Source organism: Ruegeria sp. CDSC021 (genome assembly GCF_059610845.1).
The window spans coordinates 1-57,671 of the sequence record NZ_JBXWOK010000018.1 but is presented as its reverse complement, the minus strand read 5'-3'; the positions used below and the strand labels follow the sequence as shown (position 1 = coordinate 57,671).

Genomic DNA, 57,671 nt, shown 5'->3' with positions numbered 1-57,671 from the left:
CGCGCCTTGATACGATCAAACCGCCGGTCGTGATTCGATGGATCCTCGATCCAATCTGCCCCAATCTTGGCAAGATAATCGCGCAGTTGTTGCCGGGTGATCCCCAACATCGGCCGCAGCAGCATGATCCCTTGATAGTTCCGCATTGCGGGCATGCCGGACAATCCCGTCACACCAGCAGCGCGCGCCAATCGCATCAGCATGGTTTCGGCTTGATCATCGGCGGTGTGTCCCAGGGCAATCGCGCCGATCTGCCTGTCACGCGCCCAGTCTGACAGCAACTGGTACCGGGCCTGCCGCGCCCTATCCTGCAGGTTACCTGTCTGGTCCCACCCCTGCCAGTGCAACGTCTCATGTGGAAGGCCCAGACCCTGGGCAAGCTGCGCCACCCAATCTGCCTCCGCCACCGCTTCGGGGCGCAGATTGTGGTTCACCGTGGCGACAAACAGCTCAACCTGTTCCTCTTGGGCGATGTGCTTCAACAAACTCAGCAAAGCAACCGAGTCACCGCCACCGGATACCGCAACGCCTAGACGGCGCGGAAGGTTTTCCGGCAATCGCGCGCGGAGTTCGGATTTCAGGAGTGTGCCTTGTGTGGTCAAGTACAACCCAGTGACGTCATTTCCTGCGTAGCGCTGGAGACCAATGCCGAGGCCGGGAACCGGACGCTGACCTCGCTCAGTGTTATACACGCCTGTTCGGTCTGTCCCAGACGACCCAGCGCAGCACCCAGTTCGAACAAAGCCTCAGGCGCATAGGCGCCTTCGGAATCACCCGTGAAGCTGGCCAGAAAAGCCCTTGCAGCTTCGCGGGTGTCGCCAATGCCTTCCAACGCCTGCCCGCGCTTTAGGTGTGCTTCGGGCGCAAGCGGGCTTCCGGGATATGATGTATCGAATACTGCGAACTGATCCGCGGCGGCCTGGAAGTTTCCATCGGCCAGCGCCTGAGCAGCAGCATTGAAATCCGCTTGCTCGCCTACTGCCAACTCACCCAGGTCGGAATCGGTTGGCGCTGTCGGAGCAGCAGGGGCTGCGGATGTGATGTCCGTTTCTCCGCCCAGAGTTGTTGTATCACCGAGCGTACTCAGGTCGCCGCCTTCCAGTTCGACCAAGCGAAACTCAAGATCACCGATGCGGTTGGTGCCGTCGGTTACAATATTCTGTACACGCTGGTTCAACTGCTCGGTCTGGCGCGTCAGGCGCTGCAACTCGGCCTCTATGGCATCAACGCGTTCAAGTATCGAACTGCCGGACAGGTTCGGGGCCGGAGAGCCGGTTGTTGAAAACTCGCGCTTGAGCCGCTGAATTTCCACATGCAGCACCGTCAGTTCCTGCCGGATATCCGCCAAGGTTTGCTGATCTTGTGCTTGTGCCAAACCGGCGGTCGCCAAAACTGCGGCCAGAACCCATCCTGCTAGTTTCATCGCCTTATCCCAACGTTGATCCGGTCAGCACCGTCACTGCACGACGGTTTTTCGAATAGCAGTCCTCGGTGCTGCAAATCTCGATCGGACGCTCTTTGCCAAAGCTGACAGTTGTCAGCCGGTTGCCCGCTACTCCGCGGGAAATCAGGAACTCGCGGGCGGCATTTGCCCGGCGCGCACCCAGTGCGAGGTTATACTCACGCGTGCCCTGCTCATCCGCATGGCCTTCGATCGTTGCCACAAAGTCGGGGTTGGCCATCAGCCAGTCGGCCTGCCCCTGCAGCACTGACTGCGCCTGCGGAGTAAGCGTCGACTGATCGACCGAAAACAGAACCCGGTCACCAACAGTTTGCTGGAAATATGCAGGTGAGCGCGGATCACTTGGAGAGCCCGCGGCCAGCCCGCCATTTGCGCCATTGCCAAAGCCGCCGCCCAGCGCAGACGGATCGTTATTGGTGCAGGCCGCCAACGCGCCAAACACACCTAGTGCTAGGATTTTGCCCAATACGTTCATCTCAGGTGCCTCGTTGTTTTTTCTCTTTATTGCCGTCTCTGTAGCATAGTGCAGGTTCCTTGTGAACTTTTCCTGCCAGCAGCCGTGATCAATTCTGCAGTGGGCCCCATGACGGATCGCTGCCCCCATCCGGGGTGCGGATCGGGCGCAGGTTGCGTCCCGAGATATCAACCGAATACAGCGTCGCCCGGCCACTTGCGCCCTGGGTTTCTCGGGTGAACATGATTACGCGGCCATTGGGGGACCATGTCGGTCCTTCGTCCAGAAACGACGAGGTCAGCAAACGCTCTTCGCTGCCATCTGTTCGCATGACACCGATATGAAATCGGCCTTTGTTCTGCTTGGTAAACGCAACCAGATCGCCACGGGGGGACCAGACCGGCGTTCCATAACGGCCCTGACCAAAGCTGATCCGCGTCGCCTCGCCCCCGTTTGCGGGCATGATGTAAAGCTGTGGCGTGCCCGAACGGTCGCTTTCAAACACGATCTGGGAACCGTCCGGCGAATAGCTGGGGGCGGTTTCAATCGCGGGCGTATTGGTCAGCCGCACGCTTTGCCCGGAAGCCAGATCCATTTTCCACAGGTCCGTATTGCCGCCCTGAATAAGCGAATAGACGATCGACCGTCCATCCGGCGAAAACCGGGGCGAAAAGCTCATCGTGCCGCCCTGGGTGTTCAACTCAGTCCGCCTGACCCGTTCAATATCCAGAACATAGATGCGCGGCTGACCGGATTCGTAACTGGTATAAAGCAGTTGATCACCGGCAGGTGAAAAGCGTGGTGCCAGAACAATGGCGGCGCTGTCGGTCAGGTACTGCACATTCGCACCATCATAATCCATGATCGCCAGCCGTTTCAGGCGTTGGTTTTTGGGGCCGCTTTCCGAGACAAAGGCAACGCGACTGTCGAAATAGGCGCCCTCGCCCGTTACACGGCTATAGACTTGATCCGCCACTTTATGGGCCATGCGCCGCCACCCTTCAGTCGTCCCGGCAAACTGGAGACCGTTGCCCAGTTCCTGCCCCGAAAACACATCCCAGACCCTGAACCGCACCGTCAGGCGATTGCCCGACACATTCACAGCACCTGTCACCAAAGCCTCGGCATTGATGGCTTTCCAATCCGCGAACCGAACGGGATCTTCAAAGCTGGCCACTTGGCTGATGAAAGCATCAGACAGAATTTCGCGGAACAGCCCTGTTCCGGTTAGATCGGCGGCCACAACCCGCGAGATATCCTGGGCATATTGCGCAGCTGCTGTGCTGTCCGGCACAAAATTCGGAACCGAAAAGGGCAAGGGTTCGATAATCCCCTGATCCAATTCCAAGCGAAGCGGTCCACTTTGGGCGTGAACAGGTGCCGACACAAGTGTCAGGCCAAGCAACAGGCTGGTCAGAAGTCTCATCATTTGATCCGCATCCTCTCGGGATTGAATGTAATCTCAATATCCTGCCAATGCTCGTATTTATCGGTTGGCAGGTCATAACCTTTGGCTCCACAGCGCAAAATGGCACGTCGAGCGGCCTCATAGGCTTGTCTGGCTGCGCCGTCAGAACCGCCTGAGCTGTCGATCATGCGCAAGCTGCCACCAACCACCTTGCCATCAGGGGTCAACGAAAATCCGACAACAACAACTGTCTGCAGAGCATCCGTGGACAAGGACCCAACGTTCCAGCATTGGGAAACAGCCAATCGCATCGCGTCCTTTTCGCCGCTGGTCAAGGGCGGACCAGAGGGTTCACTCCCTTGTCCCAACGCCTCGGCCAGCGCATCGTTGATGGCTGTTTCCGTCTGCGCGGGCTCTGTGGGTTCGGGCTCGGGCGTCTCCGCCACTTCGGGCTCGACCGGCGGTGTCGGGCGGTTGGGACGGGTCCGCGGGCGCGGCGATGTTCGGGGAGCGTTTTCCTTGGGCTCTTCCGCTTCGGTCACAATCTCGTCAGCCTTTTCCTCGGGGGCGGTCTGATCCTGCTGTTCCTGCTGGGTCTCGGCTCCCTCGTCCAAAGATACGGCCGGGGTTTCGATTTCATCAGGCGCGGCCTCGGGCGGAGGCGGCGCAACAGGCACCGGTGCGACATTCTCGGCGGGGCTGGGCTGTGCCTCAGGCCCGGAAGGCACCGTAAGATCGACAATCTCGGGGTCAGGCGTGTCCAACAGCGGAGGTTGTTCAATCACCACCGGTTCTGGCGGCGGCTCAACGGGTTCCGGCTCGGGGTCCGGGTCCGGGTCAGGTTCAGCAGGTTCCGCCTCTTGCAACGAAGGCTGCTCCTCCACTACCGGTTCCGGCGCTGGCTCCTCTTCTGTTGGGGCTTCGGGCGGCTGTAGCGCTGTTGGCGTTGGCACTTCGGGTGCATCCCGCTGAGCGGTCATTGCCGCAAATTGCTCAGCCGAAATGACCGAGACATCCTGCACGGCCATAGGTAATGGTTCGGACCGGAAGGTGCCGCCGAAAAATGCCCAACCAATCAGACTGACATGGGCAATCGCCGAGATCTTGGTGCCGGTATCCACCGTGCGGCCTCACTCTCCACCGTCGTCCAGTGTCGGGCCGCCCGTATCGGTCACCAGCCCCACATTGGAGAACCCACCCGCATTAAGCGCGCCCATTACCTGCATCACCTGCGCATAAGGGATCGCACCATCCGCGCGCAAAAACACTCGGTCGCTACTGCGTTCTGCTGCGATGGCACGCAGTTTTCCAATCAACTCTTCGCGCAGAATATCCGTGGTTTGGATTTGCACCCTGCCATCCGCGGTCAGCGTGACGGTCAAAGGTTCCTCGTTATCGCCGGGCAGCGCACTGGCCGCCGTTTTGGGCAGATCAACAGGCACACCAACAGTCAGCAAGGGCGCGGCCACCATGAAAATGATCAGCAGCACCAGCATAACGTCCACAAAGGGTGTGACGTTGATCTCAGCCATCGGCTGCGCGCGACCGCGACGCCGACCCCGCCGGCGTCCATTCCCGCCCGAGGATTGCTGAACCGCAGCCCCCATCTCAGCTGTCCAGCTGGCGCGACAGAATGGTGGCGAACTCATCGGCAAAGGCTTCATAGCCTCCAACGATCCGATCACTATCTGCGCTGAGTTTGTTATAGAAAATCACCGCCGGAATCGCGGCCAACAGGCCCAGGCCGGTGGCCAGCAACGCCTCGGCAATACCGGGCGCGACAACAGCCAGGTTGGTGTTCTGCTGCTCGGCTATCTCGATGAACGCATTCATGATACCCCAGACCGTTCCGAACAGACCAATGAAGGGTGCAGTTGAGCCGACAGTGGCCAGAATGGGCAGGCCCTTTTGCAGCGCCTCGGCCTCTTTCGCGATGGCCACATCCATCGACCGATCAATGCGTGCGGTGGCACCAGCTATCAGCCCGCCATCAGTGCGGTGCGAGCGGCGCCATTCGATCATGCCCGAGGCAAATATCTTCTCCGAACTGCCATCGGGTTGGGTACCGATCTGCTCGAACAGTTCATCCAAGGGGTTCCCGGACCAGAAAGCCTCATCAAAAACCTGAGCTTCACGCCTTGCAGCACGGTAATTGATCAGTTTCTGGATGATGATCCCCCAGGACCAGACTGATGCGCCAATCAGCATCAGCATTACCAGTTTAACGATAAAAGTCGCGCGGGCAAAAAGCCCCCACATGGAGAAATCGATCTCCTGCGCCAGCGCCAGCGTTTCAGCTTCCATGAACCTGCTCTTTGTTTTGCCTGACAGCCTTACGGCCTTGTTTTGTCAAACGCTAACGCAGATGGGGGCGAATTGCCAACAGAACCACCCGGGCCCTGCAAATTGTTACAACAATGCGCGAATCTCTGCCGGAAGGCGTACGGGCTTGCCCTGCGCATTCATACAGACGGCGGTAACGATGGCGCGAAAAATCTCCTCTTCGCCCCGTTTGACCACTTGCGCCATGATCAGACGGACACCGGACAGAGACTTGATTTCGGTCTCGATCTCCAGATCGTCGTCAAATTTGGCCGGGGCCAGGTATTCCGCCTCGATCCGGCGCACGACCCAAACGATACCTGCGTCACGCATGGCATTCTGGTCATTGCCCAGGCGCCGCACATAGTCCGACCGGGCGCGTTCGATGTATTTCAAATAGTTAGCGTGATAGACCACGCCGCCCATATCGGTGTCTTCGTAATAAACTTTAACGGAATAGACGTGCTTCATTGCGGTTGATCCAATCTGGCAAACAATCTCAGCGCATGAGAGGCATCCTGCGCCGCGCCCGGCAGGACAGGATCGTATGCCGCCCGGATCAACCCGGCAATGTCTGGTCGCAATATCGTCGCGTCACCCGCCACTGCCAAGGGCGACTGGTTGCGAAAAGCGGTATCGGACCAGAGCAGCACCGTTTGCACCACCTGGCTGAGCGCAAGCGTTTCAGCGGGGACTTGCGACAATTCATTGTCCATCCGCAAAAACACAAAGGCCGCACGAATGGCGCCGTCTTCTTCAAAACGGAATATCCGGTACTGATTGGCATCGGCCGCGATCAACCGATCAACCAACGGCCCCAGATCAGGGACCAAACGGTCCAGATCGGGCACTTCTGTCAGTTCTTTCCAGTCGCGGAAGAAAAAGACCATGCAGTTGGCGCCAAGCTCGGGGTCGGTTTCTGCCATCTGATGCCCTGCCAGTGTTACCACTGCCTCGAACGCGCCTTTGACCGTGGCCAAACTTTCATCTTCGACCCCAAAGACGATCGGCACGATGGGGCGGCCCCAGCGCGCAAACAGGAACTCTCCGCTTTCGCGGGTGAACAGGGCTTGAATGTCGTCGGGTGTCACACGCAATCCTCGGCAATCGGACAATGTTTGGCGAAACCCTTAAAAGCTCGCAGGCTCGGCTTCAACCAAACAGATCGTTTTGCCCCTTGGGTGCGGCCATGCCCAGATGCGTCCACGCCTTCTGCGCCAGCATCCGGCCACGCGGTGTGCGTTGGATCAGGCCTTGCTGCAAGAGGAAGGGTTCGATCACCTCCTCCAGCGAGTCCCGGCTTTCCGACAGAGCTGCCGACAAGGTTTCGATACCTACCGGCCCGCCCGCGTAATTCTCGGCGATCAGCTTCAGATACCGGCGGTCCGCGCCGTCCAGCCCCAGATGATCGACCCCCAGCCGCGTCAACGCCCCATCAGCCAAATCGCGGGTGATCCGTCCATCGCCTTCGACGATTGCGAAATCCACCACCCGCCGCAGCAGGCGCCCGGCGATCCGAGGCGTTCCGCGTGACCGGCGCGCGATCTCTCGGGCGCCGCTGTCATCAGCCGGTGCCCCAAGCTTGCGCGCGTTGCGGGTGACAATCTCGTGCAATTCATCAACGGTATAGAACTGCAGGCGTGTCGGGATGCCAAAGCGGTCGCGCAGCGGCGTGGTCAGCAGCCCCATCCGGGTGGTGGCCCCGACCAGAGTAAACGGCTGCAACTCGATCCTCACCGTGCGCGCGGCCGGGCCTTCACCAATCACCAGATCCAGCTCGAAATCCTCCATCGCCGGGTACAGGACCTCTTCGACCGCTGGATTCAATCGATGGATTTCGTCAATGAACAGCACATCGCGCGCTTCCAGATTGGTCAGGATCGCCGCCAGATCGCCCGCCTTTGCCAGAACCGGGCCAGATGTCATCCGAAAATTCACCCCCAACTCACGCGCGATAATCTGCGCCAGCGTGGTTTTGCCCAGACCCGGAGGGCCATGGAACAGCGTATGATCCATTGCCTCACCCCTTTGGCGAGCGGATTGGATAAAGATACGCAGATTGGCGCGCGCCTCGGCTTGACCGATGAATTCGTCCAGTCCCTGCGGGCGCAAGGCGCGGTCATTGTCTTCCGGCAACGGCTCGGGGCGCAGGGTGGGATCGGCATCTACCATTCAATCACCCTTTCGGAGCCAACAGTTTCAACGCAGCGCGGATCAGGTCCGCCTCACCCGCTTCGGGCAAGCTTGCCGCGGCTTCGGCCACGGCTGACGCGGCCTCGGACGGGCCATAGCCCAGATTGGAGAGTGCCGACAATGCCCCGGCAGATGCTGCTGCATTACCTGATGCGCTTATGGTGGGCCGCTTTGGTACAGGTGTCGGTTCAGTCAGTTCCACCACATCCAGCGCGGGGCCATCCAATGCCTCGGTCACCGTGCCGCCCATGGCCATAACGCCGGGTGCCTTGTCTTTGAGGTCCAGCACGATCCGCTGCGCGGTTTTTGGGCCCACGCCCTTGGCTGCCTTGACCGCCCCCCAATCGCCCAGAGCAATCGCCCTGCTGACACCATCGGGGCCCAAGGCGCTGAGGATTGCAAGCGAAACCTTGGCCCCGACCCCTTGCACCGAGCACAGCAGGCGATGCCATTCCTTCTCGACCAGCGAAAGGAACCCGTAAAGCTGCATCAAATCCTCGCGCACCACCATGTCGGTGTAGATCGAGATCGCCTCACCCACGCCCGGCAGCGCAGCCATCGTACGGTCCGAGCAATAGACCAGATAGCCGACCCCACGCACGTCGATCAGCACGTGATCCGCCGCGCGGTAATCCAACCGGCCTGTCAGCTTGCCAATCATGCCCGCACCTGTTTCATCCGCGACTGTGGCGTTGCCCCGTAAAAGGAATGACAGATCGCTATCGCCAGCGCATCCGCGGCATCCGCGCCCTTGGGCTGACAGCCCGGCAGTTGCAACTTGACCATATGAAGAACCTGTTCCTTTTCGGCATGGCCCACGCCCACAACCGTTTTCTTGACTCGATTGGGCGCATATTCTCCCACTGGCAATCCGGCCTGCGCCAGCGTCAACAACGCCACACCCCGCGCCTGACCCAGCTTAAGCGTACCGGCCCCGTCCTTGTTCACAAAGGTCTGTTCGATGGCGGCCTGATCGGGCTGATGCTCGGCAATCACTTCGACGATCTGATTGTGGAGCGATAACAACCGCTCTCCCAGATCATCCCCGTCCGATTTACATAACCCATTGGCAACATGACTGAGACGGCTGCCATGTGATTCGATGACGCCCCATCCCAGGGTCCGTAGCCCCGGATCAATGCCCAGAATTCGCATATATAGCCTCGGCCTGCTCGGGTTTGTGTGTTCTTTTTTACCGACTAGCACGAAACAAGAACATTTTCCAAGCGAATTGACTGATGGTCAGATTGCGACACGGTCGTCCTGTCTCCGACAGAATGGGCTGATTACGACCGGAAAAGGTCGGGTTTCGACCAGTTTGATGAAGGCAAAATTGCCAATAAATTAAGGCGTTTCCATGTTTTTCGAGCATTGCAAAAAACGCATAGGACACATGCAATTTCTATGCTTGTGCAGTCAGAAAACCATCCCTAAATGCCCGTCAGATCGCAAGATCAGAGTTTAACACAAACCGGAAGGAAACAGGATATGGCTGCACTGGACACAACCCGCACCACCACTGGCTCATTTGGCCTCGTCGGCCCTATCGGCGCGACTTTCGCAATGGTCGTAAACGCCGTTGTCGAATGGAATGATGCCCGCGTTACACGCAACGCGCTGAGCGGTCTGTCGGACCGCGAGCTGGAAGATATCGGCCTGTGCCGTGGCGACATTGAAATCGTCGTTGAAGGCCGCCGTTAAGGCAAAGCAAACCTACCGTTGATTTTCCCCTTCTCCCTCGGGGCAAAGAAGAACGCCGCGTATCCCCGGATACGCGGCGTTTCTATTCAAAACGGAAGAAACTTAGCGGAGAACTTTGCTGAGTTGAGACGAGAGGGCCTGTGATACCGGGTCGATCTGCATGATCCATGCCCCCGCCTTCTCCACTTCGGTCCCTTGCGCAAGGCTATCGACACGATACTGGTAGGCCGACGACCCCAAGCTGGTCAGCAAAAGCGTTTTGAAGGCGAACAGCCCAGCCAAGCAGATCAGCAGAGCCTTTGCAGGCACCGCGGACTGAACCCGCTGTGGTTTCATAACAACCAGGCCATCTTTGCGCATAGTCGCACGATAACCACGGGTCATCTTCGAATGTTTCTTGTTCAGCCGATGAACGCGCTGATCAAATTCAATTTGTTTTCCAGTCATGGCAGCCTCCAAATCAACCGCCCCCCAATTCCACGTCATTGACGGTAAAAACAGATTGCGACAAAAAAGAGGCGAAACCCCACAAAACTCCTGCAAATGGCCCGATTTTAGCCCTGTTTGGTTAAGACTAGCGACGTCCATTCACCAATTTGGTCATTTCTAGAGGCATTGAAGCCATTTTGGAGATAAACGGAAACAACGTCCTCGGCTTGCTCGTTAAGGATTCCCGATAGAATCGCCTTACCCCCAACCCGCAGATTCGCTGAAATTTCGGGCGCCAGGGCCACCAATGGGCCCTTGAGGATGTTGGCGAATATCAGGTCATAGGGCGCAAGAGATTTCAGCTCCGGGTGATCAAACCCCGCAGCCTCGACACATTGAACCTTCCCTGACATGCCGTTTGCCTTCAGGTTGGCTTCGGCGACGTCGACGGCGACCTCATCAATGTCGCTGGCGATAATGTCGCCATCCCAAACGCGGGCTGCAGCCATCGCAAGAACGGCGGTGCCGCAGCCGATATCTGCAACTTTTGTCGCGGTAAAACCCTGATCGAGCAGAAAATCCAGAGCCTTGAGACACCCAAGGGTGGTGCCGTGATGCCCGGTACCGAAAGCCATTGCAGCCTCAATCAACAAAGGGATACGGCCTTCGGGCAGCTTGTCGGCATCGTGACAGCCATAGACGAAAAAGCGGCCAGCCTCGACAGGCGCCAATTCACGGCGGACATGGGCGACCCAGTCGGTTTCGGGCAGTTCCGAGATTACAAAGGGTTTGGATCCGAACGCAGCCGCCAGAACCGCCAGTGCCGTTTCATCCGGCGCTTCGGTGAAGTAACCGCCAATCTCCCACAGGCCCGAACCATCTTCGACTTCGAATACGCCCACGCCCGTGGGTTCGGGATCAAGACGCTCCATGGCTTCGCCCAGACCATCGGCTGATTTTTTGCCGGTCAGGGTGGTAAGCGCGGTGAATGTGGGCATGGGAGCCTCCTGTGTCAGCTGACACAGCGCCTAGGGTGCGGGCCCGCGAAGGTCAAGCATTGGCAGCTATTCCGCCGGAGCGGGCGCGTATTTCGACAGTATCGTCTCATTCCCAAGCTCTGGGTGGCGCGGGATCAGCAGCGACAGCGATAACGAAATCAACGCCATCGCTGCAGCCACCGCAAAGACCGCTCCGGGCGAGTACACCCAGAGCAGGCCCAGAAGCGCTGGTAGGAATACCGCGGCGATATGGTTGATCGTAAAGGCAACCGCTGCGGTTGGCGCAATATCTGCCGGATCGGCAATTTTCTGGAAATAGGTTTTAAGCGCCAGAGCCAGCGCGAAAAGCACATGGTCAATCACATAGAGAGTAGCCGCCAGAACAACGCCCCAACCGAACCAATAAATGCCGCCATAGGCTGCAAATACAACTGCCAGGCCTGCATATTCGAAAATCAAAGTGCGACGTTCACCGAATACGGACACAGCTTTGCCTAGCATCGGCGCAACCGAAATGTTGATAACCAGGTTGATCAAGAAAAGACCGGTGAGTTCGTGGACCTCAAACCCGAATTTCTCGACCATCATGAAACCGGCGAAAACGACAAAGATCTGACGACGCGCGCCCGCCATGAACTGAAGCGCATAGTACAGCCAGTATCGGCGGCGCAGCACAATTTTTTTGGTTTGCGGAGTCGGCGCGTCGAACTGCGGATAGGCGACCAGACAGAACAACGCCAGCAAAGCCGTCAGCCCACCCGCAGCCATGAATACAGTGTTATAGGACAGATCGAACCGATCCCACGTCAGGACAATCAGCCCATAGATAACCAATGTCGAAGCTGATCCCATGGCGACCATCCAGCCCAGAAATTGCGGCGCTCGGTCCTTGGGCAACCATTGCAGCTGAAGGGATTGGTTCACGGTTTCATAATAGTGGAACCCGATCGAGCTCAGCAGTGTGACGAACAACAAGCCACCAAGGCTTGGGAACCACGCTGTCACCGCAGTCGCAACACCCAGCATGATCAGCGAGATCATCGCCAGCACCTGCTCCCGAACAAACAAGATCACGGCAATTACGCCTACAGCCAGAAAGCCTGGGATCTCGCGCACGGTATGCAGCAGGCCGATGTCGGCACCGTCGAAATTCGCCACTTCAATAACGAAATTATTCAACAACGCGCTCCATGCGTTGAAAGCAATGGGCATGGTCAGTGCCATCACGAATAAAAGCGTGATGGGACGGCGCCAGAACGGAAGGCTTTGCGCCTCGGAAAGTGGCATGGGTTTCAGCATGAGAGTCCCTCTACGCCCATTTTCAGGTTTTGGCGAGTGGGAAGAAGGGCACGCACATTGGCTCTGCATGAATGCAGAGGTCAGTAGAAATTTTGCGGGTCAATATCAACGGTCAGCCTGATGTCGCCCTTCAGCCGCAGCGGTGCTATCCAACGGGCGATGGCATCCTGAATTGGCGCTCCTTTGGGGGCTTTGACCAGCAGCCGCACCCTGTGTCGCCCGCGGATACGCGCAATGGGCGCAGGCGCTGGACCAAAGACCAGCGCACCGATCTGCCGCAACGGGGCGTCGTTGCGGGCCATGGCGTTGCCGATGTCAAAAACGGGACCGACCTCGGGGCCAGACAGAACGATACCGGCCATGCGTCCATAGGGGGGAACTCCGGCTGCCAACCGCCCGGCCGCTTCGGCTTTCCAGAACCCCTCTTCATCGCCCGACAGGATGGCGCGAATGACGGGATGTTCCGGCTGGAACGTCTGCAACAGCGCCTGTCCGGGCTTATCCGCCCGCCCAGCGCGGCCAGCCACCTGCCGCATCAGCTGGAATGTGCGTTCGGCGGCGCGCAGGTCCGCCCCATGCAGGCTGAGATCGGCGTCAATGACACCCACCAATGTCAGTTTCGGAAAATTGTGCCCCTTGGCCACCAGCTGCGTACCAATGACGATATCGGCGTCACCGGCAGCAATCTCTTCGATCTTTGCTTTCAATGCGCGCGCCGATCCGAACAGATCGGATGACAGCATGGCAATATTCGCCTCGGGAAATGTTGCCTCAGCCTCTTCAGCCAGCCGTTCGATCCCCGGCCCGACCGGGGCCAGCTTGCCCTCGACCTGACAGGAGGGGCAGACCTCGGGCATGGGTTTGGTCTCACCGCATTGATGGCACATCAGACGCTTGAGAAACCGGTGTTCAACCATGCGTGCATCGCAGTGATCACAGGCAATCTGCTCGCCACAAGCCCGGCACAGGGTGACCGGCGCATATCCCCGGCGGTTAATAAACAGAAGGGATTGTTCACCCCGCTCGATCCGCTGATGGACGGCCTGCCGCAGCGATGGAGAAATCCACGTCCCCGGCTGCATCTTCTCGGCCCGCATGTCGATGGGCTTCATCTCGGGCAACACCGCATCGCCAAAGCGCGAAGTCAAATCGAGCCGTTCATACTTGCCCGCCTCGGCATTGGCCCAGCTTTCCAGCGAGGGCGTCGCGCTGGCCAGAATCACCCGCGCGCCACAAATGGCCGAACGCAGAACAGCCATGTCGCGGGCGCTGTAGTGCACCCCGTCTTCCTGCTTGTAGGACGTGTCGTGTTCTTCATCGACCACCACAAGCCCCAGATTGCGGAACGGCAGAAACAAAGCGGATCGCGCGCCGACAACCAGTTGTGCGTCCCCCTGCCCGACCATGCGCCAGACCCGGCGGCGTTCGGTCATGGTCGCGCCCGAATGCCATTCGGCCGGGCGCGCGCCAAACCGTGCCTCGACCCGCGTCAGAAATTCCGCAGTCAGCGCAATTTCGGGCAACAGGACCAAGGCCTGCCGCCCCATGCGCAGGGTTTCGGCGACGGCTTCCAGATAGACCTCGGTCTTGCCGGAACCTGTTACGCCCTTCAAAAGCGTCGTGCCGTAATCACCCGTCCGCTGCCCGGTTTGAAGCCGCAAAACCGCCGCTGCCTGATCTTCGGTCAGGTCCTTGCCCGGCAAATCCGGATCAAGATGCGGATAGGGCAGATCGCGCGGGCTGTTCTCTTCGCGCACGGCACCCTGTTTCACCAGCCCCTTGACAACCGAGGACGTCACCCCCGCCTGTTCGGCCAGTTCCTTCAGCGTAAAGGCCAACCCGCCGTAGTCGCGCAGCACCTCCAACACACGGGTCCGCGCGTCGGTCACCCTGTCAGGGTCCCTGTCGCCAAGCCGATAGACCTTGCGCATCGAAGGCGGATCGCCCAATCCGGGCGCGCGCGTGGCCAATCGCAACATCGCAGGCATCGGAGTCAGCGTGTAATCGGCGACGCGCCCCAGAAACAGGCGCATCTCTTCGCGCATCGGCGCGACCTCCAGAACCCGGATCACCGAGCGGGCCTTGGCAAGGTCAAAGCCACCCTGCCCCGGCCCCCAGACCACGCCCAAGACCTTGCGCGGGCCCAGCGGCACCTCGACAAAAGCGCCCAGAAAGCACCCGCCCTCGGGCGCCTTATAGTCGAGCGTCCGGTCCAGCGGTTGGGCGGTCAGCACCGCCACCAGCTCACCTTGATCGAAAAACTCCTGAGTGCTCAATGCATATCCTTGGCAAGGGGTTCCAGCATGGGTCTCTTTGAGGTAAAGCCATCCGCGACCAAGGCCAACCCATCAAAGGACTGCCCGCATGAAATTCTTCGTAGACACAGCCGAGATCGACGCAATCGCCGAACTGAACGATCTGGGCATGGTGGACGGTGTGACCACCAACCCTTCGCTGATCCTGAAATCGGGCCGCGATATTCTGGAAGTGACCAAGGAAATCTGCGATCTGGTCGACGGACCGGTCTCGGCCGAGGTCGTGGCAACCGAAGCCGACGATATGATCGCCGAAGGTCGCAAGCTGGCCAAGATCGCCCCGAATATCGCTGTCAAAGTGCCGCTGACATGGGCGGGCCTGAAAACCTGCAAAACGCTTAGTGACGAAGGCCAGATGGTCAATGTGACCCTCTGTTTCTCGACCAATCAGGCGATTCTGGCCGCCAAAGCCGGCGCAACTTTCATCTCGCCCTTCATCGGGCGTCTGGATGACATCAACCTAGATGGCATGGACCTGATCGCTGATATCCGTCAGGTCTATGACAATTACGGATATGAGACCGAAATCCTCGCCGCCTCGATCCGCACCGTGAACCACGTGACCGACAGCGCCCGCATCGGTGCCGACGTGATCACCGCACCACCCGCCGTGATCAAAAAGCTGGCCGATCATCCGCTGACCGACAAAGGCCTTGAAACCTTCCTGTCCGATTGGGCCAAAACGGGTCAGAAAATCCTCTGATTCTGCGCGAACCCGCGCGGCGCCAGGGGCGCCGCGCTCGGCCCAGCTGCTTTGAATCTGATCTCGGATCAGATCTCTGCAGACCGGAGTTTTCCCGACCACATTCCCCGCGAAATTCAAATTGACGCTCATTTTTCCCGAGGCAGATCCGGCAAGCCGTGCTATAAGGCCGAAAAATAAAAAAGACCGGACAGGACATGAGCAGCAACACCATACTCAAGGACACCTTGCGCGAGGCGATTCTGGCCGAACCAGATGCCATTCTGGATGACAAGGACCTGATGCAGGCCCTCGTCACCGCAAATGAGCAGGCGCGTGGGAATAACGTCATCGACCTGCGCGGCATAGCCATGCAAAGGCTCGAGGCCCGGCTGGACCGGCTGGAGGATACGCACCGCTCGGTCATTGCGGCAGCCTATGAAAATCTGGCAGGCACAAATCAGGTTCATCGGGCCATTCTTCGGCTACTTGAACCGGTCGGATTTGAGGAATTCCTGCAAATACTTGGTGCAGATGTGGCTGACATACTGCGTGTCGAACGCATTACGCTGGTTCTTGAAACGACGGCAGTCCAGAAAGACCCGGCTATCTCAAGACTGGCTGGCGTGCTGGCCATCGTCGAACCCGGTTTCGTCGACAACTATCTGACCTTTGACCACAGCGGCCCAGCACGCGAGGTCGTCTTGCGTGAAATCATCCACCCCGCGCACAGGATATTCGGCAGTGATGCGGATCACCTGCGCTCCGAAGCTTGTCTGAGGCTGGATTTGGGCGAAGGCCGCCTGCCTGGCATGATCATCATGAGCGCAAAAGACCCCAGGCACTTTACGCCAAAGCTGGGCACGGATCTTCTGACTTTCTTTGCTGGTGTCTTCGAACGGTCGATGCGCCATTGGCTGTCGTGAGCCTTATTTCTCCGGCTTGTCGTGACGCACTGCAAAACTGGCTTGATGGCCTGGGGGCCTTGTCAGGCCGGTCCGAAAACACGCTGACCGCCTATCGGGGGGATGTGTCCGAATTTCTGTCCTTCATGACACTGCACCATAGCGAAAGTCAGGGGATGGCGGCGATTGCACGGATTACGATCTCGGACATGCGGGCATGGATGGCCGATCAGCGCGCATCCGGCGTTGGCTCGCGCTCGCTTGCGCGCAAACTCTCCGCCGTAAAAACCTTCTACCGTTGGCTTTCGGAGCGTGAAGGGTTTGAGCCGACCGCAGTTCTGTCGACCCGCGCCCCCAAATTTACCCAAAAACTCCCTCGACCCATGGCCGAGGATGCCGCACGTGCGATGATTGAAACGGTCGAGATGCAATCAGCCAGCGACTGGGTTTCTGCCCGCGACGTTGCGGTCGTTACTCTTTTATATGGCTGCGGCTTGCGTATTTCCGAGGCTCTCTCACTGACCGGAGCGGATACCCCTTTGCCCAACTCGCTGCGGATCACCGGCAAGGGCAACAAAGAAAGGATCGTTCCGGTCCTGCCAGTCGCGCAAACAGCTGTAGATCAATATGTAAAGCTGTGCCCCCACCCCCAATCCAGGGAGAAGGCACTGTTTCGCGGGGTTCGCGGAGGCCCCCTGAACCCCCGAGCCATTCAGGGGGTGGTGGCCAAAGCGCGCCAGCAGCTTGGGCTGCCTTCCACTGTAACACCCCATGCCATGCGCCACAGTTTCGCGACCCACCTGCTGTCTGCGGGCGGTGATCTACGCACAATTCAAGAATTGCTGGGCCACGCATCGTTGTCCACCACCCAGGCATATACTGCGGTCGACACGGCGCGCCTGATGGAAGTTTACAACCGCACCCACCCAAAAGCCTGAGCAAACGCTATCCATATTGACCGGGCTTTTGGTTTGCATCTGGCCCGTGCATCATTCAAGAGACACCATGACACACAGATTCAAAGCTCTTTCCGTACATCTATTCACCGCGACCGGCGCCGTATTTGCAATGCTCGCCATGCTGGCCGCCGTCGAAGAGAAATGGAGCCTGATGTATCTGTGGCTGGTCGTCTCGTTTATTGTGGACGGTATCGACGGCCCCTTGGCGCGGCACTATCACGTCAAAAAGAACGCCCCGGAATTTGACGGGGTGCTTCTGGATCTGATCATTGATTACCTGACCTATGTGTTCATCCCGGCCTTTGCCCTGTTCAAATCGGGCTTGATGGACGGCTGGACCGGCTGGTTCGCCATCATCGTCATCACCTTTGCCAGCGCCATGTATTTCGCCGACACGCGGATGAAAACGAAGGACAATTCCTTTTCCGGCTTTCCGGGCTGCTGGAACATGTTCGTCATTGTGATCTTCGCGCTCGAGCCCAGTTTCTGGGTTATCCTGCTGCTGGTGACGCTGCTTTCGCTGGCAATGTTCCTGCCATTGAAGTTCATCCACCCGGTGCGCACTGAACGTTGGCGCAATGTGTCATTGCCGATGGCATTTGCCTGGACCTTCTTCGCCGGATGGGCTGCCTGGGTCGATTTCCACCCCGAAAGCTGGGCCCATTGGGGTCTGGTGATCACCAGCTTGTATCTGGTGTTCGCAGGAATTGCCCAGCAGGTGATCCCGCCACGCAAAGCATAAGGTCACAGGACCTCCTGCACCTCGAACTCGGTTCCGTTATGGGCGAACACATCACCCTGTTGCAGGCCAGCCATCGCCAGGTAAATCGGGCTTTGGGTTGAGATGCCCATATAGGTTTTGCCGTCCACTTCGAACCGCGTGGTCGAGACGCAGACCACAAAGCGCCGGTTGTTGAACTTGACCACCGCACCCGGTTGCACCCTGTCGGTCAGATCAAAATCCGTATTCTCGATTACATCGATCTTGGCATGATGCGCATGCACCGGCGCATCGAAGGCTGCTGCCAGATCGGCATTCTCGCGCGAGGCTGCGATGTCATCCTTGTCATGCCCTTCCCGGTCATCAAGCTGCGAATCTTTCAGGAAAGCGTCGTAATGCGCCAGTGCGGTCGCAAGCTCTTGCTCCTCAAGCGACATAAGGCGGTCGATGATGGCCTTTTTACGAACTGCCAAGTCTGGTTGATCGGTCATACCATGCGATCCTTTGAAATCTCTATTTGAAACAAATTGGGCATCAACCAGCGGGATTGCAACAGAATTCCGCTTTCTAGATCAGCAGACCGGCGGCGCGTTCATGGCGCAACAGCGCGACTTTGGTTTCAATCCCGCCATCACCTGAAAACCCGCCCAGCCCGTTTGCGGCCAGCACCCGGTGGCAAGGGATAATCACCGGAATGGGATTGGCGCCACAGGCCTGCCCCACAGGTTGCGGGGGCTGACCGAGTTCCTTCGCGAGATCACCATAAGTTCTGGTTTCGCCCAGCGGAATGGCAAACATCAGGTCGCAAACCTGACGCAGGAATTCCGACCCCTCGATACGGTAAGGCAGATCGAACCTGTCCAAACGCCCCTGATCATAGGCGCGCAGCTGCGCGGCGGCCTCCTGCAACAGGGGCGTGACTTCGCCCTGATTGCCGCCATTCCAGATCAGACGCGTCACCGCGCCATCTGTTTCTTCAACACCCAAAGTCCCGAAACGGGTCTCAACCGCAATCATTCCCATGCGAACAGGCTGACAGAAACCGCGCGCATCACAACCCGAATTCTGCGGATCCGGATCTTCATCTGGCCAAAAATACCTCGGAGCGCGAGGCAGAGCCTCGCAAAAGACTCCGCCTCTGCCGCAGAACGTCGACTAGTTCAGCGCGTCGTTACAGCGCCCGCACACGCCGTCATGTGCATGGCGCCCCACATCAGGCAGGATTTTCCAGCAGCGCTGACATTTCTCACCCTCAGCCTTTTCGAACACCACGGCCACGCCCTCGATTTCCGGCACGCGGAACGCCTCGGCCGGGGCCGGATCTCCGGTGACGGTCAAACCGGACGTGATGCACATGTCATCGACGTCAAACGTTGCCAGAAGATTGCGGGTTTCACCATCTTCGACATGCACGATCGGTGCGGCCTCAAGGCTGGAACCGATGACCTTATCCTGTCTCTGAACTTCGAGCGCGGCAGTCACAGCGCGGCGGACCCGGCGGATCTTGGCCATGCCAGCCTCAAGCTCGGTATTGCGCCAGTCGGCAGGCGTATCCGGGAAGTCCACCAGATGGACCGAGCTGTCGTCACCCGGGAAACGCTCCAGCCAGACCTCTTCCATAGTGAAGACCAGAACTGGGGCCAGCCATGTGGTCAGACGGTGGAACAGTATATCCAGCACGGTGCGCGCGGCACGACGGCGCAGATTGTCGCCGTCGCAATACAGCGCATCCTTGCGGACGTCGAAATAGAAGGACGACAGATCAACGGTTGCAAAGGTGAACACCGCACTGAACACGCCCTGGAAGTCGAAAGACGCATATCCTTTTCGCACCTGTTCATCCAAATCGGCCAGACGGCTGAGCACCCAGCGTTCCAGGCGCGGCATATCCGCAGGGTCCACCCGGTCGGCCACAGAAAAATCAGCCAGCGAACCCAGCATGAACCGCATGGTGTTGCGCAGCCGGCGATAGCTGTCAGCAGTGCCTTTCAGGATTTCCGGTCCGATCCGCTGGTCAGCGGTGTAATCGGTCTGTGCCACCCATAGACGCAGAATATCGGCACCATATTGCTTGATGACCTCTTCGGGCACGATGGTGTTGCCCAGCGATTTGGACATCTTGTTGCCCTTGGCATCGAGCGTAAAGCCATGGGTCACCACGTTGCGATAGGGCGCGCGGCCCTTGGTGCCGCAGGCCTGCAGCATGGACGAATGGAACCACCCACGATGCTGGTCGGTGCCTTCCATATATACATCGGCGATGCCGTCCTCGGTGCCGTCCTCACGGTCGCGCAGCACAAAGGCATGGGTCGAGCCCGAATCGAACCAAACATCCAGAACGTCGAACACCTGATCCCAGTCATCCGGGTTATAGTCATTGCCCAGGAAGCGCTCTTTCGCGCCGTCAAGATACCAGCAATCGGCCCCGTCCTGTTCAAACGCTTCTTTGACGCGCGCATTCACGCCAGGGTCGCGCAGCAGAAAATCGGGATCGGTCGGCAAAGCGCCCTTCTTGGTAAAGCAGGTCAACGGTACGCCCCAGGCGCGCTGGCGCGACAGAACCCAGTCTGGCCGGGCCTCGATCATGGAATACAGGCGGTTGCGGCCGGTCTGCGGGGTCCATTTCACCAACTCGTCGATCGAACGCAGGGCGCGTTCGCGGATGCTATCGCCCATTTCGCCCATGCCGTCGTCCAGTTTGCGGTCGACCGAGGCAAACCATTGCGGCGTGTTGCGATAGATGATCGGAGCCTTCGAGCGCCAGGAATGCGGATAGCTGTGCTTGATCTTTCCGCGCGCCAGCAACCCGCCAACCTCAACCAGCTTATCGATCACGGACTTGTTGGCATCACCCTCACCGCCCTTGCGGGACAGGATGTATTTGCCGCCAAAGAACGGCAGATCAGCGCGGAACGAACCATCGTCCATCACGTTATAGGTGATGACCTGCTCCAGCATGCCAAGATCACGGTAGAGCTCAAATTCCTCCATCCCGTGCGACGGCGCGCAGTGAACAAACCCCGTTCCTTCGGTGTCGGTCACGAACTCAGCCGCGCGGAAGTCACGGATGTCGTCCCATTCGCCATTGCCGCCCTTGGCCCCGGCCAGCGGGTGGGCCAGTTGGACAGATGACAGCTCATCTGCTGTGACATCACGGACGCGGGTCCACTGGTCGTCGTTCAAGCGGGCGCGGCCCAGCACATCAGCGGCCAGATTGTCCGCCAGCAGGAACTTGTCGCCAACAGCAGCCCAGCATTCCTCTGGCGCATCAGTGACTTCGTACAGCCCGTAGGAGATGTCCTTGCCATAGACCACAGCCTTGTTCGACGGCATGGTCCAAGGTGTCGTCGTCCAGATCACAACAAACGCGTCATCCAGATCGCCCGCATTCACAACCTTGAACTTCACCCAGATGGTGAAGCTTTCCTTGTCGTGATACTCGACCTCGGCTTCGGCCAGCGCGGTTTTTTCAACCGGCGACCACATGACTGGCTTGGACCCCTGATAGAGCGTTCCGTTCATCAGGAACTTCATGAACTCATCCGCGATCACAGCCTCGGCGTGATAGTCCATGGTGATGTAGGGATCGGCCCAGTTGCCGGTGATGCCCAGACGCTTGAACTCTTCACGCTGGATGTCGATCCAGCCCTCGGCGAACTTGCGGCATTCCTGACGGAAGTCGACAACGTTCACCTCGTCCTTGTTCTTGCCCTTCTTGCGATACTGTTCCTCGATCTTCCATTCGATCGGCAGACCGTGACAATCCCATCCTGGCACATAGCGCGCGTCGTGGCCCATCATCTGATGGCTGCGCACGATCATGTCTTTGATCGTCTTGTTCAGCGCGTGACCGATATGAAGGTGACCGTTCGCATACGGAGGGCCATCGTGCAGGGTAAAGGGCGTGCGGCCCTGTTTTTCACGCAGGCGGTCATAGACACCGATCTCTTCCCAACGTTCCAGCCATGCGGGTTCGCGTTTGGGCAGGCCTGCGCGCATGGGGAAATCGGTTTTCGGCAGGTTCAGCGTGTCTTTGTAATCAGGTGTTTGGGTCGTGTCGGCGCACATTGGGGGCGTCCTTTGGATGTTCTGGTCGTATTGGGATCGAAGCGGTCGGTGCGAGTTCTCAAACACCTTTGCCCGGCGTCTCAGTGGTCAGAGCGCCGGGGAAATAATTCGAATAATGATGGCCAGACGGGCATACATGGCCGCGCTTATAGGACGCCGACAGCTAATGGTCCAGAGGTTCCGCCCCTTGTGGCGATTGGCGCAGCTTTGCCCAACGATTCAGCCACGCCAAACCGGCCAGTGCAAGCCCCAGCGCCAGCAGCGAAAAGACCCGGATCAGGCCGCCCAGCCCGGCGATGTCGATCAGAAATACCTTAGCCACGGCCAGTCCGATCACAGCCAGCCCCACTTTGCGCAACAGGTCGGACCGACGGGCCAAAGATTGATAAAACAGCGCCGCACCTGCAATCAAAAGGGCCAAGGTATAGGTGTAAAGCTCTGGTTGGCTGACCCCAGCCTCGGCATACATGCCATCGGGACCCTGCCAGAAATGACGAATAGAAGCACCCAACCAATATGCTGCAAGCGCACCCGCAAGACCGAAACAGCCCTGCCGCAACCAAACCGGCATCTGTTCAATGCGCCAGGCTGACATGGCAAGGACCCCGGCAGGAAGAAGGTAGGCTATGGCAAGCGTGTTCATCAGCGCAGGTCCCAACACGGGATCACTGTGCAGATAAAGAACAGGATTTGCCTCGGTCAGCGCTTGCGCAAGTCGGAACAGGGCATGGGCGGCAAAGAACGCCGCCAGCCCATAGCGGACATAGTTCAACGGCCCGCCCAAATCGAACCGCCGTATCTGTGCCGCCGCCAACAGCAGCCAGATCACTGCCATCAGGCCCAACCCCCAATGGCTATCCTCCATCCCGCCTTGACCGAACCCTTCCAGCCATCGCAGCAGCAGCAATGACAGCAATATCCCCGCGGTTGCCCAGGCTGCGCTTTCCAGTAGCAAGATTGCAACGGGGCGGTTCAATCCCCGGATCAGGCCCCAGGCGAGAACATATCCAAGGGTGGCGGCGCCATAGACCAACGTCATTTCACCGACCGGCACCGTATTGGCCCAGTACAGGCCCGGGTTCAGGATCAGCCGCACAGTCACCGTGAAGACCCCGGCCCAGATAAACCAACTGAGCTGAGGCAGGTTGAACCGACGATCCAGCGCGGCAGCGGCTACAACGGTCACAACCAGCGCAATCGTCAAGGCGCCAGAACTCAGCACGATGACACAGGCAAATGCAAGACAGGACAGCGCGGATAACGTGGCCAGCGCAGGACGTATACGTTGTTCACCATCCACGCGCGCATAGCGTTCGGCAAAGACCACCATCAAGGCACCCAGAGCCATTGCGTGCAGCCCCCAGAAATACGCGCCCAAAACCTCGGCCGGGCGCCAAGCGATTTCAAGCGCGATGGCAAGTATCGGTGCGGTTATAACCGCCCCAGCCGCCCAGACCACGCCATAGCGCCCCTGCTGCATCGACCGCCACGCCGCCGCAACCGACAGGGCTGCACCCAGTGCCACAAGCAATGTCACGACAAAGGGAAAATCCGCCTCGGGGGTTTCGGCATAGGTCTCAGCAAAACGCTGTGCGACTTTGCCCCGATCCCACCCCTGGAGAAATACGAGCCAGACAAGGCCAACAATCGAGAAAACACTGATGTCCTGAAGCGCCCTCGCCCCGCTTGTCCAAACGGTCATCGCAAAGGTCAGACCAGCCAAAAGCGTCAGGCTCAACCAGAACTCACCGGCAGAATCCGGCCAGTGCAGCGCCAGGATGGCCGAGCTGACCGCAACCGCACCAAATGCCAGACGCGTCGGAAACTCGGGCCATGCCTCGCCGCTTTGGCGTCGGATCATTTCGCTGACCATCGGGCCGGTGTGATCAGGCCAAATTCGCCGGACCGGAATCGCAATAGTGATGAGCGCAAAGGCGGTGATGCAGGTCAGATAGCCCGGCTCTGTCATCGGTTCCGACAGGACCAGCAGCAGACACGAAGAATAACCTCCGACCAGTGTCAGAACCGAAATCCACGCCCATCGGCGGACGGTGTCTATGCCCAGGCCCAGAACCGTTATGGTTAGGAAGTAGCCATATAACCAGGTCGGATCATCCGAAGAGCCACCGACCAAGAACGGGGAGGCAAAGGCACCTGTCAGTCCGACAGCTGCCAATAGCGGACCATGGAACCAACCCAAAACCAACCCGACAGATGCAACGCCAATCATGGCGACAAGCGCAAATTCAGGGCCGATCAAGCCATATAGTTGCCGCGCCGCCAGAACACCGCCAAACAGTGTGACCAGCCCCGCGCCTGAGAACACCGAAGGCAAATAGGCGCTCGCGGAGTCCACGCCATCGCCATAGCGCCTGCGAATGACCTCTCCGCTGACAATCAGCGCCGCGCCAAACAGCAATGCGGCAACGACACGTGCCGACGGCGGCAGTAACCCGTTCTCGACGCCGTATTGCACCAAAAAAATTCCCGCCAGTGCCAGCGACAGTGCCGAAACGACATAGAACCAGTTTTCCTGCAGCCATTCCTGCAGCAACGCGAAACGGTCAGAGCTGAAAACCAGTGCTTCTTGAGGAGATTGCGGGGGGATTGGCTGTTCGGTCTCAGGTTGGTCGGCTATCGGCCACACTGGAGGCGCTTTGGCCGGAATTGTCTGCGCCTTGGACTCGGGCTCTGTCGCGAGTTCTGGTTCAGTATTGGTGCCATGTTTCAGTGACAGGATGTCCGCCTCTAACTGGACGACCCGCCGCCGCAACCGAACCTGACTGACAAGCAGCAGCACAATGGTCAAAGGAATAGCCAGCGCAACCAACGCAAGAAGGACCAGAAGGGATTCCAACCTGTTTCTCCTATCAAGTTCTCTGCAGGCTAACCTGATGCATCAGGTAGAAACAGTCCGGAATACCGTCCTGCATACCGCGACACGGCCTGAAATCAAAACAGGTCTATTGAAGGGCGGGAAACCATCAGCCAGACTATGGCCAAAACGGCCAGAAATGCGGGGATCCCACATGCAAACCAAAGCCGGAACAATATGAAATACGAACGCGGCAAAGCAGCATCGCGATCTGCCGCCTCTTGCGCGAAGTTCCGCATCTTTATCTGCATCCAGACGACCGGCAGCCAGAAGACCCCGGTCAGGACATACAGCAATAGTGACAGCAGCACCCACCCTTCGACCAGTGACCAGCCCAATCTGAAGGCCAGCAAGCCACCTGAAATTGGCTGCAAAACAACGGCGGTTGTGGTGAACAGCATATCGGCCAGCACCACGATTGCCGCCGTCTGGGCGATGAAACGCGGGTCGCGTGACCGATGGGCCATCAGCATGAAGAATGCGATTCCGGCCCCGGTTCCCAACAAGACGCAGGCCCCGATCACATGAAACCAGCGCAAGATCAGATCCGGGTCCATCATCGGCTTTTCACCATTGGCAGTGCGACCAGAGACAACATGATCGCGGGCATGACCTTAACAAGCGGTCCAAGCGGGTCGAGCCACAAGACAGGAGCCGTAATTGAGGCCGCCAATAGGTAGAAAACCGCCACACAAAGTTGAGCGATGCAGGCGCGTTCTGCCCATGGTCGCCAAAGGATCGCAAGCCCCAGAAAGATATCGACACATGACCAGAACAGCACGCTGGCCACAGCGGCACCACTGGTCCAGCCTGCGACGGTTAGGACTTGTGTGGCTTGCGGCAGGCTCAGCAATCCGAAAACACCTGAGAGAACCCAGAAAAGGCTGAGCACCGCAACCGTCAACGGCATCAGCAACGACATCCGTGCAGCCAACCTGTGTTCGCGGGAACAGGCCATGCTGCGATAAATCTCGGGCATCGAACCCATGGATTCGCCTGTCACCCTGCGAAAAGGGGCCGGGTCGCCAAGAACTCCGGTAGCCATGACCGTCATTGCGTTGCTGCGAAGGGGCGAACGCCACCCCAAGCGCCCAAGTTGATCGGCGCAACCGGCGGCGAACTTAGCAACCACAGCCGGTGCCGTTATCCGAACACGTGCCTTAGGGAACCCCATCCAATGGCGGGTTTCGTCCAGAACCTCGGACAGCGAATGAGCCTGATCCTCGACCAGATCATAGGTACCCTGTGGCAACGTCTCATCAACGGCCGCCGCCACGGCGCTGCACAAATCGGCCATTCCAACACATTGAACCAGCGTCTGCGGATAGGCGATCGGTTGCACAAGCGGAATTGCGGCCAGCATGCGCAACAAGGTCGTTCCACCATAGTCAGTCTGTCCGATCACAAGGCCCGGCCTTAGAATCCACAGCGGCACACCACTGGCCTGCAAGGCGGCATCCCCGGAGGCTTTGGTGCGCATGAATTCCGTGTCTGCCTCTGGGCTGCTTCCGGTTGCAGAAATCTGAACCAAAGCAATCTCGCGCGCGGCGCAGGCCTGCCCGAGGGCGGCAATCGCAGTGTGATGCACCGCCTCAAGATCGTCCTTTGGTCCGTCCTGCAACGCCCCGGCGCAGTTCACGATACAATCAAAACCTGACAGAATTTCCAGCCAATCGTGTGGGTGCGTGAGCTGGCGCAAATCTCCCTGAGCCAAAGACATCCCGGGCAGGATTTTCTCACCCAGGTTTGTATCGCGCACAAGGCCGCATACATTGGCATCTCGATCCGAAAGAGACCGCATCATCGCCGCGCCGATAAACCCATAAGCGCCTAGAACAAGTATATTTTTCCCAGAACCTTGCATCGGGCACCTAACCTGCTGAAGTTGCGCCCCAACCTAGCGGGTCGAGCGGCAGCCGTCTGCGGCACCGGGCAAACTGCGACAATTCCGACCGCTAGGGGTGAAACAGTGAACCGACGAAATAGGCGATTGCGGCAGCGGCCCCACCAATCAGCAGCGTTTCGATCCCTGACCGCCACCACGGAGCCAGCGACCAGCGGCTTTTGAGGGCACCAATGGCAAAGAAAACACCCATCGTCATCCAGGCCGAAGCAGCAAATGCCCGGTCCACCGAAAACAGAAACGGCAAAAGCGGAACCATGCCGGCCACAAGAAAGGCAAAAAACGTCGCCACCGCAGCTTTGCGCGGATGCGGATCGACGCTGCCCAGGCCATATTCTCCCTCGATCATCAGGTCGATCCAGTTGTCATGGTTTTCCGTGATCGCATCGGTGGCTTCGTCCAGCACACGGCCCGACAGTCCTTTCTGGGCTAAAATCTCGCGCACCTCGTTCCGTTCACCATCGGGGTAAAGATGTATATGACGCTCCTCGATCGCGCGAATGCGCCGGATGTTATCCAGTTCAGCCTTGGTGCCCGAGTAATTTCCCGCCGCCATCGAAAACCCGTCAGCCAGCACATTGGCCAGCCCCAACGCTATGATGATGAACGGTGACAGCCCCGCCCCGGCAACGCCCGCAACGATGGCAAAAGTGGTGACTGATCCATCGATCCCGCCGTAAACCACATCACGCAAAACGCCACGCCCCGGCGGCGCGTTGATACGTGCCGCGATTTCTTGCTGGCTGTGTCCATGGTCTGTCATGGGTGCCTCCTGCTTTGTTATGATGCGCGGCTGGCAGGAACGCTTTGTCTCAGGTCAAGTCTTCGAAAACAGCCCCGCCAGCGCACGCTTGATCATCGACCGGGTCGAGGGCTTGTGACGGTCCGAGAACGGTAAAGGACGGCAGACCTCCATCGCGGCCACGCCGACGCGCGCGCTAAGCGCCCCGTTAACCAGGCCTTCGCCAAACCGCCGCGACAGTTTGCTCAGGACAGACCCACCCAGCACCGGTTCAAGCAAGTCGTCGCCCATTGCCACCGCGCCGGTTGCGACCAGATGCACAAAGACCGCCCGGGTCAGGCGCCAGCTGCCCAGAAAACCGGCCCTTCCACCATAGATCTCAGCTATGCGCCGGATCATTCGCAACGAGGCTGCCAAAGCCGTCGCCACATCCGCAAGAGCCAAAGGAACCAGAGCGGTCACCGTCGCGACCTGACGCGCTGCGGCCTCGACTTCTCGACTGGCAGCGGCATCCAGAGGGGCCAGCAGCTCGTCCTCGGCCAGAGCCATCAGATCCGAGGCATCGAAAGGCTCGGCGATACGTTCGGCCAGCCTATCGCGGCCCCATCGAACGTCCTCGCGCCCGTTGTAAAATGCCAACAACCGGTTGGTTACGGCGCGGGCTTGCGTCAGATCCGCCTCTGCCAACGCGGTGTCTGCGGCGCGACGGATTCCATCAACACGCGAAAGCCGCCCGATCGCGGCAAGTTCTCGCAAAGCGATGATCAGGGCAACCAGCAGCAACGCGCCAATCAGGCCAGTTACGACCCATCCCAAAACCGGCGCGCGCAACAGCAAAGCGGTCACAAAATCCCATGCCGCCACCGAGACAACCGCGCCGATGACCGCCGCCGCCAGTCCCCAGAACCAGCGTGACAGGGCCGACGGTTTCCGTGCAGCCAGACGCGCGGCGGCCTGCATCGCCTTCCCCTGTGGTTCGCCCGCATCCGGAACGGGCGGTGCCAAAGCGACATCCGCAACAGGTTCCTCGGGATCAAGATCGATCAGAACTGGACCCTTAGCCATCAGAAGCCCTTTCTCTGTTCCAGACAAATTTGATGTCCGGCAGGTTTTCGTCATTATCGGCCCCGTCACCGCGGGCAATCTCTGCAAATCCGTTGCGCTCGTAGAATCTTCGCGCGCCATGGTTGGCCTGAAAGGCGAACAGGGACAGCTTTTGTCGGCCAGATTTCGCCTGATCCAACAGGCGCTGCCCGATGCCCTGATTGCGCGCTGACGCACGCAGGTAAAGCGAATGGACCTCTGAACCATTCAATGCCAGAAAACCAACTACACCATCCTCGTTTTCAGCAACGGTGATCCAGTCGCGATCAATCATCACGCCGCAAAAGGCGATGGTTTCGGCACAGGAATGCAGCTCTGGCATCCACTCATTTTCACAAGCAAAACCATGCAGGATTTTCCCCGTCGCGCCAGCATCCGTGCTGCGCGCAGGGCGGAGCGTTACGGTCATAGCCGGTCTCCGATCAGGAACTGGGCCGCGCGATCAAGCCGGATATGGGGCGGGCCGTCACCCGATCGCAGGGTCAGGTTCGCAGGCGCAAAACTCATGAACCCATAGTCTTCGCCCAGCCAGCTTTCTGCTCCGCTGCGGGCTGCCCCCAACAAATGAGCCGGGTCTTCGGGCAACTCACCGGGGTAGAAGGCCGCCTGCTTGCCATCAAGCAAAGTGCCCCGCACGCAGGCAAGCGGCACTCCTTCATGGGTTCGCATCTCTTCGGTTGTTGCCCGCAAAGCCGCCAGTGACACAGCCGAGGTCTCGGCCCCGGCAAAACTGGCGCGGTCACGGGCGTCGCGTGTCAACGCCTCCATGATGCTGGTCAGACGTGGATGCTGCAGGTGGTGCAAATGATCGGCCTTGGTGGCGGCAAACAAAATGCGCTCGACCCGTTTGCCCAGAAGATACTGGCTGAGCCACGCGTTGCGCCCCGGACGGAAGGCCGACAGGATATCTCCCATCGCCAGGCGCATATCCTCAACCGCTTTCGGCCCTTTGTGAATCGCACCCAGCGCGTCGACCAGAACAACTTGTCGATCGATCCGGGCAAAATGTTCGCGAAAGAACGGTTTGACCACGCGCAATTTATAGGCTTCGTAGCGCCGCGCCATTTCGCGGTGCAGGCTGTTACGGGTGGCGACCCCTTCGACTGGCAGCGGCGCGAAGGTCAGAACCGGTGATCCCGCCAGATCACCCGGCAACAGGAACCGCCCCGGCGTACAATCGTAAAACCCGGCATCGCGCGCCATGTTCAGATAGCCCGAGAACGCCTGCGCCAAAGATTGCGCCACCGGCTCATCATGTTTTGCCTCTGGCGCGACCGCTTTGGCCTGCGCCAGAAACTCTTGTGCCTCGGCCCGCTCTGTGATGCGGTTCAGCGTTTCGGTTGACCAGTCGTCATATGATTTGTCCAGCAGGGCCAAGTCCAGCAACCATTCGCCCGGATAATCTACAATATCCAGATGCACGGTTCGCGGCCCCTTCAGGCCAGACAGCAGACCGGCAGGGCGAACCTTGAACGACAGGCGCAACTCGGACACGGCGCGGGTGCTTTCGGGCCAATGCGGGTTTGTCCCGGTCAGCGCAGCAAGATGGTTTTCATAGTCGAACCGGGGCACGGTATCATCCGGCTGCGGCTGAAGGTAAGCTGCGTTGATCCGTCCCTCATGCTGCGCAACAAGGCCCGGCATTCGCCCACGGTCCAGCAGATTTGCAACAAGCGAGGTGATGAACACCGTTTTGCCCGAACGCGCCAACCCGGTGACACCAAGGCGGATGACCGGCTCGAACAGAGCTTCGGAAACGCTGTCGCCCACGGATTCCATGCCGCGCACAAGACTGTCTGCCATAGATGAGATGACCAAGCCGTCGCCCCGCTTTTATCGTTTCGCTCAAGATAGGTAGCCACCGTCCGACATGCCAGCGCTTTCCGGCCCCTTGCCCGCCGCCGCGCAGCACGGTACCAGCGGCCCATGCCCAGATACGCGTTGAAAGTCGAATATCACGGAAAGCCGTTTGCCGGGTGGCAAAGGCAGAAAGATCAGCCCTCGGTTCAGGGGGCGATCGAAGAGGCTTTGTCGCGGATACAACCGGGAGATCACACGATCGCTGCGGCGGGTCGCACCGATGCCGGTGTCCACGCGCTAGGACAGGTCGCCCATTGCGACCTGATCAAGGAATGGGACCCTTTCCGACTGTCCGAAGCGTTGAACTATCACCTCAAGCCGCAACCAGTGGCCATCGTGAAAGCCGCACGGGTGGACGATGACTGGCATGCACGGTTCTCGGCGCTTGAACGGCAATATCTGTTTCGCATCCTGATGCGCCGCGCGCCTGCAACCCATGACGCGGGGCAGGTTTGGCAAGTCAGTCACCCGTTGGATATTGATGCGATGCAGGCCGCGGCGGACATGCTGATCGGACGGCATGATTTCACCACGTTCCGGTCCACGATCTGTCAGGCGGCCAGCCCGGTCAAAACGCTGGATGAGTTGCGGGTGGAACAGGTGCAGGGCTTTTCAGGCCCCGAGGTTCATTTCCACGTCCGGGCACGGTCGTTCCTGCACAATCAGGTGCGCAGCTTTGTCGGCACTCTGGAACGTGTCGGCGCCGGGTCCTGGACGCCCGAAGATGTGCGAGAGGCACTGCAAGCTGAGAATCGCGCCGCCTGCGGGCCGGTTTGTCCGCCGCAGGGGTTGTATCTTGCGCGGGTCGGCTACCCGAACCCGGTGTTCGACTAAAGCGCGCGCAGCAACAACCCGCCAGCTATCACCGCTATCAGCAACCCGGCGACCAGCTCGATGGTTGGGGCCAGCACCTGTGCAAACCGCGTCGCTGAGGCCGAGGCCAGCATCCCGCCGCGCAGACCGAATGAGGTCCACCCGACCAGAGTGGTCACTGTCGCAGTGCCCAGCGCCATGCAGAACGCCCCGGCGATGCCAACGATGGCGATGCCCATCTGCCAGGTCAGGATCAACACAAACAGCGCCCCGGTACAGGGGCGTGCGGCGATTCCAGCGATCAGCAACGCCGCCTCGCGCAGGCTACCGACCTGCGCCACCTCATCCGCAGACGGACCATGCCGGTGGCCGCAATCCGAACAGGTTTCGTGATCGTGGTGATGATGATCTGCGCCGTGATCCCGGCTACGTTTGGCAAAGCTCCGCAAGGCGCGAAACACTAGCCAAAGCCCGATCGCAGTGATCGCCCCATAGCTGACTGGGGCCATGATTTGCTCCGTAGTGTCGACCAGTCTTTCCCGAGACATCTGGAACACCAGCACACCGGCATAGACTAGAACAATCGCGGTTACGGCCTGTCCAAGGCTGGACAAAACACTGATCGCTGAAAGCCGCCAGAACGCCACACGCCGACCAAGCCCATAGCCACCGATCAGGACCTTGCCATGCCCAGGACCGATGGCGTGGAAGAACCCGTAAGCGAAGCACACCGTCAACAAAGTCATGACCGCCTGAGGTTGTTCGGCGCGGGCAGCGCGCAGAGACCGCGCAATCTGGTTCTGAAATGCACGCTGTTCACCGGCAGCCCATGCCGCAAGTTGGTCAAACCCGCCGCTGAACCAGAACCAGAGCAGAACTCCGACCGCCAGAACAAACGGGACAATCAGGTATTTGGACATGAAATACGGATCTCGGTTGCAAAGTTTTCGCCCACCATCGGGATGTCATTTTCCTCAAGGTCGTAATTGGCATCCAGCGTCAGCAGAAACGCCTGCATTTGGGCAAGCTGCCCGTCGACATCCGGTTCAACCCGATTGATCTGGCAGGTTTTACCCCCCGAAACCGTCACCGGGCGCGTCAGGTCATAGGCGGTATAATAGGTCTCATCAAAAGCCTTGGCGGATAAGGCGGTGGCCGGTACAGGCCCACCTTCGACACTGCGCAGATGCGAGGTCACGATGCGCCCGTCCTCCATCAATGCTTTCGGCTCCAGTGGGCCAGAAAGCGGCAATACCTCAGACTCGGACCAGACGACCAGATCGCCGTTATAGCCCTGATCCCACTGCGCATCGAATCCGGACAGGAAATCCTGTTCGCTTTCACTGAGAAGACCGTCGCCATCCTGATCCAGCTTCATGTCCTCGAGGACAAGCAAAGAGTAAAACTCGTCATAGGCCCAGGTCACACGGACATGGGTCAGCTGCCCCGAAGCGTCCACGACGAATTCCAGCCCCGTGTCGATAAAGACATGCGGGTGCGTCATCGCCGGGATCGGCAAACAGCAGGTCACTAGGGTCACAAGCCAGCGCATGGGCGAAAGATAGGGTGTCGGCCTGCGCCCGGCAATCCCATTTGGGCCGGGCGCGCAGAAGCTGGCCGATGGCTCAGGCAGGTGGGAACAACACAAGGGTCTGCAGGGCTGTTCCAACCGGCCCTTCGGTGTCATACAAAACCGATTGCGACATGCCGATACCCGAGGGCTGCCAATGGCAGACAGACTCGGAGGCCAGCCAATCCGAGACCGGCTCGCGGTGCACCTGAACCGTCAGATCGGTATTCATGAACCCCATCTCGGTTGTTGGGGCATTCCACGAAATGCCATTGCCGCAATCAGCCAGTGGACACAGCGCCTGAATCGGAGATTGCACCTCGTCCCCAAGCAGCGGAGGCGTGCGCATCCAGATCGTTTTGGGACCGACGCCCTGATTTCCACCCTTGGGATAGAGGACATCGGAATAGGTCGCGAACCCAGGAAGATCGTGCCGAATTTCGCCGATGGGAAATGGGCCGTCCACCGAGTCCGCCAGTTGCGGAGATGAGAGAGCGACATTGGGAACCGGGCCAAGGTCGCGGCGGGCAAGGTGCATAGTTGTGGCTACGGCGCATAAAGTGTTGTCCAGATCGTGCACAGTAACCCGAGTGGTCGCTAGCGTTCTGGTGTGCCGCGTCGTCTCGGCCGCAACCCGCAACCCGGACAGGGGCAGCGGGCGCAGCAGATCGACCGTCAGCCGGGTCAGCATCTTACCGGGACCAATTTCAGATTCCGCGGCGCGCACGATCAGACCGCTGACCGGACCAGCATGGCAATGTTCGGCAGACCACGGGCCCCGCGCCGGGTCATTGCCGACAAAATCCCCATCCGCGCGAAGTCTGAAATAAGGCAACCTGGACATGTCAGATTTCAAGACCACTTGGGACCTCAGACCTTTTCCTGTGTATGCTTTTTCAGCTCGGTCCGTGCGACCTGACGACGATGCACCGCGTCCGGCCCATCGGCCAGCCGCAGGGTCCGTACATGCGTCCACGCGGTCGCCAGCGGCGTGTCCTGACTTACCCCTTGCCCGCCATACATCTGCACCGCCTCATCAATCACCTTCAATGCGACCCGCGGGGCCACGACCTTGATCTGGCTGATCCACGGGGCCGCCGCGCGCGCATCGCCCTGATCCATGTACCAAGCAGCCTTGAGGCAAAGTAGCCGGGCCATTTCGATCTCCATCCGGCATTCGGCTATAATATCGAAATTCGCCCCAAGCTGCGCCAGCTTCTTGCCAAATGCTTCGCGTTGCAGCGACCGTTTGCACATCTGCTCCAGGGCCATCTCTGCTTGCCCAATAGCGCGCATACAGTGGTGAATACGTCCCGGCCCCAATCGACCCTGAGCGATCTCGAACCCGCGCCCTTCGCCCAGCAGGATATTCTCGGCAGGCACCCGGACATTGGTAAAGCGAATATGCATATGCCCGTGCGGCGCATCATCATGGCCGTAGACTTCCATCGGGCGCAGCACCTCGATCCCGGGCGTTCCCGCCGGCACCACGATCATCGACTGGCGTTTGTGAACAGGCAGGTCATCACCGCCCGTCCGGACCATGACGATATAGACCTTGCACCGCGGATCACCGGCGCCTGAGGCCCACCATTTCTCGCCATTCAGAACGTAGGATTCGCCGTCCAGCACACAGGACATCGAAACATTGGTGGCATCTGACGAGGCGACATCCGGTTCGGTCATCAGATAGGCCGAACGGATTTGCCCATCGAGCAGCGGCTTGAGCCACTCTTGCTTCATCTTTTCGGACCCGTACCGCTCGAATACTTCCATGTTGCCCGTATCTGGGGCTGAACAGTTGAAGATTTCGGCACCCAGCGGGGTCTTTCCCATTTCTTCAGCAAAAAAGGCGTATTCCACAGTTGTCAAACCCAGCCCTTTTTCACTGTCGGTCAGCCAGAAGTTCCACAATCCCGCCGCCTTGGCCTTGGCTTTCAACCCTTCAAGGATATCCGCCTGCCGGTCGGTATATTGCCAGCGGTCACCTTTGTTGATTTCAGCATGGAACTCTTCTTCCAGCGGCATGACTTCATTTCGGATCATCTCTGTTACGCGGGTCAGCAGTTCGCGGTTTTCCTCGCGCAGGCCGAATGACATGTTCATGAGTTTTCTCCTCCGCCCCGACACGCGGGCATTACCTTTGGGCCGAGAATGACTTAGCCACCGTCATGATGTCCAGTTGGGTGACGGGACGTCACCCACCCCATATGAGATTAAACGGGTGCAGTAACCGGAGACTGGCGACCGTATAGCCGTCAATAACCTGCGTCGCGCGCGGGTGTAGCAACCCAATTAGGGTGTGAAAATCCAGTTACCATTGGCATCCTGGCACCTGCGGGTTCTGATCTCACGGGTCTGCTCGGAACTCGGAGGTCGGATAAAATGCTGCAGATGCACGCAATTATCGCGGACCTCGCGCACACGGACGGTGCCCTTGGCCCCGGTCTCGGTGCTGATCCATTCACTTTCGGCACCAACCTGCGGCAAACCACTGCCCAGCATGGTGTCTGTGGTTGCACTCAGCAATGTGAAATCATCCGGGTTCAACCCCGACTCTGCGATGATGCGAGACAGCGGTTTCGCGCTGCCGGCAACACCAATGCTCAGCACCAGAACACCTGCAACTAATAGTGATCCCCAAATTCTCATACCGCCTCGCAATTCTGCAACCAATTTACATTCAAGGATATACCCGCGAAGGCACAGGGCCAAGCCCTAGTCTGCAACCTTCAAATTATCCCGAAGAAACCTATTGCAACTCTGACGCTAGGCCATGCCGAGCGTCCCTCGCATAGTGCACGAAACACGAACCAGAGGCATTTGATGGCACACCCGACTTATTATGCGCCCCATGGCGGACACCCCGGACAGGACACCCTGTTAACTGATCGCGCCATGTTCACCGAGGCCTATGCCGTTATACCCAAGGGTACGATGCGCGACATCGTCACCAGCTATCTGCCCTTCTGGGAAGACACCCGCCTGTGGGTTCTGGCACGCCCCCTTAGCGGGTTCGCCGAAACCTTTTCGCAATACATCATGGAGGTCCAACCCGGTGGCGGTAGCGATACGCCCGAAACGGACCCCGCAGCGCAGGCGGTCTTGTTCGTTGTCGAAGGGGCGGTCACATTGACGCTTGAGGGAAGTGTTCACGTTTTGGAAACTGGTGGATATGCCTATATCCCAGCTGGTTCCAAATGGGCGTTGCGCAACCATACGGAGCAGCCAGCGCGGTTTCATTGGGTTCGAAAGGCTTATGAGGCAGTGCCCGGCCTGCCCAAGCCGGACCCGATCATCACCAATGAACAAGAGGTCGCCCCGATCGAAATGCCGGGCACCGAGGGTCGCTGGGCCACAACACGTTTCGCGGATCCGCAAGACCTGCGCCACGATATGCATGTCAACATCGTGACTTTTGAACCCGGTGGCGTGATCCCATTTGCCGAAACGCATGTGATGGAGCACGGGCTGTACGTGCTGGAAGGAAAAGCCGTCTACCGGCTGAATCAGGACTGGGTCGAGGTCGAAGCCGGAGACTTTATGTGGCTGCGGGCCTTTTGCCCTCAGGCCTGTTATGCGGGCGGTCCCGGGCGGTTCCGATATCTGCTATACAAAGATGTGAACCGCCAGATGCCTCTTTCACCAGGCGGGCGCTAGGGTAAATTCGGCCTTGGCGGGACTGGGCAAGCGCGGTAATCTGGTGGAATAACAAACGGTTTTAGTTCAGGAGATTGTACGATGGCACTGCGCAATGTAACGCTGGCACTGGCGGCTGCAATCGGCCTGACGGCCCTTGATGTGACCCCTGCAACCGCCAAAGAGACGAATACCGTCAACGTCATGAGCCGCACCTGGGCCATTACCCAGGTTTCGGAAGCTCCGGTCGTATACCGTGCCACACGTGATAACAACAATCTCAACCCATTCGGCCCCCCGCCCCGGCTGCGCACTATTCAGGCCATCGCGGCGATTCAGCAGGCAACCGGGTGCAAGCCGATTGTGGCCAGCATGTACCAGAACATCTCGGGCCAGTTCTTTTCACAGGTCAGCTGTAACTGACCCGGACAGGAAACTGGCATTGAGGTTAATCCAAGCCACTGCCATAGCTTGCGCATGAAACTCGCAATTAACGGATTCGGCCGCATCGGCCGCACGATTTTGCGGCAGCTTCTGGCCATGCCGCTCGGTCACGACATCGAACTGGTGCTGATCAACGACATCGCACCGCTAGAGACCTGCGCCTATCTGTTCAAGTACGACAGCACTTTTGGGCCCTATCCGGGCAAAGTGGAACAGGGAACTGCGCAACTGGTTGTCGATGGGCACGCTATTCCTGTTACACACAGCCCCAACCTCAGCCGGGTTGATCTGTCCGGTGTAGATGTCCTGATGGACTGCACCGGCGTTGCCCGGACATCGGATGTTGCTAGTCAGGGCCTGACCGCAGGGGCAAGGAAAGTACTGATTTCCGGCCCCTCGCCTGCGACCGAGGCCACAATCGTTCTGGGTGCAAATGAGGATCAGCTGGGCAATGCGCGGATCGTGTCAAATGCCTCTTGCACCACCAACGGGCTGGCTCCGCTGGTCAAGGTTCTGGACGGGATCGCTGGTGTCGCGTCGGGCCATATGACCACCATTCACTGCTACACCAACAGCCAGCCGATGATCGACGCTCCGCGTGGTGATCTGGCACGGTCACGCGCCGGAGCGCTGTCGATGGTCCCGACCACCACCAGCGCTATGCACCTGATAGACGAAGTCCTGCCCCATCTGGCCGGGCGCATCTCGGGCGCGGCGGTCAGGGTGCCTACGGCAAGCGTTTCCGCGGTTGATCTGATTGTGACGCTGAAGCGCGGCCTGAGCGCCTGCGATTTTGAAACCGCCCTGCTTGCAGCCGTTGCAGAGTCTCCCGTTCTGGGTTGGACGGATGAGCCGCTGGTGTCGTCCGATTTGCGGACGCGGCCGGAATCTCTGATCATCGCAGGGCCAGAAACCCGGCAGATCGGCGAAACTCAGGTTCGTGTTTTTGGCTGGTATGACAATGAATGGGGGTTTTCAGCCCGCATGCTGGATGTCGCTCGTATGATGGCCGACACATAGGCGGACCGCGACCTAACGCGATCCGCCGATTTTCATTTGGTTACTTGCCGGGAAGGCTGCCCGACCCGTGCCCCGACATGCCGCCCGAAACTTCTTCGGTTGCCTCATCGGCCAACTCATCCGGCAGGATCAGATTCAGCACGATGGCGATCAGAGCCGCAGGCAGCAGCCCGCTTTTCATCAGGATGCCCAGAGTATCGGGCAAGTGTTGCACCGCACCCGGCTCGAGCTGGAGGCCGAACCCGATTGACAGCGCGATGGCAAAGATCACCATGTTGCGCCGATTCCAATCCACATCGGACAACATCGAAACACCCGCGGCGACAACCATCCCGAACATGACGATGACGCCACCGCCCAGTACTTCGATCGGAACGGTACGGATGATCGCGCCAACCTTGGGCACCAGGCCGCACAGGATTAGAAACAAGGCGCCGATGGTGACGACATTTCGGCTCATGACGCCGGTCATCGCGATCAGCCCGACATTCTGGCTGAACGACGTGTTGGGTAAGCCGCCGAACACGCCCGCCAGGGCCGAGCCGACGCCGTCAGCATAGGTTGCACCGGTGATTTCCTTGTCCGTGGCTTCGCGCCCGGCTCCGCCTTTGGTCACACCCGACACATCCCCCACCGTCTCAACTGCCGAAACAAAGGCCATCAGACAGAACCCGATTATGGCGGCGAATGAGAACTCGAACCCATACTTAAAGGGCACAGGCAGGGCGAAAGTTGCAGCGCGGCTCCAGCTTGTTCCGATTGCCTCAAACGTGATCATGCCAACCATCAGGGCATAGACATACCCAACCGCAAGACCAATCAGAACGGCAGAAACCGAAAGCATTCCGCGGGTAAAGAACTTCAGCCCCAGCGTTACCACAACCACGACCAAAGCAGCCGACCAGTTCAGCGCCGAGCCGTATTCAAGCGTTCCAATGGCCGGAACCCCTCCGGCGGCGTATTGAATGCCGACCTTGACCAACGCCAGACCAATCATTGTCACCACAAGGCCTGTGACCAGAGGTGGCAAGGCAAAACGGATCTTGCCAATCACCGTGCCCAGCAGGGCATGGAACACCCCACCGATAATGACACCGCCAAATAATGCGGCCAGACCATCGACGCCTTTGCCAGCAACCAGCGGGATCATGATCGGCAGAAACGCAAAGCTGGTGCCCTGAACAATAGGCAAAGCCGCTCCTACCGGGCCAATCGTCACCGTTTGCAGCAAGGTCGCGACGCCGGCAAACAGCATCGACATCTGGATCAGGTACAGCAGTTCGGGAAAATCGGGGGAGTTCGAACCGAACCCGAACCCGGCGGCCCCTGCAACGATGATCGCAGGCGTCACGTTCGAAACGAACATCGCCAGAACATGTTGAATGCCCAGCGGAACTGCCTTGTGCAGCGCCGGGGTATAATTTGGATCCCGAAGCTGTTCGGGTGTCCCTATTGAAGTGTCAGCCATGAGTTACTGTCCTCTCTGTCAGATTCACGGGGGTCTTACCGCTTATGCTGCGGCTTCATTTGGCTACGACACCACCTGAAAAGGGGTATCGAACCAGTATTCTTCCAGGTTGGGCCCATCGCCGATCCGATCAACAACGGCGAACAATCCAGGGCCATGCAATGGTGTCAAAACGCCGTGCCACGTCCCACGATGATAATTCACCGCCTGACCGGGCCGGGTGACAAAGGCACACGGCTCGCCCGGCTGCCCGTCAACATCTGGTGCTACAACGACCAGAAAGGGTTGATGGGTCATGGGAACAAAGGCCTGACTGCCATCAGGATGCCGTTCAACCATATCCAACTGGTACGGCAGGGTTCGGGGGTTGGCGTTGAACAGGCTGATCCCGGCGCGGCCGCCCGCGAAATCAAGGGCCGCCCGGTCATGAAAACGCCCGCACTGGCCCTGGTTGATGATCTTGTCCGGGTCGCCCGATGCCTCGATCACATCTCCGAACGGGGCAAAAGCGTCAGGCGTTAAAGGAACAGTCCGGATCTGTTTCATGAAGGCAGCACATCCCTCAGGCGGAATTCGGCAATACGCTCGACCTGTCGGCAGGCCTCGGCGAATTCGGTTTCCCGGTCCTGATCTATCCGCCGCTGAAACGCCTGCTGGATAGAGGCTTTGTCATGATCACGCACAGCAATAATGAAGGGAAATCCGAACTTGTCGGTATAGCGCCTATTCAGATCGGTGAAGGCATCGCGTTCGGCATCCGTCAACGCATCCAGCCCCGCCGAGGATTGTTCCGCCGTGCTTTCCTGCGTCAGTCGCTTGGCCTGTGCCAGCTTGCCTGCCAGATCCGGGTGCGCGGTCAGCACGCCCAACCGCTCCTCATCCGAGGCCGAACGGAACATGCGCGTCAGTGCGTTGTGCAACCCGCCGGCAGTATCGTGAGCCGCGCCGAGTTCCAGCCCATGGGCGCGCTCTGCAATCCACGCCGAATGTTCGAAGATCCCGCCATAAGCGGCTACGAAAGCGTCCCGCGCCATTTCTGACGGCTTTGGACCTGAAACAGGTGGGTGCTGCGCTGCCCAATGCTGGGCGATCTGCAGACGGGTCGCGAACCAGACATCCGCGTGCCCACGCGCATAATCCAGAAACCGTTTCAGCGCCATGACCCGACCTGGACGACCGATCAGGCGGCAATGCAGACCAATCGACAACATCTTGGGCGCACCGGCTTCACCCTCGGAATAAAGCGCGTCGAAACTGTCTTTGAGATAGGAATAGAACTGATCGCCCGAATTGAAACCTTGCGGCGTTGCAAAGCGCATATCGTTACAATCGAGCGTATATGGTACGATCAGCTGGTCCCGGCCAGAGACCTGCATCCAATAGGGCAGATCATCCGCATAGGTGTCCGCCACATAGGCAAAGCCCCCCTCTTCGGCCACCAGACGCACGGTGTTCTCGGAACACCGGCCGGTATACCAACCATAGGGACGTTCCCCCACGACCTCGGTATGCAGGCGGATAGCCTCTTCTATTTGAGCGCGCTCTTCCGCCTCAGACATATCCTTGTGTTCGACCCATTTCAGGCCGTGACTTGCGATCTCCCAACCTGCGTCTTTCATGGCGGCAACCTGATCGGGCGACCGTGCCAGCGCCGAAGCGACACCGTAAACGGTTATGGGCAAGTCCTGCATCAAGCGGTGCAGACGCCAGAACCCTGCCCGCGACCCATATTCATAGATCGATTCCATGTTCCAATGACGCTGGTCTGGCCATTGCGCTGCGCCGACAATCTCGGACAGAAAGGCCTCGGACGCGGCATCACCGTGAAGCACGCAGTTCTCGCCACCCTCTTCGTAGTTCAGCACAATCTGAACGGCCAGATTTGCTCCGCCAGGCCACTGGGCGTTTGGCGGGTTGGCTCCGTATCCGATCATGTCACGGGGATAGCGAGGGGGCTGCATGAATGTTCCGTCTCAGTTGTGTTACACTACCTACGCTTTACCGCAGAATTGGAAGCAGTATTATCAAATCAATCCGAACGCTGTTTCCTTTTCTTTCGGCATTCCCAAAGTCTCGGGTTTCGCCCCAGACTGCGTCAAACAATACTCGATTGCAGTTTGCGGTTTTCAACAGCCACTCGTTGCGGTGATTGGAATATTAGGAGAAACGCGTGGCAGGATACCTGACAACCCATGTTCTGGACACCGCCAAAGGCTGTCCCGCAGAGGGGCTGAAAATTGCTCTGTACGCGATTACCCAGGACGGACGCCACAAACTGGCTGAGATGCTGACCAATGCAGACGGGCGAACAGACAGCCCAATACTACCGCAAGCAAACTTTGAAACCGGGGAATATGAGCTTGTTTTCAGCGCGGGTGACTATCTGCGCGCCTCTGGCCAGGCGGATGACGAACCGCTGTTCCTGGATGAGATTCCAATCAGGTTTGGTATGTCTGAAGCAGACGCCCACTATCATGTGCCGCTCTTGCTTTCGCCATACAGCTACTCCACGTATCGTGGCAGCTAACTGACCGGGCGAACCTCCCACCCGTCGATCGCCCCTGCCGGGCCTCCTCCTGTTGAGCCGGGCGCCGCACCTGTTGGGCGCGGCGCGGATAGTGACGGTTACAGCTCTTCGAGAAAATTTACGCGCGGCCGGGAGCCTTTGCTAACCGTTGATGTCCGAGTTTTGCACAACCTTGCCAATTCGCGCGATCATGAAATCCATGAACAAACGCGCCTTGGGATCCTGGTGACGTCGATGGGTATAGAGACACGCCATCTGAACAGAGACAGGAGGTGTCTCCTTCGCAACCACCACCAGACGTCCTGCCTTGAGATGTTCCGCTGCCTCAAACACAGGTTTCATCGCGATCCCCTGCCCTGACAACGCCCAATCGGTCAAAACATCTCCGTCATCGCATTCAAACCGGCCCGACACGGCATAACGTCTTGGCCCGTCTGGAGTTTCCAGCATCCACTGAAACTCTGCGGCGCCGGGATACCGCAGGTTAAGACACTCGTGCTTTTCGGAAACAAGATCGGCTCCGTTTTGCGGCATCCCCCTGCGTTTTACATAGTCCGGTGCGGCACACAGAACCCGCGCGCAATCCGCGATCTTGCGAATACGCAGGGTGCTGTCCTCGGGCTGACCAATGAAAAAGGCCAGATCCAATCCTTCGGTCGTCAAGTCCACTGACCTGTCGGTCAGGCGCAATCGCACATCAATTTCGGGGTATTCCGAGAGAAATTCCGGCACATGTGGGGCTAATAACCTGCGCCCGACGCCCAAAGGCGCGGCTACGAACAGTGACCCGCGGGGGGCTTCGGTCAGGTGAACAACCTGCGCCTCGGCTTCATCTACAGCATCCAGGACCGCAACCGCTCCGGGGTAAAACGCACGTCCCTGCTCGGTCGGGCTGAGGTTACGTGTAGTCCGCTGAAACAGACGCACGCCCAAATGATCCTCAAGCTGTGATATTCGCGCCGAAGTCACCGCCGGTGAAACACGCAAATCCCTCCCGGCAGCAGACATGCTGCCCAGATCATAGACACGAACGAAGGTGCGAATATTGTCGAGATAGGACATCTTATCGTTTTTTTTGATACAGTTTGACAATATACGGGAATACCGAAGAAAAGCCAGTTTGCCTAGGGTGACTATAACCTACTGGAGAGAACTCTCATGTTTGAATTCGCCGTGTTCTGGGATTGGATGGCATTTGCTGTGCGCTGGCTGCACGTAATCACTGCTATCGCCTGGATCGGATCATCCTTTTACTTCATCGCTCTGGACCTTGGCCTGAACCGGGATATCCCCGGCCCCGCCGACGGGGAAGAATGGCAGGTACATGGCGGCGGCTTTTACCATATTCAGAAATACCTCGTCGCACCCGAGCGGATGCCGGATCATCTGACCTGGTTCAAATGGGAAAGCTATGCCACCTGGCTTAGCGGAGCTGCGCTGTTGATGATCGTCTACTGGGTTGGTGGAGAGCTTTATCTGATTGATGCCCAAAAGGCCGATCTGGCGCTGTGGCAGGGCATTCTGATCTCGGCTGCCTCGTTGACTATGGGCTGGCTTATCTACGACTTCCTGTGCAAATCCGGTCTGGGTGAGCGCCCAACATTACTGATGGTGCTGCTGTTTGTCCTGCTGGTGGTGATGGGCTGGGGGTACAACCAGATATTCACCGGGCGCGCGATGATGCTGCATCTGGGCGCATTCACCGCCACGATCATGACAGCGAATGTATTCTTCATCATCATGCCGAACCAGCGCATCGTCGTAGACGACCTTAAGAATGGCCGCACCCCGGACCCGAAATACGGCAAGATCGCCAAGTTGCGTTCGACTCATAACAACTATCTGACCTTGCCTGTGGTTTTCCTGATGCTTTCGAACCACTACCCGCTGGCCTTTGCCACCCAATACAACTGGATCATTGCGGCGCTGGTATTTCTGATGGGTGTCACAATCCGTCACTACTTCAATACACGCCACGCCCGCGCCGGTGATCCGACCTGGACGTGGCTGGTGACCGCTCTGCTATTCATCGCCATCATGTGGCTGTCCACCGCGCCTATGTACAAACCTCTGGAGGAGGCCGAGGCACAGCCGCTCACCGCATTTGAACAGAAATACGCTGAAGCAGACGGGTTCGAACAGGCACATGATGTCGTTCTGGGGCGCTGTTCCATGTGCCATGCGCGCGAACCGGTTTGGGACGGCATCCTGTGGGCGCCAAAGGGCATTCTTCTGGAAACCCAAGGTGACATCGCCCGCAATGCGAAACAGATTTACCTGCAGGCCGGTGTCAGTCACGCCATGCCACCCGCAAATGTCACCTATATGGAACCGGAAGATCGCGCGGCGATCATTCGCTGGTTCCGCAATGCTGGCCTTTGAACTGGCACTGAGCCATCACTTGTTCCGTTAATTTTCTTGGCCAAACGATAAACGCTTCCCCTACACGATTACAGATGTTCTAACTATCCTTAAGGGGCCGCCACATCCGAAAAGGCGCCGAAATTAATTTCTAGTTGGGGCAGCTGGAGCCAATAGATGCAGCGAATAAGACAATGCAGCTTTGTGAGAAATTGTCTGTTCGGAATAGTCGTCGCCACATTGCCCACATCGCTGGCCGCATTGGAAACCGTCCTCACGGCACCGGGCGCTCCGAAAGCGCTGGTTGAACGGATCGAAGATACCGCATCGGTGACAACCGCAGAATCCCGCGGGCTGGACACGCCGCTTGAACTTTTGTCAGCGGCCCTGTCGGACTATACCACCATTGTACAGATCCTTTATGACGAAGGCTATTTCAGTCCCGTCGTCAGCATTAAACTGGACGGGAAAGAGGCGGCGGAACTCAGTTCACTCAACGTGCCCAATCAGATCAACAAAATCGTGATTGCTGTTAAAACCGGCCCAACCTTCACATTTGGCCAGGCGGTGGTCCGGCCGATCGCGACCGAAACGGTTCTTCCCGAAGACTATGCGTCGGGCAAACTGGCCACCACCGGCGCCATTCAGCAAGCCGCGTCAGCAGGCGTGCAGGGATGGCGTGACGCTGGTCATGCCAAGGCCGAGGTCAGCGGCCAGAAAGTCATTGCCCGCCACGCCCAGGCAAAGCTGGATTCCCGCATTGACCTCGCTCCGGGACCGCGTCTGAGCTTTGGAAAAATGTACATCAAAGGCGACAGCGATGTTCGCCACAGGTCCGTCGAGCAAATCGCCGGCTTCCCAACCGGAGAGGTGTATTCCCCCCAGCAGGTGCAAAAGGTCGGAACCCGGCTTCGCCGCACCGGCACGTTTAATATTGTCTCGATCGAAGAGCACGACACTCCCAACCCTGATGGCTCCCTGGATTTCGATGTCTATCTTGAAGACATGCCCAAACGCCGCCTGACCTTCGGTTTGGAAGTGGCCTCGCGCGACGGGATGGAGCTGTCGACGACCTGGACGCATCGCAACGTGTTCCGCCGCGCCCAGCGGCTGCGGTTTGAGGCATCGTTGCGCAATATTGGCGGGGCCGAGGATCTGGACGGGCGCATCGGGCTGCGGCTGGACCAGCCCGACCGGCTGGGCCCCGATGACAGTACGTTCTGGAGCGCCCTTCTGGAACGTCGCAACACCGACAATTACAACGTGACGGTGACGTCTCTGGCCTATGGTGCAAGACGCACATTTTCAGACCGCCTATACGCCGAGGCATCCGCCGGGTTTCAGTGGTCGGATGCAGATGACGCCTATGGCGACGGGCGTAAGTTCCGCTATTTCATCCTGCCGTTCCGCTCCGAATGGGATGAAAGGGACAGCAAGGTCAGCGCCGCCAATGGCTATTACCTGGATGCCCGTGTGATGCCATTTGTCGGCCTGTCCGACACAGAAACAGGCCTCAGGATGTTTGCGGACGCGCGTGCCTATACCAGTCTGCGGACGCAAGGTCGTCTCGTGCTGGCCGGACGGGTCCAGATTGGGTCGATTGTAGGACCCGCCTTGGACGGGGTCACACCCGATTTCCTGTTTTTTTCGGGCGGTGCGGGCACTGTGCGCGGTCAGCCCTATGAGAGCCTCGGCATCCCTGTTGGCAATGAGGTTGCTGGCGGCAAGTCTTTCCTCGGTCTATCTGGCGAAGTTCGCGGCAAAATCACCGAGACAATATCGCTGGTCGGGTTTTATGATTATGGTGTTGTCGACACGTCCTCTTTTGTCAGCAGCGCTGCAGAGAGCCATTCCGGCGCCGGGCTTGGGATCAGATACGACCTTGGCGGCTTTGGCCCCCTGCGTCTTGATTTGGCCCTTCCCGTTCAGGGCGACACCGGAGATGGTCTGCAGTTTTACATCGGAATTGGTCAGGCATTTTGACACATCGTTTCTCATATCCAGTTTTGGCTGCTGTTCTGCTGTGGGTGCCGTACCCCGTTCTGGCGCAGGACGAAGGCGGCAGTATGCTAGAGCAGTTTCTGCAGGATACCCTGTCCGGTGATGATCAGAACGTGACCGTCAAAGGCTTGCAAGGCGCCCTCAGCGCACGGGCCACAATCGCAGAGATCACCGTATCGGATGATGAGGGCGTCTGGCTGACCATCAAAGATGCCGAACTGGATTGGAACAGACTGGCCCTGATACGTGGGCGGTTCTCGGTCAATGCGCTGACAGCGCAAGAGATCGACGTAGCCCGTGCGCCGGGCGCCACAACCAAAGATGCCCCTCCTCCTTCTGCGGAAACCCAGACATTCCAGCTGCCCGAGCTGCCTGTCGCAGTTGAAATCGGCGAAATCCGCGTGGATCAGTTGTCGCTGGGGCAGCCGCTGATTGGGGTGGCCGCCGACTTATCCGTCACCGGAAATCTGTCGCTTGCTGATGGAACGCTGGACACCAATCTCGACGTGGTGCGGCTGGACCGTGCCGGAGATGAGATCACATTGACCGCCGGGTTTGACAACTCGACAAGCGAGATCAATCTGGACCTGAACGTGGCCGAGGCATCCGGCGGGCTTATTTCGACCGCTTTGAACATTCCCGACAGCCCAACGATCGAGCTGACGGCAAAAGGTGCCGGACCGCTGACGGATTTCACCGCCGATATCGGGCTGAGCAGTGACGGGCAGCAGCGTCTGGCTGGGCAGGTTCGGCTTGGTTCGGCCCCTGACGACTCTGCGGAAGGCATAGCATTTACCGCCGATCTGAACGGAGACCTGACACCCTTCGTCGGCCCTGCCATCGACCCGTTTTTCGGGACGGACTCGCGGCTGTTCGTGCAGGGCCAGACCCTGCCCGAAGGGGCGCTGGACCTGTCCGATCTTCAGCTTGCAACGCAGGCCCTGAACCTTGAAGGGAAGTTGGCCCTTGCCGAAGGTGGCACATTGCAGTTTGCCGCCTTGCAGGGACGCATTACCCCGCCGCAGGGACAGGCGGTAACGCTTCCGGTTGGCGGTGGTGACAAAACGATCAAGTCCGCGCATATCTCGACCTTGTTTGATCAGAAAAACGGCAATCTCTGGGATCTTAGCCTGACAGCAGATAAGTTCAAATCCCCCCAAGCCGAACTTGAGAGCATGCAAATTATCGCGCAAGGCGTGCTCGATCAGACCCTTGGATTTACAGTGAACGGCGATCTGCAAGCCAGCGTCACGGGCATTGATCTGACCGATCCGAACCTGAATACAGCCGTCGGAGATCGCATCACGCTGGACGGGCAGTTTGAGTATGGTGATGACCAGTCGCTGACATTGTCCGGTTTCGAACTGGTCGGGTCGGATTACACTCTGGCGCTGGACACGCTGATCAGTGGATTGACCAGCGGATTGGCTGTTGATGGCAAGGCTACGCTGGACGCTACCGACCTGTCCCGGTTCTCTGGCCTTGCCCAGTTGGAACTGGCAGGGGCGGCGTCGGCAGAGGTTCAGGGCAAGGGCTCTCCGCTTGAGGGCAGCTTTGATGGCAAAGTGGTTGTTCAGGGCAACAACCTATCGACCGGTCGCGACGATATCGACCCCGTAATCACCGGCCAGACCACCATCGCTCTGGATGCTCGTCGTGGGGCGGATGGAATATCCATACGCGAGTTCAAACTGAACGGTCAGGCCGCGCAGGCACAGGCCAGTGGCGAAGTGACCACGCCTGATGGCAATCTGACAATCGACGGTCAGGCCAGCCTCAACGCGCCCGACCTCTCGGTCTTTTCCGGGCTGGCCCAGCGGCAGCTTGGCGGGTCGCTCAGCGCGCAAATGGACGGCAAAGGCACCCTGCCGACGCAAGAGTTTGATGGCACGGCCAGCATTACGACGCAGGATCTGCAGGCAGGTATGTCCGAAGTCGATCCTCTGCTTGCCGGCAAAACCGTGATCACCTGGGATGGTGCGAAAACGGGAGACCTTATCGACATACGCAAAGCCACCATCAACGGACGGGCCGTGACAGCACAAGTAAGCGCGTCGATCAATGACCCAACCGGCAATCTAGTTCTTGATGGTCAGGCACAAGTGACAGTCCCTGATCTTTCGCTATTTTCGGATCTCGCGGGCCGGGATCTTGCCGGGTCGGTTACCGCGGATATCAATGGCAACGGAGCTTTGTCCAGCCAGACCTTCGACATAGCCGGCGATGTCGATGCGCAGGACGTCCAGATTGGCATCAGTCTCGTCGACAAACTGATCGAAGGTCGAACGACGCTGCGTGTCGATGCCGAGAACAGTGATCAGGGTCTGAATGTCCAAAACTTCAAACTGCGGGGCACGGCCTTGACCGCAGACGCTTCGGGTCAGGTCAGCAAAGAGACCGGAGGGCTGAGCTATTCGGTAGAGCTGGACGATCTGGCGCGGATTTCCAAGACGTTGTCAGGACCACTGACGCTGGAAGGCAACGCCGCGCCAACAGCTTCGGGCCTTGAAGGAAGAGTCAGCTTGCGTGGGCCGGACAGTTCATACGCGTCGCTGACGGGGTCGGTCGGCTCTGACGGATCGGCAGACTTGGACTTTGACGCCGAGCTAAACAAGGTCGAGCGTTTCGCCCCAGATTTTCCTGGTACAATCACCGCTAATGGGACCGCAAAGCGCAAGGCAGGCGTCTGGACTATCAACTCTTCGGCGCAGGGCCCGGCACAGATCACCGGCAAAATCTCGGGCACCTTCGATGAAACCACAGGAAACGCCGATCTGCAGGCGCAAGGCGGGGTTAATATCGGTATCGCAAACCTGTTCATCACCCCCAACCAAATCGACGGGACTGCGCGGTACGACCTTAGCTTGAATGGCCAACCCTCGCTTGAGGCGCTCAGCGGGTCGATCACGACCTCTGGAACCTCGTTGGCGATACCGGGAGCCGGTCAGACCATTACCGGCATCAGTGGCGCGGTCGAGTTGGCCAACAACCGCGCCAACATCTCCCTAAATGGTGGAACCCGCGCCGGGGGTAATTTCACCGTCGCGGGCCCGATTGACCTGACGCCTCCGTTCAATGCGCAAATTACGACCACGCTCAATCGTCTCGTGCTGACGGATCAGCTTTTGTACGAGACGATCCTGAACGGGCAAATCGCAATGACCGGAGCTTTGGCCGGCAACAGCACAATAGTCGGGCAAATTACATTCGAGGAAACCAATATTAATCTCGCCGCCGCCTCGGGTGCGGTCGGCGCTGCACCCATACCAGAGATCGAACATATCAACGAAAACGCGGCCAGCTATAGGACTCGGGAACGTGCCCGTTTGGTAAAACAGGACAATGCCACCCAAAGCGATTCCCGTATTGCGCTGGACATCGCTCTGCTCGCCCCCAAGGCCGTGTTTGTCCGAGGTCGAGGCGTGAATGCCGAACTCGGCGGACAGCTGTACATAGGCGGAACAACAACCTCGATCATTCCTTCGGGCCAGATCGCTCTAATCCGAGGCAATTTCGACATTCTGGGCCGCAGGCTGGCCCTGACAAAAGGGATCGTGACCCTACAAGGCGACTTGACACCCTATATCGAATTTGAATCATCAAACAGCACCTCGGACGGGACCGCTACAATCGAAATCGCCGGGCCGCTGGACGCCCCCGAGGTCAACGTGTTCTCGGATCCGGAACGGCCAGCAGAAGAGGCGCTGGCCATGCTGTTGTTTGGCAACCGTTTCTCTGAGCTGTCGCCCTTTGTCATTGCCCAGATGGCGGCTTCGCTGGCGCAGCTCAGCGGTGCAGGAGGGGATGCGACCAAGGGTCTGAGGGAGTCGACCGGTGTCGACACAGTCGATATCGGAGCAACGTCAAGCGGCGGAATTTTGGGCGCCGGGGCGTATCTGGGTGACAATCTCTATACCGATTTCAACGTGAACACCGAAGGAAATACCGAAGTGAACCTCAATCTGGACGTCACCGATAATATCACAATGCGCGGAACCGTTGACGGGCGGGGGGAAACGGGATTGGGTGTCTTTTTCGAGCGCGACTACTAATCCTGCGCGAAACTCTGCATCTGTGACAACAGTTTCGGGCCAAATCACAGGAAGGCAGGGAATTTCATTAACCCCTTTACTATCAATTTCTTAACATGACAGCGAATGCACAAGTCGCTCTATTCATTTCGTGCGACACGAATTTTCATTGCCGTTCGTTTCGAATTTTTGACGTTTCGTACCAATTTCATTGCCAGGTCCGTGCCTATGCAGGAAAAGAAGGCAGCGCCTGGTTTTGCGGCGTCTTTATCGAGTGACTTGTTGACCAGTACGACCTGATTATAGAGGGGGAAAAACTCAAAATCGGGGAAAGCAAAAGATCAAAATTCAAATCTTTTCATTACTAAAAATATTGAACTGCCCACCTTCCCATCCACTGCGTATTCTGTACCCAGCAGCGATGGGAAGGTGGATTATCTAAACGAACCGATAAGCCGGATGTTTCCGCCGAACGATGTCAGGTTTGTTGTTGTGAAGCTTTAACTGTTGCCGGGCTTTCCGCTGACGCCATCTCGGACAGCCAATCACGCACGGCGCCGTGCCGGCTACGGGCGATCGCGATCTTTTTGCCGCAGCCCAGAACCAGATATCCGACTTCATTCAGGCTTTTAGCAATATCCACACACCGATTAGCAACCCAAAAGGACCGATGCACCTGTAGGCCATAGCATTCTGGCATTTGCGATAGGATGCCTTTGAACGTTGAACGCACCAGCACTTCTTTTTCATCTACACGCAGGGTGACATAGTGCTGCTGAGCCTGAACGAACAAGATATCCTTGGCCAAAAAATTTTGCCCATTGGCGGACACTAAACCATTGGCCACAGGAACACGGGATTCCACTCTGCTATCCGGCTCGTCCTCGGGTTGCGGATCGCCGGCGCGCAGGCGGGCCAGATAAGGTGGAAAAACCCAAACGATTACGATCACTTCAATTCCAACGACGAGAAAGTACTGAGGCAGCAAAAGCGGCGAGTTTTCAAAGCTGAAAGACAGAAACGTACTGAAAACCATTGTCGTTGCGAATTGGGCAAACTTCATCGCCCCATACGCAACGGGAAAACATGTCAGCGGGGTGAAAAACCGTTTGATGCCCAGATATCGGCTGCAGACTGCCTCAAAAAGCAACATCAGAACCACCGAACCCATATACCCCAGCAATCCGAACATCCAATAGATCGATCGCCCCAGCCCGTTTAGCGGTTCAGCAAACAATGACGGCGTCGCACCAAGGAGCAACAGCATCAAAGCGGGCAGAAACATCAGGAAGTTTCTGGACAGGAAAAAACTAAGGACTTCGCTCAGGATCGCATCAACCGACATACCCGGCAATACGACAAACGAAAGCTCAGCCTGTTTCAAATCGTTATACACGTCTTGCGGTTTCATTCAGCCCTTGTTGCTCTGATCGCACTACTACCATCTATTTCGGCTTCGGCGCCTAGGCCCGACTGCCCACAGGTTCGGGCCCTGCGCAATCGGTTCCCCAATTTCGTTTCCAAACCCAATCAAGACCTAACCTCACGACCGCAAAATGGGCGCTTGGTGGCGTTTTCTTAGGTTTAAAATTGCTGAAACCAGAGAAATATGGCGCAAATGGCGCAAAGCTGAGTGGGAAATGCCTATTTCCCCGTTGACGTTGCGGAAACCTAAAAGGGCGGCCTCGCAAGGCCGCCCTCAAAAACTCTACTCCGACACTCTTACTCAGCCGCGATTACGCCTTCGATCTTTTCAACGCGAATGGCCGAGAATTTGAACTCAGGGATTTTACCATAAGGGTCGATGGCCGAGTTGGTCAGGATATTCGCTGCCGCCTCAACATAGGCAAAGGGGATGAACACCATGTCCTCTGCAATCGCCCGGTCGGCACGCACCATGATCTCGATCGAGCCGCGACGGGTGGTCAGGCGAATGGTCTCGCCCGGTTCGATTCCCATCAGCTTTAGCTGACGTGGGTTCATCGAACAGTTGGCCTCCGGTTCAACCGCATCCAGCACCGTGGCCCGGCGGGTCATTGACCCTGTGTGCCAATGTTCAAGCTGACGACCCGTGGTGGCGATCATCGGATACTCCTCATCCGGCGCTTCATCCGGCTGGATCACACTGGCAGGAGTGAACTTGGCCCGCCCATCGGCACGAGGGAAGCCATCACCAAACACAATCGCTTGGCCCGGATCGGTCTCAGACAGCGACGGGTAGGTGATTGTTTCGGTCTCCAGCCGCTCCCAGGTGATGTTGTCGAGCGACGCCATGGTCAGCTTCATCTCATCAAACACCTGGCTAACATCGGCGTAATCCCAGTTCAGCCCGATGCGTTGCGCAAGCTCAACGGTGATTTTCCAGTCCTCACGCGCCTCACCCGGAGGTGCCACAGCCGGACGCACACGCTGAACTTGACGGTTGGTGTTCGACACGGTGCCGTTCTTTTCATACAGCGCCGAGGCAGGCAGGATGATGTCGGCGTAGTTCGCCGTTTCGGTCAGGAAGATGTCCTGCACGATCATCAACTCCAGCTTGGCCAGTGCGTCCCGCGCGTGGCCTACATCGGGGTCGGACATGGCTGGGTTTTCACCCTGAATATACATGCCCTTGATATTACCCGCATATGCTTGATCGATGATTTCAGTGACGGTCAGGCCTTTTTCGTTCGAGAAATCCTCAGATCCCCAGACCGAGCTGAACTGTGCCCGAATGCCGTCATCCATAACCGACTGATAATCCGGCAGGAACATCGGGATCAGACCCGCGTCAGACGCGCCCTGCACGTTGTTCTGGCCACGCAGCGGGTGCAGACCCGCGCCGGGTTTACCAACATTGCCGGTCATCAATGCCAGCGAGATCAGGCATCGTGAGTTATCCGTGCCGTGGATGTGCTGACTGACGCCCATACCCCAGAAGATCAGACCAGCCTTGGCCTGCGCGAAGGTACGCGCGACACGACGCAGCTGATCTGGCTCAATGCCACAAATGGGCGCCATTGCCTCGGGCGTGTAGGCGCGCAGATGCTCTTTTTCGGCTTCCCAGTTCTCGGTCCAGCGGTGGATGTACTGGCTGTCGTACAGTTCCTCTTCGACGATCACGTTCATGATCGCGTTTAGCATCGAGACATCAGCCCCCGGACGGAATTGCAGCATCTCGTTCGCGAACTTGCGCATACCGACGCCGCGCGGGTCCATCACGATCAGCTTGCCACCGCGCTTGGTGAACTGCTTGAAGTAGGTTGCCGCCACGGGGTGGTTTTCAATCGGGTTGGCGCCGATGATGATAACCACGTCCGAGTTTTCAACCTCGTTAAAGGTCGCGGTCACCGCGCCCGAGCCCACGTTCTCGATCAGCGCCGCCACGGACGAGGCATGGCACAGACGGGTGCAGTGGTCGACGTTGTTGTGCTTGAAGCCCTGACGAATGAATTTCTGGAACAGATAGGCTTCTTCGTTGGTGCATTTGGCCGAACCAAAGCCAGCGACGTTGCGCGGATCTTCATCACGCAGCGCTTTCAGCTTGGTTGCCGCCAGTTCCATCGCCTCTTCCCAGCTCGCTTCGCGGAAATGGGTCGACAGGTCTGACGGATCGACGTTCAACCCTTTGGCAGGCGCATCCTCGCGCCGGATCAGCGGCTTGGTCAGGCGGTGGGGATGGTGGATATAGTCGAACCCAAACCGGCCTTTAACACACAGGCGGCCTTCATTGGCGGGGCCGTTGATCCCCTCGACATATTTCACCTTGCCGTCTTTGACCTTGAGCGAGACCTTACAGCCCACGCCGCAGAACGGGCAGACACTTTCGGTCTCGGAATCATAGTCCTTGCTGTCTCCAACCTGCTGATCGTCCAGCACCGTGGCTGGCATCAGAGCACCGGTCGGACAGGCCTGAACGCATTCGCCGCAGGCCACACAGGTTGAATCGCCCATCGGGTCGTTCTGATCGAACACCACCTGCGCGGTGTGACCGCGCCCGGCCATCCCGATCACATCATTGACCTGCACATCCCGGCAGGCCCGGACGCAGAGGTTGCAGTTGATGCAAGCATCCAGATTAACCCGCATCGCGATATGGCTGTCATCCAGCAACGGGATTTTCTCGACCTCTTTGGCCGGGAACCGGCTGTCGCTGACATCGTTCAGTTCGGCCATGTCCCAGAAATGGCTGGATTTGTCGTGGGCCTCTTCGGGTTGATCGGCGACCAGCAATTCCATGACCATTGCGCGCGATTTCTCGGCACGGTCGCTGTCGGTTTTCACCACCATGCCGTCCGCCGCAGGGCGAATGCACGAAGCGACAAGAGTGCGCTCGCCTTCCACCTCGACCATGCAGGCGCGGCAATTGCCGTCGGGTTTGTAGCCCGGCTGCGGCTTATGACACAGGTGCGGAATGGTGAACCCCTGCCCCTTGGCGGCTTCCCAGATGGTCCAGCCTTCGGGCACGGTGACGTCATTTCCGTTCAGATTGAAGGTGACGGTCTTGGTTGGGCTTGCATCAAGCATGGCTCTGTCTCCCTCAGATTTCGTCAGCGAAATGTTTCATGACCAGGCGGATCGGGTTCGGGGCCGCCTGCCCCAGTCCGCAGATCGAGGCATCGCCCATGACCTGGCACAGATCTTCCAGCAGATCCTGATCCCACTTGTCAGCCTGCATCAGCTTGACCGCCTTTTCACAGCCCGCCCGGCAGGGCGTGCACTGGCCACAGCTTTCATCCTCGAAGAAGCGCAACATGTTCAGCGCAGCATCGCGGGCCGTATCCTGATCGGACAGAACCACCACAGCAGCGGAACCGATAAACGTCCCGTGTGGTTGTAAGGTGTCGAAGTCCAGAGGGATATCATCCATCGACGCAGGCAGCAGACCCGAAGACGGCCCACCCGGCTGATACGCCTTGAAAGTCTGACCCTCGGCCATGCCGCCAGCCGCCTCAATCACATCCACAATGGTCGACCCTGCGGGCAGTAGATAGACGCCCGGCTGCGCCACCCGGCCCGAGACCGAATAGCTGCGCAGACCCGTGCGCCCATTCTTTTCCGTGCTGTTGAGGCATTCCGGCCCCTCGCGGCAGATTTTCGACACCCAATAGAGCGTCTCGACATTGTGCACCAAGGTCGGACGGTTAAAGACCCCAACCTGCGCCACAAACGGAGGCCGGTGACGCGGTAAGCCTTTCTTGCCTTCGATCGACTCGATCATCGCGGATTCTTCGCCGCATATATAGGCACCGGCGCCCCGGCGCAGATCGATATATCCCTTTTCAATCAGGCCAGCTTGTTCCAGCTCGGCAATCTCGCGGCGTAGAATTTCCAGCACCGCCGGATATTCATCGCGCATATAGATAAAGCAGGTCTCGGCCTCTACCGCCCAGGCAGCTATTAGCATGCCTTCAAGGAAGACATGCGGCGTGCGTTCAAGGTAGTAGCGATCTTTGAACGTGCCAGGCTCGCCTTCATCGCCATTCACGGCCAGATAACGGGTGCCTTCGTTCATGCGAACGAAGCCCCATTTCTTGCCGGACGGGAAGCCAGCTCCACCCAGACCGCGCAAGCCCGAGGACAGGATGTCTTCCTGTACTTTCTCCCAATCACCGCTCTCGCGCAGCTCTTTCAGCTTTGCATAGCCGCCGTTTGCTTCATATGCCGCAAAGGTTTCATAGGCGGGCAGATGGGCGTGGGTATCATCCGCAGCAATCGCCGCCTGCACCTTTTCAGGGGTGGCATGGTCGATATGGTTATGCCCGATCTCCAGCACAGGCGCAGTATCGCAACGACCCATGCAAGGCGCACGCAGGACACGGACGTTGGAAGGATCAAGACCGTCTTCCAACGCCTTTTGCAACTGCTGGGCACCGGCCATTTCGCAGGACAGGGAATCGCAGACGCGGATGGTCAGCGCGGGCGGCGGGGTTTCATCCTCTTTCACCACATCGAAATGGGCATAGAAGGTGGCGGTCTCATATATCTCGGCCTGACCAATCCGCATCTCGACGGCCAGCGCAGCAATATGATCGGCGCTGATATGGCCGTGTTCGTCCTGAATCAGATGCAGAAATTCGATCAAAAGGTCGCGACGGCGGGGACGATCGCCCAGCAGGCGCGTGATCTCGGCCTGTGCCTCATCCGTGAACTGACGGCCTTTGGGTGTGTGCCGCCCCTTGCCTTTACCTGACTTCCAGACGCCCTTTGGCGCGCCTGATGGCTTGGTATCTAATGGTGCCATGATGCCCTCCGATTCAGGCCCCGTGTCTCATCAGACTAGCATATCGTCAAATCGCATATTTCAATCGCACGATAACGACACCTTATCACCGCAAAGACGCCACCACCGCGCGCAACGCTCCAACCGTTGGCAGTTCCGGATCGCGTGTCAGGGTCGCCAGACAGATAGGTTTGCTGACCACCGGATCGACCAAAGGCAGAACCTTTGTTCCCTTCAGATCCCCCAACGCCCGAACCAACACGCGTGGCACCACGGTGGCCGCCAATCCCTCACGCGCCATGACCATTGAGGCAGTGAACCCGCTGGTTTCCGCGACCACATGAGGATGCAGGCCCTGTTCGGCGAAAATCCGGTCTAATATGCGGCGGTTCTGCATCTGCGGTTCAAGCAGGCTGACCGGAAATTCGGCGACCCGCGCCCAGGGTATTGGCCCCGTTTCGTCTGTCATATGAGACGGGATCAACAGGACATAGGTTTCTTCATACAGCGACTGTACCTGCCGCAAATCGGTGCCGATACTGTCGCCATATGTGATGCCCGCATCCAGACTGCCTTCGTCCAGCCGATGTTGAATGGCCGTAGCCGACATCGTTTCGATCCGAGTGATGATGCGCGGATGCGCCTGCTGCAGACGCTTGATCAACCGGCCCGTAAAGGCGATTGCGGTCGGGATCACGCCCAGTATCAGAGTCCCCGTGATTTCCCCCTTTGCCGCCTGCACCTGCTGTTCCAAGGCCTTGGTGTCGTCCAGAATGCGCCGCGCCCGCTGGACGATCATCTCGCCCTCTTCGGTCAGGCCCTGAAACCGGTTGGCGCGGCGGACGATGGACACGCCCAACCGATCCTCTAGGTTGCGAATACGCATTGAAAACGCAGGCTGGGAAATCCCGCATTCCTCGGCTGCCTTTGCAAAATGCCGGTGCCGCGCCAAAGCGCTGAGCAGTTGCAGGTCGCGGATTTCGATCATGTGGCGGCATCACTCATATCAGGTCGATGCCGACACTAGCGGAATTCCTTGGGATACGGAAAGCAGGAGTTAAACCCGGCCCCTCCTCGAACCGATCCTTATTACCATTGGTAATGCCAAGTTTGGGCCTTAGGGTCAGGACTCATAGCCAATAGATGACGAGAGCTGCGATGGCGATTGCTGAGAGGAAGACCTTCGGGCACCTGT

The 57,671-nt window shown here is 58.5% G+C and carries 52 protein-coding genes (1 of these 52 running past the window's edge); 13 read left to right on the top strand and 39 right to left on the bottom strand.

The window, feature by feature from the left end; translation table 11 throughout:
* The 12 genes from tilS to ruvC form a co-directional block, all read right to left on the bottom strand.
* Positions 1-602, bottom strand: partial view of a tRNA lysidine(34) synthetase TilS gene (tilS, locus tag AC2FGB_RS19245; RefSeq protein WP_496694666.1) — the start only. Its footprint begins 652 nt before the window's first position; the window shows 602 of its 1,254 coding nt (coding positions 1-602); its start codon is at positions 600-602; its stop codon lies off the left edge, out of view.
* Complete coding sequence (gene ybgF, locus AC2FGB_RS19240; protein WP_496694665.1) at positions 599-1,423, bottom strand: tol-pal system protein YbgF; 825 nt, start codon at positions 1,421-1,423, stop codon at positions 599-601. Before ybgF ends, tilS begins: the two co-directional genes overlap by 4 nt.
* A 4-nt stretch (positions 1,424-1,427) precedes the next feature.
* Positions 1,428-1,937 carry a peptidoglycan-associated lipoprotein Pal gene (pal, locus tag AC2FGB_RS19235; RefSeq protein WP_281973807.1) on the bottom strand — a complete coding sequence of 170 codons (510 nt, stop codon included), beginning with the start codon at positions 1,935-1,937 and terminating at the stop codon, positions 1,428-1,430.
* An 88-nt stretch (positions 1,938-2,025) separates the two neighbouring features.
* Entirely contained in the window at positions 2,026-3,345 is a 1,320-nt protein-coding gene (gene tolB / locus AC2FGB_RS19230) for a Tol-Pal system beta propeller repeat protein TolB (RefSeq protein ID WP_142640188.1), read from the bottom strand.
* Entirely contained in the window at positions 3,342-4,445 is a 1,104-nt protein-coding gene (tolA, locus tag AC2FGB_RS19225; protein ID WP_496694664.1) for a cell envelope integrity protein TolA, read from the bottom strand. The genes tolB and tolA overlap by 4 nt, the downstream gene beginning before the upstream one ends.
* A gap of 9 nt (positions 4,446-4,454) precedes the next feature.
* Positions 4,455-4,931: a protein TolR gene (tolR, locus tag AC2FGB_RS19220; protein WP_142640204.1), complete on the bottom strand. Its 477-nt coding sequence runs from the start codon at positions 4,929-4,931 to the stop codon at positions 4,455-4,457.
* A gap of 1 nt (position 4,932) precedes the next feature.
* Positions 4,933-5,628, bottom strand: coding sequence for a protein TolQ (gene tolQ / locus AC2FGB_RS19215; protein ID WP_142640185.1), 696 nt, complete (start codon positions 5,626-5,628; stop codon positions 4,933-4,935).
* A 105-nt stretch (positions 5,629-5,733) separates the two neighbouring features.
* Positions 5,734-6,117: a tol-pal system-associated acyl-CoA thioesterase gene (ybgC, locus tag AC2FGB_RS19210; RefSeq protein ID WP_142640183.1), complete on the bottom strand. Its 384-nt coding sequence runs from the start codon at positions 6,115-6,117 to the stop codon at positions 5,734-5,736.
* Positions 6,114-6,737 carry a hypothetical protein gene (locus AC2FGB_RS19205; protein WP_142640181.1) on the bottom strand — a complete coding sequence of 208 codons (624 nt, stop codon included), beginning with the start codon at positions 6,735-6,737 and terminating at the stop codon, positions 6,114-6,116. Before AC2FGB_RS19205 ends, ybgC begins: the two co-directional genes overlap by 4 nt.
* Before the next feature lie 61 nt (positions 6,738-6,798).
* A complete protein-coding gene (ruvB, locus tag AC2FGB_RS19200) occupies positions 6,799-7,818 on the bottom strand; it encodes a Holliday junction branch migration DNA helicase RuvB (RefSeq protein ID WP_142640179.1) in 1,020 nt (339 codons plus the stop codon).
* Between the two features lie 4 nt (positions 7,819-7,822).
* Entirely contained in the window at positions 7,823-8,500 is a 678-nt protein-coding gene (gene ruvA, locus AC2FGB_RS19195) for a Holliday junction branch migration protein RuvA (protein WP_496694663.1), read from the bottom strand.
* Positions 8,497-8,994 (bottom strand): crossover junction endodeoxyribonuclease RuvC, encoded by a 498-nt coding sequence (gene ruvC, locus AC2FGB_RS19190; RefSeq protein WP_142640175.1) that lies wholly within the window; start codon positions 8,992-8,994, stop codon positions 8,497-8,499. Before ruvC ends, ruvA begins: the two co-directional genes overlap by 4 nt.
* A gap of 333 nt (positions 8,995-9,327) precedes the next feature.
* Between ruvC and AC2FGB_RS19185 the strand changes: the two genes are divergently transcribed.
* The gene (locus tag AC2FGB_RS19185) at positions 9,328-9,540 is read left to right on the top strand and encodes a DUF1127 domain-containing protein (protein WP_496694662.1); all 213 of its coding nucleotides are present in this window, start codon (positions 9,328-9,330) and stop codon (positions 9,538-9,540) included.
* 102 nt (positions 9,541-9,642) lie between these two features.
* On the opposite strand, the gene AC2FGB_RS19180 is transcribed toward AC2FGB_RS19185, so the two are convergent.
* From AC2FGB_RS19180 to AC2FGB_RS19165, 4 genes are all read right to left on the bottom strand, one after another.
* A complete protein-coding gene (locus AC2FGB_RS19180) occupies positions 9,643-9,987 on the bottom strand; it encodes a hypothetical protein (protein ID WP_142640171.1) in 345 nt (114 codons plus the stop codon).
* Between the two features lie 107 nt (positions 9,988-10,094).
* A complete protein-coding gene (locus AC2FGB_RS19175; protein WP_142640169.1) occupies positions 10,095-10,967 on the bottom strand; it encodes a 50S ribosomal protein L11 methyltransferase in 873 nt (290 codons plus the stop codon).
* A gap of 66 nt (positions 10,968-11,033) precedes the next feature.
* A complete protein-coding gene (locus tag AC2FGB_RS19170) occupies positions 11,034-12,266 on the bottom strand; it encodes an MFS transporter (RefSeq protein WP_271952281.1) in 1,233 nt (410 codons plus the stop codon).
* An 80-nt stretch (positions 12,267-12,346) separates the two neighbouring features.
* A complete protein-coding gene (locus tag AC2FGB_RS19165; protein ID WP_496694661.1) occupies positions 12,347-14,542 on the bottom strand; it encodes a primosomal protein N' in 2,196 nt (731 codons plus the stop codon).
* Positions 14,543-14,630: 88 nt separating this feature from the next.
* Between AC2FGB_RS19165 and fsa the strand changes: the two genes are divergently transcribed.
* The 4 genes from fsa to AC2FGB_RS19145 all read left to right on the top strand — a co-directional run bounded on the left by fsa (position 14,631) and on the right by AC2FGB_RS19145 (position 17,869).
* On the top strand, positions 14,631-15,284 hold the full coding sequence (gene fsa, locus AC2FGB_RS19160) for a fructose-6-phosphate aldolase (protein ID WP_142640163.1): 654 nt from the start codon (positions 14,631-14,633) through the stop codon (positions 15,282-15,284).
* Positions 15,285-15,481: 197 nt separating this feature from the next.
* Positions 15,482-16,189: a DUF484 family protein gene (locus tag AC2FGB_RS19155; RefSeq protein WP_142640161.1), complete on the top strand. Its 708-nt coding sequence runs from the start codon at positions 15,482-15,484 to the stop codon at positions 16,187-16,189.
* Positions 16,186-17,106 (top strand): tyrosine recombinase XerC, encoded by a 921-nt coding sequence (locus tag AC2FGB_RS19150; RefSeq protein ID WP_496694660.1) that lies wholly within the window; start codon positions 16,186-16,188, stop codon positions 17,104-17,106. Before AC2FGB_RS19155 ends, AC2FGB_RS19150 begins: the two co-directional genes overlap by 4 nt.
* Positions 17,107-17,173: 67 nt before the next feature.
* Positions 17,174-17,869, top strand: a complete 696-nt coding sequence (locus AC2FGB_RS19145) for a CDP-alcohol phosphatidyltransferase family protein (protein ID WP_496694659.1) — start codon at positions 17,174-17,176, stop codon at positions 17,867-17,869.
* 2 nt (positions 17,870-17,871) lie between these two features.
* Here the strand turns inward: AC2FGB_RS19145 and AC2FGB_RS19140 are convergent, their stop codons facing one another.
* The 10 genes from AC2FGB_RS19140 to AC2FGB_RS19095 all read right to left on the bottom strand — a co-directional run bounded on the left by AC2FGB_RS19140 (position 17,872) and on the right by AC2FGB_RS19095 (position 30,358).
* Entirely contained in the window at positions 17,872-18,339 is a 468-nt protein-coding gene (locus tag AC2FGB_RS19140; protein WP_496694658.1) for a hypothetical protein, read from the bottom strand.
* Between the two features lie 76 nt (positions 18,340-18,415).
* Positions 18,416-18,871 (bottom strand): methylated-DNA--[protein]-cysteine S-methyltransferase, encoded by a 456-nt coding sequence (locus AC2FGB_RS19135; RefSeq protein ID WP_281973816.1) that lies wholly within the window; start codon positions 18,869-18,871, stop codon positions 18,416-18,418.
* 132 nt (positions 18,872-19,003) lie between these two features.
* Positions 19,004-21,916 carry an isoleucine--tRNA ligase gene (gene ileS, locus AC2FGB_RS19130; RefSeq protein ID WP_496694657.1) on the bottom strand — a complete coding sequence of 971 codons (2,913 nt, stop codon included), beginning with the start codon at positions 21,914-21,916 and terminating at the stop codon, positions 19,004-19,006.
* A gap of 163 nt (positions 21,917-22,079) precedes the next feature.
* A complete protein-coding gene (locus AC2FGB_RS19125) occupies positions 22,080-24,773 on the bottom strand; it encodes a DUF2339 domain-containing protein (protein WP_496694656.1) in 2,694 nt (897 codons plus the stop codon).
* A 95-nt stretch (positions 24,774-24,868) separates the two neighbouring features.
* Complete coding sequence (locus AC2FGB_RS19120) at positions 24,869-25,348, bottom strand: DUF2269 family protein (RefSeq protein ID WP_496690495.1); 480 nt, start codon at positions 25,346-25,348, stop codon at positions 24,869-24,871.
* Positions 25,348-26,655 carry an SDR family oxidoreductase gene (locus AC2FGB_RS19115; RefSeq protein WP_496690480.1) on the bottom strand — a complete coding sequence of 436 codons (1,308 nt, stop codon included), beginning with the start codon at positions 26,653-26,655 and terminating at the stop codon, positions 25,348-25,350. The genes AC2FGB_RS19120 and AC2FGB_RS19115 overlap by 1 nt, the downstream gene beginning before the upstream one ends.
* Positions 26,656-26,746: 91 nt before the next feature.
* Entirely contained in the window at positions 26,747-27,457 is a 711-nt protein-coding gene (locus AC2FGB_RS19110; protein ID WP_281973820.1) for a VIT1/CCC1 transporter family protein, read from the bottom strand.
* Between the two features lie 54 nt (positions 27,458-27,511).
* Complete coding sequence (locus tag AC2FGB_RS19105) at positions 27,512-28,501, bottom strand: YcjF family protein (RefSeq protein WP_142640202.1); 990 nt, start codon at positions 28,499-28,501, stop codon at positions 27,512-27,514.
* Positions 28,494-28,949 (bottom strand): GNAT family N-acetyltransferase, encoded by a 456-nt coding sequence (locus AC2FGB_RS19100; RefSeq protein WP_271952301.1) that lies wholly within the window; start codon positions 28,947-28,949, stop codon positions 28,494-28,496. Before AC2FGB_RS19100 ends, AC2FGB_RS19105 begins: the two co-directional genes overlap by 8 nt.
* Positions 28,946-30,358 carry a YcjX family GTP-binding protein gene (locus AC2FGB_RS19095; protein WP_496694655.1) on the bottom strand — a complete coding sequence of 471 codons (1,413 nt, stop codon included), beginning with the start codon at positions 30,356-30,358 and terminating at the stop codon, positions 28,946-28,948. The genes AC2FGB_RS19100 and AC2FGB_RS19095 overlap by 4 nt, the downstream gene beginning before the upstream one ends.
* Before the next feature lie 108 nt (positions 30,359-30,466).
* On the opposite strand from AC2FGB_RS19095, the gene truA reads away from it, so the two are divergent.
* Entirely contained in the window at positions 30,467-31,234 is a 768-nt protein-coding gene (gene truA / locus AC2FGB_RS19090) for a tRNA pseudouridine(38-40) synthase TruA (protein ID WP_281973824.1), read from the top strand.
* On the opposite strand, the gene AC2FGB_RS19085 is transcribed toward truA, so the two are convergent.
* The 5 genes from AC2FGB_RS19085 to AC2FGB_RS19065 all read right to left on the bottom strand — a co-directional run bounded on the left by AC2FGB_RS19085 (position 31,231) and on the right by AC2FGB_RS19065 (position 35,435).
* Positions 31,231-32,133 carry a nickel/cobalt transporter gene (locus AC2FGB_RS19085; RefSeq protein WP_142640132.1) on the bottom strand — a complete coding sequence of 301 codons (903 nt, stop codon included), beginning with the start codon at positions 32,131-32,133 and terminating at the stop codon, positions 31,231-31,233. The genes truA and AC2FGB_RS19085 overlap by 4 nt on opposite strands.
* Positions 32,118-32,765 carry a DUF1007 family protein gene (locus AC2FGB_RS19080; RefSeq protein WP_496694654.1) on the bottom strand — a complete coding sequence of 216 codons (648 nt, stop codon included), beginning with the start codon at positions 32,763-32,765 and terminating at the stop codon, positions 32,118-32,120. The genes AC2FGB_RS19085 and AC2FGB_RS19080 overlap by 16 nt, the downstream gene beginning before the upstream one ends.
* Positions 32,766-32,838: 73 nt before the next feature.
* Positions 32,839-33,627: a thioesterase family protein gene (locus tag AC2FGB_RS19075; protein WP_496694653.1), complete on the bottom strand. Its 789-nt coding sequence runs from the start codon at positions 33,625-33,627 to the stop codon at positions 32,839-32,841.
* 26 nt (positions 33,628-33,653) lie between these two features.
* Positions 33,654-34,889, bottom strand: coding sequence for an acyl-CoA dehydrogenase family protein (locus AC2FGB_RS19070; RefSeq protein WP_496694652.1), 1,236 nt, complete (start codon positions 34,887-34,889; stop codon positions 33,654-33,656).
* 189 nt (positions 34,890-35,078) lie between these two features.
* On the bottom strand, positions 35,079-35,435 hold the full coding sequence (locus AC2FGB_RS19065) for a hypothetical protein (protein WP_496694651.1): 357 nt from the start codon (positions 35,433-35,435) through the stop codon (positions 35,079-35,081).
* Positions 35,436-35,609: 174 nt separating this feature from the next.
* On the opposite strand from AC2FGB_RS19065, the gene AC2FGB_RS19060 reads away from it, so the two are divergent.
* From AC2FGB_RS19060 to AC2FGB_RS19050, 3 genes are all read left to right on the top strand, one after another.
* The gene (locus AC2FGB_RS19060) at positions 35,610-36,443 is read left to right on the top strand and encodes a bifunctional allantoicase/(S)-ureidoglycine aminohydrolase (RefSeq protein ID WP_496690486.1); all 834 of its coding nucleotides are present in this window, start codon (positions 35,610-35,612) and stop codon (positions 36,441-36,443) included.
* A gap of 81 nt (positions 36,444-36,524) precedes the next feature.
* The gene (locus tag AC2FGB_RS19055) at positions 36,525-36,845 is read left to right on the top strand and encodes a hypothetical protein (protein ID WP_142640120.1); all 321 of its coding nucleotides are present in this window, start codon (positions 36,525-36,527) and stop codon (positions 36,843-36,845) included.
* Positions 36,846-36,899: 54 nt separating this feature from the next.
* Positions 36,900-37,886, top strand: a complete 987-nt coding sequence (locus AC2FGB_RS19050) for a type I glyceraldehyde-3-phosphate dehydrogenase (RefSeq protein ID WP_496694650.1) — start codon at positions 36,900-36,902, stop codon at positions 37,884-37,886.
* A gap of 40 nt (positions 37,887-37,926) precedes the next feature.
* Here the strand turns inward: AC2FGB_RS19050 and AC2FGB_RS19045 are convergent, their stop codons facing one another.
* From AC2FGB_RS19045 to puuE, 3 genes are all read right to left on the bottom strand, one after another.
* A complete protein-coding gene (locus AC2FGB_RS19045; RefSeq protein ID WP_496694649.1) occupies positions 37,927-39,354 on the bottom strand; it encodes a nucleobase:cation symporter-2 family protein in 1,428 nt (475 codons plus the stop codon).
* Between the two features lie 63 nt (positions 39,355-39,417).
* Complete coding sequence (locus AC2FGB_RS19040; RefSeq protein ID WP_281996058.1) at positions 39,418-39,900, bottom strand: ureidoglycolate lyase; 483 nt, start codon at positions 39,898-39,900, stop codon at positions 39,418-39,420.
* Positions 39,897-41,315 carry an allantoinase PuuE gene (gene puuE / locus AC2FGB_RS19035; RefSeq protein ID WP_496694648.1) on the bottom strand — a complete coding sequence of 473 codons (1,419 nt, stop codon included), beginning with the start codon at positions 41,313-41,315 and terminating at the stop codon, positions 39,897-39,899. Before puuE ends, AC2FGB_RS19040 begins: the two co-directional genes overlap by 4 nt.
* 209 nt (positions 41,316-41,524) lie before the next feature.
* On the opposite strand from puuE, the gene uraH reads away from it, so the two are divergent.
* Positions 41,525-41,881: a hydroxyisourate hydrolase gene (gene uraH, locus AC2FGB_RS19030; protein WP_142640109.1), complete on the top strand. Its 357-nt coding sequence runs from the start codon at positions 41,525-41,527 to the stop codon at positions 41,879-41,881.
* A 141-nt stretch (positions 41,882-42,022) separates the two neighbouring features.
* Here the strand turns inward: uraH and AC2FGB_RS19025 are convergent, their stop codons facing one another.
* Positions 42,023-42,943 carry a LysR family transcriptional regulator gene (locus AC2FGB_RS19025; protein ID WP_496694647.1) on the bottom strand — a complete coding sequence of 307 codons (921 nt, stop codon included), beginning with the start codon at positions 42,941-42,943 and terminating at the stop codon, positions 42,023-42,025.
* 96 nt (positions 42,944-43,039) lie between these two features.
* On the opposite strand from AC2FGB_RS19025, the gene AC2FGB_RS19020 reads away from it, so the two are divergent.
* The 3 genes from AC2FGB_RS19020 (at position 43,040) to AC2FGB_RS19010 (ending at position 50,295) form a co-directional block, all read left to right on the top strand.
* The gene (locus tag AC2FGB_RS19020) at positions 43,040-44,263 is read left to right on the top strand and encodes a urate hydroxylase PuuD (protein WP_281973832.1); all 1,224 of its coding nucleotides are present in this window, start codon (positions 43,040-43,042) and stop codon (positions 44,261-44,263) included.
* Between the two features lie 156 nt (positions 44,264-44,419).
* Entirely contained in the window at positions 44,420-46,225 is a 1,806-nt protein-coding gene (locus AC2FGB_RS19015) for an autotransporter assembly complex protein TamA (protein ID WP_496690490.1), read from the top strand.
* On the top strand, positions 46,222-50,295 hold the full coding sequence (locus AC2FGB_RS19010) for a translocation/assembly module TamB domain-containing protein (RefSeq protein ID WP_496694646.1): 4,074 nt from the start codon (positions 46,222-46,224) through the stop codon (positions 50,293-50,295). The genes AC2FGB_RS19015 and AC2FGB_RS19010 overlap by 4 nt, the downstream gene beginning before the upstream one ends.
* A gap of 457 nt (positions 50,296-50,752) precedes the next feature.
* Here the strand turns inward: AC2FGB_RS19010 and AC2FGB_RS19005 are convergent, their stop codons facing one another.
* From AC2FGB_RS19005 to AC2FGB_RS18990, 4 genes are all read right to left on the bottom strand, one after another.
* On the bottom strand, positions 50,753-51,685 hold the full coding sequence (locus AC2FGB_RS19005) for a LytTR family DNA-binding domain-containing protein (protein ID WP_271952328.1): 933 nt from the start codon (positions 51,683-51,685) through the stop codon (positions 50,753-50,755).
* 311 nt (positions 51,686-51,996) lie between these two features.
* The gene (fdhF, locus tag AC2FGB_RS19000) at positions 51,997-54,780 is read right to left on the bottom strand and encodes a formate dehydrogenase subunit alpha (protein WP_496694645.1); all 2,784 of its coding nucleotides are present in this window, start codon (positions 54,778-54,780) and stop codon (positions 51,997-51,999) included.
* 13 nt (positions 54,781-54,793) lie between these two features.
* Positions 54,794-56,497, bottom strand: coding sequence for an NAD(P)H-dependent oxidoreductase subunit E (locus AC2FGB_RS18995; protein WP_496694644.1), 1,704 nt, complete (start codon positions 56,495-56,497; stop codon positions 54,794-54,796).
* A gap of 85 nt (positions 56,498-56,582) precedes the next feature.
* The gene (locus AC2FGB_RS18990; RefSeq protein ID WP_496694643.1) at positions 56,583-57,464 is read right to left on the bottom strand and encodes a LysR family transcriptional regulator; all 882 of its coding nucleotides are present in this window, start codon (positions 57,462-57,464) and stop codon (positions 56,583-56,585) included.
* Positions 57,465-57,671: the final 207 nt, after the last annotated feature.

Bases quoted from the DNA above. Each gene is read 5' to 3' on its own strand.
- fdhF (WP_496694645.1), bottom strand. From the start codon at position 54,780: ATGCTTGATGCAAGCCCAACCAAGACCGTCACCTTCAATCTGAACGGA.
- AC2FGB_RS19180 (WP_142640171.1), bottom strand. From the start codon at position 9,987: ATGACTGGAAAACAAATTGAATTTGATCAGCGCGTTCATCGGCTGAAC.
- AC2FGB_RS19005 (WP_271952328.1), bottom strand. From the start codon at position 51,685: ATGAAACCGCAAGACGTGTATAACGATTTGAAACAGGCTGAGCTTTCG.
- pal (WP_281973807.1), bottom strand. From the start codon at position 1,937: ATGAACGTATTGGGCAAAATCCTAGCACTAGGTGTGTTTGGCGCGTTG.
- AC2FGB_RS19015 (WP_496690490.1), top strand. From the start codon at position 44,420: ATGCAGCGAATAAGACAATGCAGCTTTGTGAGAAATTGTCTGTTCGGA.
- AC2FGB_RS19115 (WP_496690480.1), bottom strand. From the start codon at position 26,655: ATGCAAGGTTCTGGGAAAAATATACTTGTTCTAGGCGCTTATGGGTTT.
- AC2FGB_RS19075 (WP_496694653.1), bottom strand. From the start codon at position 33,627: ATGTCCAGGTTGCCTTATTTCAGACTTCGCGCGGATGGGGATTTTGTC.
- AC2FGB_RS19155 (WP_142640161.1), top strand. From the start codon at position 15,482: ATGAGCAGCAACACCATACTCAAGGACACCTTGCGCGAGGCGATTCTG.
- tolQ (WP_142640185.1), bottom strand. From the start codon at position 5,628: ATGGAAGCTGAAACGCTGGCGCTGGCGCAGGAGATCGATTTCTCCATG.
- AC2FGB_RS19040 (WP_281996058.1), bottom strand. From the start codon at position 39,900: ATGAAACAGATCCGGACTGTTCCTTTAACGCCTGACGCTTTTGCCCCG.
- tolB (WP_142640188.1), bottom strand. From the start codon at position 3,345: ATGATGAGACTTCTGACCAGCCTGTTGCTTGGCCTGACACTTGTGTCG.
- AC2FGB_RS19100 (WP_271952301.1), bottom strand. From the start codon at position 28,949: ATGACCGTAACGCTCCGCCCTGCGCGCAGCACGGATGCTGGCGCGACG.
- AC2FGB_RS19055 (WP_142640120.1), top strand. From the start codon at position 36,525: ATGGCACTGCGCAATGTAACGCTGGCACTGGCGGCTGCAATCGGCCTG.
- AC2FGB_RS19185 (WP_496694662.1), top strand. From the start codon at position 9,328: ATGGCTGCACTGGACACAACCCGCACCACCACTGGCTCATTTGGCCTC.
- tolR (WP_142640204.1), bottom strand. From the start codon at position 4,931: ATGGGGGCTGCGGTTCAGCAATCCTCGGGCGGGAATGGACGCCGGCGG.
- truA (WP_281973824.1), top strand. From the start codon at position 30,467: ATGCCCAGATACGCGTTGAAAGTCGAATATCACGGAAAGCCGTTTGCC.
- AC2FGB_RS19110 (WP_281973820.1), bottom strand. From the start codon at position 27,457: ATGACAGACCATGGACACAGCCAGCAAGAAATCGCGGCACGTATCAAC.
- AC2FGB_RS19135 (WP_281973816.1), bottom strand. From the start codon at position 18,871: ATGGGAATGATTGCGGTTGAGACCCGTTTCGGGACTTTGGGTGTTGAA.
- AC2FGB_RS19020 (WP_281973832.1), top strand. From the start codon at position 43,040: ATGTTTGAATTCGCCGTGTTCTGGGATTGGATGGCATTTGCTGTGCGC.
- AC2FGB_RS19175 (WP_142640169.1), bottom strand. From the start codon at position 10,967: ATGCCCACATTCACCGCGCTTACCACCCTGACCGGCAAAAAATCAGCC.
- AC2FGB_RS19170 (WP_271952281.1), bottom strand. From the start codon at position 12,266: ATGCTGAAACCCATGCCACTTTCCGAGGCGCAAAGCCTTCCGTTCTGG.
- AC2FGB_RS19085 (WP_142640132.1), bottom strand. From the start codon at position 32,133: ATGTCCAAATACCTGATTGTCCCGTTTGTTCTGGCGGTCGGAGTTCTG.
- AC2FGB_RS19045 (WP_496694649.1), bottom strand. From the start codon at position 39,354: ATGGCTGACACTTCAATAGGGACACCCGAACAGCTTCGGGATCCAAAT.
- AC2FGB_RS19050 (WP_496694650.1), top strand. From the start codon at position 36,900: ATGAAACTCGCAATTAACGGATTCGGCCGCATCGGCCGCACGATTTTG.
- puuE (WP_496694648.1), bottom strand. From the start codon at position 41,315: ATGCAGCCCCCTCGCTATCCCCGTGACATGATCGGATACGGAGCCAAC.
- AC2FGB_RS19070 (WP_496694652.1), bottom strand. From the start codon at position 34,889: ATGAACATGTCATTCGGCCTGCGCGAGGAAAACCGCGAACTGCTGACC.
- AC2FGB_RS19080 (WP_496694654.1), bottom strand. From the start codon at position 32,765: ATGCGCTGGCTTGTGACCCTAGTGACCTGCTGTTTGCCGATCCCGGCG.
- ybgC (WP_142640183.1), bottom strand. From the start codon at position 6,117: ATGAAGCACGTCTATTCCGTTAAAGTTTATTACGAAGACACCGATATG.
- fsa (WP_142640163.1), top strand. From the start codon at position 14,631: ATGAAATTCTTCGTAGACACAGCCGAGATCGACGCAATCGCCGAACTG.
- ruvB (WP_142640179.1), bottom strand. From the start codon at position 7,818: ATGGTAGATGCCGATCCCACCCTGCGCCCCGAGCCGTTGCCGGAAGAC.
- AC2FGB_RS19105 (WP_142640202.1), bottom strand. From the start codon at position 28,501: ATGGCTAAGGGTCCAGTTCTGATCGATCTTGATCCCGAGGAACCTGTT.
- AC2FGB_RS18995 (WP_496694644.1), bottom strand. From the start codon at position 56,497: ATGGCACCATTAGATACCAAGCCATCAGGCGCGCCAAAGGGCGTCTGG.
- ruvC (WP_142640175.1), bottom strand. From the start codon at position 8,994: ATGCGAATTCTGGGCATTGATCCGGGGCTACGGACCCTGGGATGGGGC.
- ybgF (WP_496694665.1), bottom strand. From the start codon at position 1,423: ATGAAACTAGCAGGATGGGTTCTGGCCGCAGTTTTGGCGACCGCCGGT.
- ileS (WP_496694657.1), bottom strand. From the start codon at position 21,916: ATGTGCGCCGACACGACCCAAACACCTGATTACAAAGACACGCTGAAC.
- AC2FGB_RS19065 (WP_496694651.1), bottom strand. From the start codon at position 35,435: ATGAGAATTTGGGGATCACTATTAGTTGCAGGTGTTCTGGTGCTGAGC.
- AC2FGB_RS19060 (WP_496690486.1), top strand. From the start codon at position 35,610: ATGGCACACCCGACTTATTATGCGCCCCATGGCGGACACCCCGGACAG.
- AC2FGB_RS18990 (WP_496694643.1), bottom strand. From the start codon at position 57,464: ATGATCGAAATCCGCGACCTGCAACTGCTCAGCGCTTTGGCGCGGCAC.
- AC2FGB_RS19120 (WP_496690495.1), bottom strand. From the start codon at position 25,348: ATGGACCCGGATCTGATCTTGCGCTGGTTTCATGTGATCGGGGCCTGC.
- ruvA (WP_496694663.1), bottom strand. From the start codon at position 8,500: ATGATTGGCAAGCTGACAGGCCGGTTGGATTACCGCGCGGCGGATCAC.
- AC2FGB_RS19145 (WP_496694659.1), top strand. From the start codon at position 17,174: ATGACACACAGATTCAAAGCTCTTTCCGTACATCTATTCACCGCGACC.
- AC2FGB_RS19025 (WP_496694647.1), bottom strand. From the start codon at position 42,943: ATGTCCTATCTCGACAATATTCGCACCTTCGTTCGTGTCTATGATCTG.
- AC2FGB_RS19140 (WP_496694658.1), bottom strand. From the start codon at position 18,339: ATGACCGATCAACCAGACTTGGCAGTTCGTAAAAAGGCCATCATCGAC.